General features: G+C 68.1%; 51 protein-coding genes, 1 tRNA gene, 1 other RNA gene and 1 pseudogene (2 of these 54 running past the window's edge). 34 read left to right on the top strand and 20 right to left on the bottom strand.

The genetic code is table 11. The features are described 5' to 3' along the window. A protein-coding gene (locus tag J2Y49_RS09785; RefSeq protein WP_310114478.1) for an MFS transporter crosses the window boundary here: on the top strand, positions 1 to 807 show its 3' portion. 426 nt of this gene lie to the left of the window's left edge; 807 of the gene's 1,233 nt are visible here — the last part of the coding sequence; the start codon falls outside the window, past its left edge; it ends in the stop codon at positions 805 to 807. Between the two features lie 74 nt (positions 808 to 881). Here J2Y49_RS09785 and cysC read toward each other — a convergent pair whose 3' ends face one another. Genes cysC through J2Y49_RS09770 form a run of 3 tightly spaced genes read right to left on the bottom strand, consistent with a single transcriptional unit; the run spans position 882 to position 4,253 of the window. After that, entirely contained in the window at positions 882 to 2,750 is a 1,869-nt protein-coding gene (gene cysC / locus J2Y49_RS09780) for an adenylyl-sulfate kinase (protein WP_310114475.1), read from the bottom strand. A gap of 1 nt (position 2,751) precedes the next feature. Next, on the bottom strand, positions 2,752 to 3,549 hold the full coding sequence (cysD, locus tag J2Y49_RS09775) for a sulfate adenylyltransferase subunit CysD (RefSeq protein WP_310114473.1): 798 nt from the start codon (positions 3,547 to 3,549) through the stop codon (positions 2,752 to 2,754). Further along, positions 3,546 to 4,253 (bottom strand): phosphoadenylyl-sulfate reductase, encoded by a 708-nt coding sequence (locus tag J2Y49_RS09770; RefSeq protein WP_310114471.1) that lies wholly within the window; start codon positions 4,251 to 4,253, stop codon positions 3,546 to 3,548. Before J2Y49_RS09770 ends, cysD begins: the two co-directional genes overlap by 4 nt. Before the next feature lie 262 nt (positions 4,254 to 4,515). Here J2Y49_RS09770 and J2Y49_RS09765 point away from each other — a divergent pair, with 262 nt between their 5' ends. The 5 genes from J2Y49_RS09765 (at position 4,516) to J2Y49_RS09745 (ending at position 10,474) form a co-directional block, all read left to right on the top strand. Next, entirely contained in the window at positions 4,516 to 5,073 is a 558-nt protein-coding gene (locus tag J2Y49_RS09765) for an NAD(P)-dependent oxidoreductase (protein WP_310114469.1), read from the top strand. 130 nt (positions 5,074 to 5,203) lie between these two features. Continuing rightward, a complete protein-coding gene (locus J2Y49_RS09760; protein ID WP_310114467.1) occupies positions 5,204 to 5,491 on the top strand; it encodes a DUF2849 domain-containing protein in 288 nt (95 codons plus the stop codon). 58 nt (positions 5,492 to 5,549) lie between these two features. Next, positions 5,550 to 7,241, top strand: a complete 1,692-nt coding sequence (locus tag J2Y49_RS09755) for a nitrite/sulfite reductase (protein WP_310114465.1) — start codon at positions 5,550 to 5,552, stop codon at positions 7,239 to 7,241. Continuing rightward, entirely contained in the window at positions 7,228 to 7,728 is a 501-nt protein-coding gene (locus tag J2Y49_RS09750) for a DUF934 domain-containing protein (protein WP_310114463.1), read from the top strand. The genes J2Y49_RS09755 and J2Y49_RS09750 overlap by 14 nt, the downstream gene beginning before the upstream one ends. A 280-nt stretch (positions 7,729 to 8,008) precedes the next feature. Next, on the top strand, positions 8,009 to 10,474 hold the full coding sequence (locus J2Y49_RS09745; RefSeq protein ID WP_310114460.1) for a hypothetical protein: 2,466 nt from the start codon (positions 8,009 to 8,011) through the stop codon (positions 10,472 to 10,474). A 30-nt stretch (positions 10,475 to 10,504) separates the two neighbouring features. On the opposite strand, the gene J2Y49_RS09740 is transcribed toward J2Y49_RS09745, so the two are convergent. Then, positions 10,505 to 11,137 (bottom strand): DUF882 domain-containing protein, encoded by a 633-nt coding sequence (locus J2Y49_RS09740; protein ID WP_310114458.1) that lies wholly within the window; start codon positions 11,135 to 11,137, stop codon positions 10,505 to 10,507. 563 nt (positions 11,138 to 11,700) lie between these two features. Between J2Y49_RS09740 and J2Y49_RS09735 the strand changes: the two genes are divergently transcribed. Beyond that, entirely contained in the window at positions 11,701 to 13,017 is a 1,317-nt protein-coding gene (locus tag J2Y49_RS09735) for a pentapeptide repeat-containing protein (RefSeq protein ID WP_310114982.1), read from the top strand. A gap of 66 nt (positions 13,018 to 13,083) precedes the next feature. Here the strand turns inward: J2Y49_RS09735 and J2Y49_RS09730 are convergent, their stop codons facing one another. From J2Y49_RS09730 to J2Y49_RS09720, 3 genes are all read right to left on the bottom strand, one after another. Further along, entirely contained in the window at positions 13,084 to 14,790 is a 1,707-nt protein-coding gene (locus tag J2Y49_RS09730) for an ATP-binding protein (RefSeq protein WP_310114454.1), read from the bottom strand. 124 nt (positions 14,791 to 14,914) lie between these two features. Continuing rightward, complete coding sequence (locus J2Y49_RS09725; protein WP_310114452.1) at positions 14,915 to 15,511, bottom strand: response regulator; 597 nt, start codon at positions 15,509 to 15,511, stop codon at positions 14,915 to 14,917. Next, complete coding sequence (locus J2Y49_RS09720; protein WP_310114450.1) at positions 15,508 to 17,625, bottom strand: PAS domain S-box protein; 2,118 nt, start codon at positions 17,623 to 17,625, stop codon at positions 15,508 to 15,510. The genes J2Y49_RS09725 and J2Y49_RS09720 overlap by 4 nt, the downstream gene beginning before the upstream one ends. 176 nt (positions 17,626 to 17,801) lie before the next feature. Between J2Y49_RS09720 and J2Y49_RS09715 the strand changes: the two genes are divergently transcribed. The 10 genes from J2Y49_RS09715 (at position 17,802) to J2Y49_RS09670 (ending at position 30,453) form a co-directional block, all read left to right on the top strand. Continuing rightward, complete coding sequence (locus J2Y49_RS09715) at positions 17,802 to 18,824, top strand: TRAP transporter substrate-binding protein (RefSeq protein ID WP_310114448.1); 1,023 nt, start codon at positions 17,802 to 17,804, stop codon at positions 18,822 to 18,824. Positions 18,825 to 19,176: 352 nt separating this feature from the next. Beyond that, on the top strand, positions 19,177 to 19,746 hold the full coding sequence (locus tag J2Y49_RS09710; RefSeq protein ID WP_310114446.1) for a TRAP transporter small permease: 570 nt from the start codon (positions 19,177 to 19,179) through the stop codon (positions 19,744 to 19,746). Beyond that, on the top strand, positions 19,743 to 21,041 hold the full coding sequence (locus J2Y49_RS09705; protein WP_310114444.1) for a TRAP transporter large permease subunit: 1,299 nt from the start codon (positions 19,743 to 19,745) through the stop codon (positions 21,039 to 21,041). The genes J2Y49_RS09710 and J2Y49_RS09705 overlap by 4 nt, the downstream gene beginning before the upstream one ends. A gap of 171 nt (positions 21,042 to 21,212) precedes the next feature. After that, the gene (locus J2Y49_RS09700; protein WP_310114442.1) at positions 21,213 to 23,264 is read left to right on the top strand and encodes a molybdopterin oxidoreductase family protein; all 2,052 of its coding nucleotides are present in this window, start codon (positions 21,213 to 21,215) and stop codon (positions 23,262 to 23,264) included. Positions 23,265 to 23,508: 244 nt separating this feature from the next. Then, on the top strand, positions 23,509 to 25,305 hold the full coding sequence (recJ, locus tag J2Y49_RS09695) for a single-stranded-DNA-specific exonuclease RecJ (RefSeq protein WP_310114440.1): 1,797 nt from the start codon (positions 23,509 to 23,511) through the stop codon (positions 25,303 to 25,305). Between the two features lie 281 nt (positions 25,306 to 25,586). Further along, positions 25,587 to 25,662: transfer RNA gene (locus tag J2Y49_RS09690), tRNA-Glu, on the top strand. Positions 25,663 to 25,805: 143 nt separating this feature from the next. Next, positions 25,806 to 26,822 (top strand): tRNA dihydrouridine(20/20a) synthase DusA, encoded by a 1,017-nt coding sequence (gene dusA / locus J2Y49_RS09685; protein WP_310114437.1) that lies wholly within the window; start codon positions 25,806 to 25,808, stop codon positions 26,820 to 26,822. A 184-nt stretch (positions 26,823 to 27,006) separates the two neighbouring features. Beyond that, positions 27,007 to 28,428 carry a threonine synthase gene (gene thrC, locus J2Y49_RS09680; protein ID WP_310114436.1) on the top strand — a complete coding sequence of 474 codons (1,422 nt, stop codon included), beginning with the start codon at positions 27,007 to 27,009 and terminating at the stop codon, positions 28,426 to 28,428. Continuing rightward, a complete protein-coding gene (locus tag J2Y49_RS09675; RefSeq protein ID WP_310114434.1) occupies positions 28,425 to 29,684 on the top strand; it encodes a pitrilysin family protein in 1,260 nt (419 codons plus the stop codon). The genes thrC and J2Y49_RS09675 overlap by 4 nt, the downstream gene beginning before the upstream one ends. A gap of 178 nt (positions 29,685 to 29,862) precedes the next feature. Beyond that, a complete protein-coding gene (locus J2Y49_RS09670) occupies positions 29,863 to 30,453 on the top strand; it encodes a GNAT family protein (protein ID WP_310114433.1) in 591 nt (196 codons plus the stop codon). A 12-nt stretch (positions 30,454 to 30,465) separates the two neighbouring features. Here J2Y49_RS09670 and J2Y49_RS09665 read toward each other — a convergent pair whose 3' ends face one another. The 5 genes from J2Y49_RS09665 to efp all read right to left on the bottom strand — a co-directional run bounded on the left by J2Y49_RS09665 (position 30,466) and on the right by efp (position 35,503). Further along, complete coding sequence (locus J2Y49_RS09665) at positions 30,466 to 31,860, bottom strand: peptidoglycan -binding protein (protein WP_310114430.1); 1,395 nt, start codon at positions 31,858 to 31,860, stop codon at positions 30,466 to 30,468. 36 nt (positions 31,861 to 31,896) lie between these two features. Continuing rightward, positions 31,897 to 33,090 carry a flagellar motor protein MotA gene (locus tag J2Y49_RS09660; RefSeq protein WP_149223207.1) on the bottom strand — a complete coding sequence of 398 codons (1,194 nt, stop codon included), beginning with the start codon at positions 33,088 to 33,090 and terminating at the stop codon, positions 31,897 to 31,899. 60 nt (positions 33,091 to 33,150) lie between these two features. Next, positions 33,151 to 33,918: an OmpA family protein gene (locus J2Y49_RS09655; protein WP_310114427.1), complete on the bottom strand. Its 768-nt coding sequence runs from the start codon at positions 33,916 to 33,918 to the stop codon at positions 33,151 to 33,153. 123 nt (positions 33,919 to 34,041) lie between these two features. Then, positions 34,042 to 34,839 carry an inositol monophosphatase family protein gene (locus J2Y49_RS09650; protein WP_149223209.1) on the bottom strand — a complete coding sequence of 266 codons (798 nt, stop codon included), beginning with the start codon at positions 34,837 to 34,839 and terminating at the stop codon, positions 34,042 to 34,044. A 97-nt stretch (positions 34,840 to 34,936) separates the two neighbouring features. After that, positions 34,937 to 35,503, bottom strand: coding sequence for an elongation factor P (efp, locus tag J2Y49_RS09645; RefSeq protein ID WP_194915021.1), 567 nt, complete (start codon positions 35,501 to 35,503; stop codon positions 34,937 to 34,939). 391 nt (positions 35,504 to 35,894) lie between these two features. Between efp and epmA the strand changes: the two genes are divergently transcribed. Further along, a complete protein-coding gene (gene epmA, locus J2Y49_RS09640; RefSeq protein WP_310114423.1) occupies positions 35,895 to 36,959 on the top strand; it encodes an EF-P lysine aminoacylase EpmA in 1,065 nt (354 codons plus the stop codon). A 152-nt stretch (positions 36,960 to 37,111) separates the two neighbouring features. Here the strand turns inward: epmA and J2Y49_RS09635 are convergent, their stop codons facing one another. The 6 genes from J2Y49_RS09635 to J2Y49_RS09610 all read right to left on the bottom strand — a co-directional run bounded on the left by J2Y49_RS09635 (position 37,112) and on the right by J2Y49_RS09610 (position 42,156). Further along, complete coding sequence (locus J2Y49_RS09635; protein WP_310114421.1) at positions 37,112 to 38,437, bottom strand: outer membrane protein transport protein; 1,326 nt, start codon at positions 38,435 to 38,437, stop codon at positions 37,112 to 37,114. A 259-nt stretch (positions 38,438 to 38,696) separates the two neighbouring features. Continuing rightward, positions 38,697 to 39,503 carry a TSUP family transporter gene (locus tag J2Y49_RS09630; protein ID WP_310114419.1) on the bottom strand — a complete coding sequence of 269 codons (807 nt, stop codon included), beginning with the start codon at positions 39,501 to 39,503 and terminating at the stop codon, positions 38,697 to 38,699. A 43-nt stretch (positions 39,504 to 39,546) separates the two neighbouring features. Then, complete coding sequence (gene thiE / locus J2Y49_RS09625; RefSeq protein ID WP_310114416.1) at positions 39,547 to 40,224, bottom strand: thiamine phosphate synthase; 678 nt, start codon at positions 40,222 to 40,224, stop codon at positions 39,547 to 39,549. Positions 40,225 to 40,227: 3 nt separating this feature from the next. After that, positions 40,228 to 41,157: a class I fructose-bisphosphate aldolase gene (locus J2Y49_RS09620; RefSeq protein WP_310114414.1), complete on the bottom strand. Its 930-nt coding sequence runs from the start codon at positions 41,155 to 41,157 to the stop codon at positions 40,228 to 40,230. A 166-nt stretch (positions 41,158 to 41,323) separates the two neighbouring features. Next, positions 41,324 to 41,569 carry a hypothetical protein gene (locus tag J2Y49_RS09615; RefSeq protein WP_310114412.1) on the bottom strand — a complete coding sequence of 82 codons (246 nt, stop codon included), beginning with the start codon at positions 41,567 to 41,569 and terminating at the stop codon, positions 41,324 to 41,326. 110 nt (positions 41,570 to 41,679) lie between these two features. Beyond that, on the bottom strand, positions 41,680 to 42,156 hold the full coding sequence (locus J2Y49_RS09610) for a hypothetical protein (protein ID WP_310114410.1): 477 nt from the start codon (positions 42,154 to 42,156) through the stop codon (positions 41,680 to 41,682). Between the two features lie 236 nt (positions 42,157 to 42,392). Here J2Y49_RS09610 and J2Y49_RS09605 point away from each other — a divergent pair, with 236 nt between their 5' ends. Together J2Y49_RS09605 and J2Y49_RS09600 are read left to right on the top strand one after the other, a co-directional pair. Then, positions 42,393 to 42,737 carry a type II toxin-antitoxin system HicB family antitoxin gene (locus J2Y49_RS09605; RefSeq protein ID WP_310114408.1) on the top strand — a complete coding sequence of 115 codons (345 nt, stop codon included), beginning with the start codon at positions 42,393 to 42,395 and terminating at the stop codon, positions 42,735 to 42,737. Between the two features lie 172 nt (positions 42,738 to 42,909). Beyond that, positions 42,910 to 44,598 carry a cache domain-containing protein gene (locus J2Y49_RS09600; RefSeq protein ID WP_310114407.1) on the top strand — a complete coding sequence of 563 codons (1,689 nt, stop codon included), beginning with the start codon at positions 42,910 to 42,912 and terminating at the stop codon, positions 44,596 to 44,598. Between the two features lie 237 nt (positions 44,599 to 44,835). On the opposite strand, the gene gap is transcribed toward J2Y49_RS09600, so the two are convergent. Then, positions 44,836 to 45,843, bottom strand: a complete 1,008-nt coding sequence (gene gap, locus J2Y49_RS09595) for a type I glyceraldehyde-3-phosphate dehydrogenase (RefSeq protein WP_310114405.1) — start codon at positions 45,841 to 45,843, stop codon at positions 44,836 to 44,838. A 59-nt stretch (positions 45,844 to 45,902) separates the two neighbouring features. After that, entirely contained in the window at positions 45,903 to 47,897 is a 1,995-nt protein-coding gene (gene tkt, locus J2Y49_RS09590) for a transketolase (protein WP_310114402.1), read from the bottom strand. 412 nt (positions 47,898 to 48,309) lie between these two features. Here tkt and J2Y49_RS09585 point away from each other — a divergent pair, with 412 nt between their 5' ends. The 14 genes and pseudogenes from J2Y49_RS09585 to J2Y49_RS09520 form a co-directional block, all read left to right on the top strand. Continuing rightward, positions 48,310 to 48,534 (top strand): hypothetical protein, encoded by a 225-nt coding sequence (locus J2Y49_RS09585; protein ID WP_310114400.1) that lies wholly within the window; start codon positions 48,310 to 48,312, stop codon positions 48,532 to 48,534. 4 nt (positions 48,535 to 48,538) lie between these two features. Continuing rightward, positions 48,539 to 48,847 carry a cell division protein ZapA gene (locus J2Y49_RS09580; RefSeq protein ID WP_310114398.1) on the top strand — a complete coding sequence of 103 codons (309 nt, stop codon included), beginning with the start codon at positions 48,539 to 48,541 and terminating at the stop codon, positions 48,845 to 48,847. A 14-nt stretch (positions 48,848 to 48,861) separates the two neighbouring features. Further along, a non-coding RNA gene (ssrS, locus tag J2Y49_RS09575) (6S RNA) lies at positions 48,862 to 49,025 on the top strand. Between the two features lie 29 nt (positions 49,026 to 49,054). Further along, the gene (locus J2Y49_RS09570) at positions 49,055 to 49,639 is read left to right on the top strand and encodes a 5-formyltetrahydrofolate cyclo-ligase (RefSeq protein ID WP_310114396.1); all 585 of its coding nucleotides are present in this window, start codon (positions 49,055 to 49,057) and stop codon (positions 49,637 to 49,639) included. A 22-nt stretch (positions 49,640 to 49,661) separates the two neighbouring features. Beyond that, the gene (locus J2Y49_RS09565; protein WP_310114394.1) at positions 49,662 to 50,486 is read left to right on the top strand and encodes a TIGR00282 family metallophosphoesterase; all 825 of its coding nucleotides are present in this window, start codon (positions 49,662 to 49,664) and stop codon (positions 50,484 to 50,486) included. A gap of 171 nt (positions 50,487 to 50,657) precedes the next feature. After that, positions 50,658 to 51,410 carry a YebC/PmpR family DNA-binding transcriptional regulator gene (locus J2Y49_RS09560; protein WP_310114392.1) on the top strand — a complete coding sequence of 251 codons (753 nt, stop codon included), beginning with the start codon at positions 50,658 to 50,660 and terminating at the stop codon, positions 51,408 to 51,410. Between the two features lie 90 nt (positions 51,411 to 51,500). After that, positions 51,501 to 51,968: pseudogene (gene ruvC, locus J2Y49_RS09555) on the top strand (crossover junction endodeoxyribonuclease RuvC); the annotation flags it as partial. Between the two features lie 6 nt (positions 51,969 to 51,974). Continuing rightward, positions 51,975 to 52,544 carry a DUF559 domain-containing protein gene (locus tag J2Y49_RS09550; RefSeq protein WP_310114981.1) on the top strand — a complete coding sequence of 190 codons (570 nt, stop codon included), beginning with the start codon at positions 51,975 to 51,977 and terminating at the stop codon, positions 52,542 to 52,544. A gap of 3 nt (positions 52,545 to 52,547) precedes the next feature. Continuing rightward, positions 52,548 to 53,174, top strand: a complete 627-nt coding sequence (gene ruvA / locus J2Y49_RS09545; RefSeq protein ID WP_252137148.1) for a Holliday junction branch migration protein RuvA — start codon at positions 52,548 to 52,550, stop codon at positions 53,172 to 53,174. Continuing rightward, positions 53,171 to 54,244, top strand: coding sequence for a Holliday junction branch migration DNA helicase RuvB (ruvB, locus tag J2Y49_RS09540; RefSeq protein WP_149223226.1), 1,074 nt, complete (start codon positions 53,171 to 53,173; stop codon positions 54,242 to 54,244). Before ruvA ends, ruvB begins: the two co-directional genes overlap by 4 nt. Beyond that, entirely contained in the window at positions 54,237 to 54,734 is a 498-nt protein-coding gene (gene ybgC, locus J2Y49_RS09535) for a tol-pal system-associated acyl-CoA thioesterase (RefSeq protein WP_310114390.1), read from the top strand. The genes ruvB and ybgC overlap by 8 nt, the downstream gene beginning before the upstream one ends. Positions 54,735 to 54,794: 60 nt before the next feature. Beyond that, positions 54,795 to 55,529 (top strand): protein TolQ, encoded by a 735-nt coding sequence (gene tolQ, locus J2Y49_RS09530; protein WP_149223228.1) that lies wholly within the window; start codon positions 54,795 to 54,797, stop codon positions 55,527 to 55,529. A gap of 3 nt (positions 55,530 to 55,532) precedes the next feature. Beyond that, positions 55,533 to 56,015: a biopolymer transporter ExbD gene (locus J2Y49_RS09525; RefSeq protein ID WP_109074590.1), complete on the top strand. Its 483-nt coding sequence runs from the start codon at positions 55,533 to 55,535 to the stop codon at positions 56,013 to 56,015. A gap of 16 nt (positions 56,016 to 56,031) precedes the next feature. Next, on the top strand, positions 56,032 to 56,305 hold the beginning of the coding sequence (locus J2Y49_RS09520; protein ID WP_310114389.1) for a hypothetical protein. Its footprint extends 941 nt past the window's final position; 274 of the gene's 1,215 nt are visible here — the first part of the coding sequence; the start codon lies at positions 56,032 to 56,034; its stop codon lies off the right edge, out of view.

Genomic DNA, 56,305 nt, shown 5'->3' with positions numbered 1-56,305 from the left:
ACCTCTGCCGAGCGGCGCCCGCGGGCGATGTCCTCCGTCATGGCGGGGGGCGTGGTCGCCGGCATCGTCGGGCCGCAGCTTGTCACCCACACGATGAACCTGTGGCCGCCCTATTTGTTCGCGGCGACCTATGTGGCGCAGGCCGCGGTCGCCGCCCTGTCGGCGCTCGTCCTGCTCGGCGTCCGTCTGCCGAAGCCGACGGCGGCGGAGGTGGCCGGAGGGCGGTCGGCCGGCCAGATCCTGCGCCAGCCCCGCTTCATCACCGCCGTGATCTGCGGGGTGGTGTCCTACCTGCTGATGAACTTCATCATGACGGCGGCCCCGCTGGCGATGCGGCTGTGCGGGCTGTCGCAGGAATCGGCCAACCTCGGCCTGCAGTGGCATGTGATCGCGATGTACGCCCCCAGCTTCTTCACCGGCCGTCTCATCACCCGCTTCGGCGCTCCCCGCCTGGTCGCCGCCGGACTGGCGCTGATCGCCGCATCCGCCGCCGTGGGACTGATGGGGTTGGATGTGGCCCATTTCTGGGTGAGCCTGATCCTGCTGGGGGTGGGCTGGAACTTCGGCTTCCTCGGCGCCTCGGCCCTGGTGTTGGAGTGCCACCGGCCGGAAGAGAAGACGCGGGTGCAATCGCTCAACGACTTCATCGTCTTCGGCACGATGGCCTTCGGCTCTTTCGCCTCCGGCGGATTGCTGACCAGCTACGGGTGGGAATCCGTCCTCTGGATCTCGTTCCTGCCGCTCGCGCTGGCGTGTGCGGCTCTGGTCGTGACGGCTTTTTACCGCAGTGACAGCAAGGCCGCCTGAAAACACTTCGGGCGCGGTCTTTCCCCCGCGCCCGAAGCTTCTCCACAATGACGCCGACCCTCAGATCACGCCCATCAAATGACGTAGGTCAGTTCCTTCTCAGACTTCAGGCTGTTCTTGCCCAAGGTCTCGTCGACATAGTCGAGCAGTTGGGCCAACGCCTCGCTGCGGCCGAGCGAGTCGGTGTCGATCACCAGTTCGGGCTGGTCCGGCGCCTCGTAGGGGGCGGAGATGCCGGTGAACTCGGCGATCTCGCCGGCGCGCGCCTTCTTGTACAGGCCCTTGGGATCGCGTTCCTCGCAAGTGGCGAGGTCGGCGGCGACATACACCTCGTGGAAGCGCTCGCCGCCGATCACCCGCGCCCGCGCCCGGTCGGACTTCAGCGGCGAGATCAGCGAGGCGATCACCACCATTCCGGCGTCGGCGAACAGCTTCGCCGTCTCGGCCACCCGGCGGATGTTCTCCGCCCGGTCATCCGACGAGAAGCCCAACCCGGCGTTCAGCCCGTTGCGGACATTGTCGCCGTCCAGCACGAAGGTCTGCCAGCCGCGGTCGAACAGCGCGCGTTCCAGCGCCATCGCCAGCGTCGACTTGCCGGCGCCCGACAGGCCGGTCAGCCAGACGATGCCGCCTTTGTGACCGTTGGACTGGGCGCGCTCTTCCAGCGAGACGGTGTGCGACACCTCGGTGATGTTGGCCGCCGCGGCGTCCTCGATCTCCACCACGAGGCAGCCGCCGACCACGTCGTTGCCGTCGATCAGGGCACCGCGGCCGGTGCGCGGCAGGGCCGATGCCAGATCGAGCGCGATCGGCGAGCGGGAGCGCAGGACGACCTCGGCCACCTCGTTGCGGCGGACCGCCTTGCCGGGGGTGCTGGACAGATCCTCCACGTCGATGACCGCCGTCACCTGCTCCACCGTCACGCGGTGTTCTGCGGTGGCGATCTTCAGCGTGTAGGTCTTGCCGACCACCAGCGGGTCCGACACCAACCAGAACAGCCGCACGCTCAGCCGGTGGGCCAGCGTCGGGGCGTCGGCCTGATGGTGGGCGATGTGGCCGCGCTCGGCGAAGATGCGTTTGTCCAGCGTGATGCCGATGCTCTGCCCGGCCTGGGCCGACAGCACCGTCTCCGGATGGTTCCACGCCTCGATGCTGACCACCTTGGCGCTGGCGCCGGTGGGCGAGAAATGGAGGGTGTCGCCGACGCGCAGCCGCCCGCTTTCGATGCGGCCGGCCAGGATGCGGCGGTCGTCCGGCTTGTAGACGTCCTGCAGGGGCAGGCGCAGCGGCTGGTCGGGCGAGGTCTGCTGCGGACGGAAGGCGTCCAGCTGCTCGATCACCGTGGGGCCGAGATACCAGTCGGACTGCTCGCTGCGGCTGACGATGTTGTCGCCGTTGCGGGCGGAAACCGGGATCACCGCCTTGGGTTGCAGCCCCAACTCGGCCAGATAGTCCTTGATCTCCTGCGCCACCACTTCATAGCGGCGGCTGGAGAACTCGACCTTGTCCATCTTGTTGACGATGACCGCGACCTGACGCACGCCCAGCAGATGCAGCAGGAAGGCGTGGCGGCGCGACTGTTCCAGCGCGCCTTCGTCGGCGTCGATCACCAGCAGGGCGGCGTCGGCCTGGGAGGCGCCCGTCACCATGTTCTTCAGGAATTCGGTGTGGCCCGGGGCGTCGATGATGACGTAGGGGCGCTGAGCCGTCTTGAAGTGGATCTGCGTGGTGTCGATGGTGATGCCCTGGTCGCGCTCGGCCTGGAGCGCATCCATGACGAAGGCCCATTCGAACGGCATGCCGCGCTTGCGGCTCATCTCGCGGACCTGCTCCACCTTGCCGTCGGGCAGGCTGCCGGTGTCGTTCAGCAGGCGGCCGATCAGCGTGGACTTGCCATGGTCGACATGGCCGACGATGACGATGCGAAGTTGAGAATGCGGCATCTTACATGTACCCCACGCTGCGCAGGCGCTCGAAGCTGTCTTCGGATTCGTTGTCCATCGCGCGGCCGGCGCGCTCCGGAATGCGGGTCACCTGAAGCTCGGCGATGATCTCGTCGATGGTGGATGCGGTGCTGTCGACCGGGAAGGTGATGTTCTTCTCGCCCAGCGAACGGTAACGCTTGCCGTCACGGGCAAAGTACAGCGGAACGATGGGAATCCCCTCGCGCTGGGAATAGCGCCAGATGTCCAGCTCGGTCCAGGCCAGCAGCGGGTGGATGCGGACATGGACGCCTTCCGGGAAGCGGGTCTTGTAATGATCCCAGAACTCCGCCGGCTGGTCCTTGACGTCCCAGTCGCCTTCCAGCGAGCGAGGCGAGAACACGCGCTCCTTGGCGCGGGTCGCCTGCTCGTCGCGGCGGATGCCGACCATCACGCCCTGATAGGCATGGTCGCGCAGCAGGTTCTTCAGACCTTCCGTCTTGCGCGCGGCGGCGCGCGTCAGGGGAGGAAGGGTCTGGTCCATCTCCTCCTCGGGCGGGCACTGCTCCACCTTCAGGTCGAGGCCCCATTCCTTGGTGATGCGGTCGCGGAACTCGTAGACCTCCGGCAGCTCCATGGCGGTGTCGAGCTGCACGACGGGGAAGGGAATGCGGCCGAAGAACGCCTTGCGGCAGAGCCAGAGCAGCGCGTTGCTGTCCTTGCCGATCGACCAGAGCATCGCCAGCTTGTCGATGCGGTTGTAGGCTTCGCGCAGAATATAGATGCTCTGGTTTTCGAGCTGGTCGAGATCGGCGCTCATCGGGCGGTTCCAATCATGGTGGTGTGTATGCCGCATTCGGTCTTGGCGCTGCCGGCCCAGCGGCCGGAACGCGGGTCGGCACCGGGCGCCACTCGCTCGGTGCAGGTGTAGCAGCCGATCGACAGGAACCCGTCGGCCTCCAGCGGGTGGCGCGGCAGGTCGCGCCGGGTGAACTCCTCTTCCAGCCGGTCCTTGTCCCAGTTGGCCAGCGGGTTGACCTTCACGCGCCCATTCTCGGCCTCGAACAGGGGCAGGGCGGCGCGGGTCGTGGACTGGAAACGCTTGCGCCCCGTCACCCAAGCCTCAAGCCCGGCGGTGGCGAGCGCGCGGTCCAGCGGCACCGTCTTGCGCAGGTGGCAGCAGGCGTCGTAATCGCGGTTGAACAGCATGCCGTCCTTGTCCCCGGCAGCGAGGTCGTCGGCGGTCGGGCCGATCTCCCGCACATCCCGGAGGCCGAGCCGCTTCACCAACTGGTCGCGGTAGCGCAGGGTCTCGCCGAACAGCTTGCCGGTATTCACAAACAGAACCGGGAAATCCGGCGTCGCCTCGGCGGCCAGCGCCAGCAGCACCGCGGATTCGGCGCCGAAGGAGGACAGCAGTGCGATGCGCCCGCCGAACACGTCATGCATGGCGGCCAGCAAAGGCGCGCCTTCCAGCGTGCCGTAGCTGTCGGTCAGATGTTTCACCCGTGTCGCGGCGTCCATCGTCAGCTGCCTTTCGCGGTGGCCACATTATCTACTTGACTAGTAGATTTACCGTTCGTGTTTGCACATTAACACCGGCGGAAAACCCGTGCAACGTAAATACATTCTCTACTTGTTTAATAGGCTTGTGCTGCGCTGCAGAGCTTTGTGTGAAATATGTTGATTGTGTCGGCGGGCCTGGGCTAAATACCGCCATGCACATGATCTCCATCATAGGGACTGGTCTCCGCCGCTCCGTGTCGTCCGCTCCGGCGGTGCGGCCATGATTCCGCTGGCGCTCGACCCGTCGCGTGTGGTGATCGCGTTGGCCGGCAACGGCCCGCTCGCTGTTCGCCGCCTGACGCAATTGCGCGAGGGCGGGGCTGACCCAGTAGTCTTTTCACCGGTTCCGGATGGGGAATTGGCCGCGCTCGCCGGCGGCCAACTGGTGCGGGCTTTGCCGGATGCCAAGGATTTGGACACGGTCGGCGTGTTGTACGTCATGGGGCTGGGGCCGGAGACCGAGACGGCACTGGCGGAACTGGCGCGGTCGCGCCGCGTGCTGGTGAATGTCGAGGACGTCATCCCCTTGTGTGATTTCCACTCGCCCTCCGTGGTGCGGCGTGGCGATCTGGTGATGACGGTCTCCACCGGTGGCCGCAGCCCGACGCTTGCCAGCCTGCTGCGCCAGCGGCTGGAGGCGCTGTTCCCGGAGGAGTGGGCGGAGCGGCTGCGAACCATCGCCGACTTCCGCAACCGCCGCCGGGCGGAGGGGGCGTCGATGTCCGAGGTCGCCCAGGAGACCCGCGCGATGATCGACCGGGAACGATGGCTGCCGTGAGAACCTTCCACGCCGCTGCGCCGAATCCACTGCCGGACCATCACCGGTTCGGGTAAGACACCAAACGCGTTAGAGAACGACCAGCCAGGAGAGCCAGATGTCGGCCAAGGATCGATCGAAGGAAGGGTCGATGAAAGCCATCACCGCCAACCGCCTGCGCGACGGGGAAGTCGTGTTCCTGGGCGACGGAGGCGTGTGGGTCGAGTCCTTCGCCGAGGCCGCGCTGTTCCCGCGCGCCGAGGCCGACGGGGTGCTGGCCGCCGCCAAGGAAAAGGCGGAGCGCGAGCAGTTCGGCGTCGACATCTACGCCTTCGAGGTGGTGGAGCAGGACGGCGCCCCGGTCCCGGCGACGATGCGCGAGCGTATCCGCACCGCCGGCCCGACCGTGCGCCTGGATCTGGGCAAGCAGGCCGCCTGATCTACTGGCTGTTTTTTTGATCGCTGGCCGTTCCGGCGGCCCTATAGGGTTTATCGACATGAACCACATCGCGCCCGGTGCCCGTGCCGGCATCTATCATTACGACGAGATCGACCGGCAGTTCGTCGCCGAGCGCGTCGAGCAGTTCCGCAAACAGGTCGACCGCCGCCTGTCCGGCGAACTGACGGAAGAGGAGTTCAAGCCGATCCGGCTGATGAACGGCCTCTACCTTCAGCTTCACGCCTACATGCTGCGCATCGCCGTGCCCTATGGCGTGATGTCCGCCACCCAGCTGCGCAAGTTGTCGGCCATCGGGCGCAGGTACGACCGCGGCTACGGCCATTTCACCACCCGCCAGAACCTGCAATACAACTGGATCAAGCTGGAAGACACCCCGGCGATCCTGCATGAACTGGCCGAGGTGGACATGCACGCGCTGCAGACCAGCGGCAACTGCGTGCGCAACGTCACCACCGACCCCTTCGTCGGCGCCGCCAAGGACGAGGTGGTGGACGGCCGCGTCTATGCCGAGATCCTGCGGCAGTGGACGACGATGCACCCCGAGTTCACCTATCTGCCGCGCAAGTTCAAGATCGCCATTTCCGGCGCCGAGAGCGACCGCGCGGCGGTGCGCATCCACGACGTCGGCCTTCTGGCGCGCCGCAACGACAAGGGCGAGCCCGGCTTCTCCTTCTATGTCGGCGGCGGTCTCGGCCGCTCGCCCTTCGTCGGCAAGCTGGTGCGCGAGTGGGTGGCGCAGGAGGATTTCGTCGCCTACCTGGAAGCCATCCTGCGCGTCTACAACCAGTACGGACGCCGCGACAACATCTACAAGGCGCGCATCAAGATCCTGGTGCACGAGCTGGGGCTGGAGAAGTTCACCCAGGAGGTGGAGGAGGAGTTCGCGCGGCTGCGCGGCCCGAAATACCGTCTGGACCCGGAAATCGTCGAGGGGGTGCGCCAGCATTTCGCCCCGCCGCCCTTCGAGGAGTTGACCGACCATTCCGATGCGCTGGAGCGCGCCAAGGCTGCCGATCCGGCCTTCGCCAACTGGCTGGCGGTGAATGTCGCGGAGCACAAGGCGCCCGGCTATGCCATCGCCACCATCTCGCTGAAGCCGGCCGGCGGCATCCCCGGCGACGCCACCTGCGACCAGATGGACCTCGTCGCCGATCTGGCCGAGCGCTACAGCTTCGGCGAGCTGCGCGTCACCCATGTGCAGAACCTCGTCCTGGCGCATGTGAAGAAGGACGACCTCTACGACCTGTGGAAGCAGCTGGACGCGGCGGAGCTGGGCAGCGCCAATGCCGGGCTGATCGGCGACATCATCGCCTGCCCGGGGCTGGATTACTGCGCGCTGGCCAACGCCCGCTCGATCCCGCTGGCCCAGGCGATCTCGGCCCGCTTCGCCGATCCGCTCCGCCAGCGCACCATCGGCGAACTCGGCATCAAGATCAGCGGCTGCATCAACGCCTGCGGCCATCACCATGTCGGCGCCATTGGCATCCTCGGCGTCGACAAGAAGGGCACCGAATACTACCAGATCACGGTGGGCGGCGACCCGACGCTGACCACGGCCATCGGCGACATCCTCGGCCCGGCGGTGACCGAGACCGAGGCGGTGGACGCCATCGAGGCGATCGTCGACGTCTATCTCGCCAACCGCCAGGGCGAGAGCGAGCGCTTCATCGACACGCTTGCCCGCGTCGGCCATGCCCCGTTCAAGGAGAGAATCTATGCCGCTGATTGAGAATGGGCGCATCGGCGAGGACGCCTGGAGCTTCATCCCCGACGGGGAGCCGGTTCCCAACGACCGCCCAGTCATCATCAGCTTCGAGCGCTGGCAGGCGGAGCGCGACAGCTTCGACGGCCGCAACGCCAAGCTGGGCGTGCGGCTGAAGAGCGGCACGCTGGCAGGGGCCATCGCCGCCGACCTCGACCGCTTCGCACTGGTGGCGGTGGAGTTCGCGAAGTTCCGCGACGGACGCGGCTTCTCCACCGCGCGCGAGCTGCGCGAGCGCTACGGCTACACCGGCGAGATCCGCGCGGTCGGCCATGTCATTCCCGACCAGTATCTCTATCTGGTCCGCACCGGCTTCTCCTCGGTCGAGGCGCCGGAAGGCACCAACCCGGACAGCTGGGCCAACGCGCTGACCGAGGTCTCCATCGCCTTCCAGCCGAGCCTGGACGACACGGCGCCGCTGTCGCTGTTGCGCCGCAAGCTGAAGGTGGGGTAGGGCGCTTACCGCCGGTCTTTCCGGCGGTTCGTCACAATTATGCCAAGGGCGCCCGATCCGACCGGATTCGGCGCCCTTCTTTCGTTTTCAGGACGACAGGGCAGGGGAGGGCCGCGCCGGCGGTATCGGAGAGGATGCAATTTCAAAGATTAAATCTGATGACTGATCTCGTCATATAACCTCAGTTGCGTTACTCCACTATCGGAAGGAGAGTTTCTTCCCGACGTGATGCGCGCGACGGCGTGCCCTCCGTCGCACTCGATGACGGGGAACGAAGCTGATGGCTGCCGAAACACAGACTCCAGACAAAACCATTTATCTCGGCCTCGCGATGTCCGGCGCGATTTCCGCGGGTGCCTATTCCGCCGGCGTGCTCGATTTCCTGGTGGAAGCGCTGGAGGAGTGGGAGGCGGCGAAACGGCGGGACATCGCCAACGGCACCCGGACGGTGCCCCATCACAAGGTCGTCATCGCGACGATGACCGGCGCCTCGGCAGGCGCCATCACCAGTTCCATCGGTTCGCTCTGCGCCGGCATGGGCGCGCGGCCATCGAAGGCCGGCCGGCCGAACGACCCCGCCTACGCCGCGCGTGACGAGGCCGGATCGGCCGGCAAGGTCCCTTGGCACGTCCTGCCGGAACTCTATCAGGCCTGGGTGGACGGCCCGGCCTTCGTGAAGAGCGATACCGACAAGGCCGCGGCAAAGCCGGCGGAGAGCGGGACGCCGACGATCCCCGGGCTGCTGGACAATGCGGATTTGCCTGCCGGCACCAAGCTGGGCGATGTGTACTCGCTTCTCAACGCCCAGCCGCTGATGAACATTGGCCGCAAGGCGCTGGCCGACCTGGAGGTGGCGGCGAGCGCCCCCGAACGTCTGCCGCCGCGCCCCTACATCGCTGAGAATCTGCATGTGCTCCTGACCCAGACCAACACCCGCGGCATCCCCTACAAGATCGAGGTACGGGGCGGCATGGGCGGGTCGGCCTATGGCATGATGAACCATCTCGACCACGCCCATTTCGTCCTGAAGGGACTGGGATGCGCGCGTTTCGTCAGCCCATGGGCGCAGTCGGACGCGGCCTACAGCTACACCGTCGATTCGAACGCCGGCGGCGCCGCGGCGCGGAACGAGGGCTCGCTGTGGTTCGACAGCGAGGACGGGGAGAAGCCGAAGGATTATACGCAGCCCAACAGCAAGCGGCTGGTGAAGAACACGCTCGCGTCCGGGGCGTTTCCGATCGGGCTCTCGGCCCTGGACCTGGTGACTCCGCTTTCACACTACAACCAGCGCGCCTGGCCGATGAGCATCCCTCCCGATCGGTTCAAGGAGATCAAGCCCCAGTGGCCGTGGGGGAACGGCTCCTCCGGCGGCGGAACGGTCCTGCGGCCGCCGGAGAATTACCGCTTCGCGGCGGTGGACGGCGGCGCCATCAACAACGATCCCTTCGACCTCGCCCGTTATGCGCTGATGGAAAATCCCCCCGAACGGGCGCCGAGCGATGTGGCGGAAGTCAACCGCATCGTCGTGATGATCAGCCCCTTCCCCGAGGCCCCGACCATCGACGGCCTCAATCCGGATGGGAGCGCGAACACCCGGCTGACCAAGATCGTCTCGAAGATGATCGGCATGTTCGTCGAACAGAGCCGCTTCCGCCCCGACGTGCTGATGCGCGCCCTGGATAACACCGGGGCCGACCTGTGGCGCATCTCCCCGTCGCGCTTCTTCGGCACGCAGCCCCAGCCCGCTGCCATCGCCTGCGGCCTGTGGGGCGGCTTCGGCGGCTTCCTCGACATCGAGTTCCGGCGCCATGATTACGAGTTGGGCCGCCGCAACTGTCAGCGGTTCCTGCAGTCGTGGTTCGGCCTGCCCGACAACAATCCGCACATCGACGCGGTGGGCGAGCCGATCAGCCGCGTGATGAAGACCGACGAAGCCGGCGAGGAGGTCCGTTACCCCATCATCCCGCTCTGCGGCACGGCGCGCATCGAGGTGACGCCCCGCGACTGGCCGACGGTCACGCCGCAGATCTATCAGGGCTTCGTGGACGCGGCCATGGCGCGCTACGACCGGCTGGTCGATCTCGGATGGAAGCAGCTTCTGGAGTCCCTCAGCACGATCGAAGCCGTCGCCACCCGGTACAATGTCCTCACCTGGGCCGTGTTCAAAAAGGCGCGATCGAGCACGCTGAAGGCCATCCGCAAATCCACCTTTCCCGATCTGGTCCACCGCGACCAGATCCTGCAGGAAGACCTGCGCCGGATTCTGGAATGCTGCATGGACGACAAGCCGTCGCCCTACATCCTGACCATGCGCCTGCTGAAGAGCTTCCCCGACCTGAAAAGCAGCAAGAGGGTCATCTTCGACGTCATGCGCGGTACGGCCTCGCTGCCGACCGACGTCATCGCCGAAAACATCTGTCTTCTGCTGGCCCGGTCGATCGACAAGTGCCCGGTCGAGGTGGATCACGTCACCGCGCTGTTCGCCAAGGATGCTCCGGTCTACCGCTCGGCGGACAGCGTCCTGGACGAGCTGAGGCTGGCCTACGCCGATATCTCGCCGGACGCCAGGGCCGACGACGTGGCGAAACTCATGGAGAAGTTGCAGGGGTACGGCTACATCGCCATCGAACAGTGGACCGGAATCGGCACCGGCGATCCCAAGAAGCCGGGCTGGATCAGGGGGAGCAAGACCACTCCCGCCTACCGCTATGCCTACCGTGACGACGGCGACACGATCGACATCTGATACCGGGACCGCAGTCCGGCGGAGGCCCGCTCACCAGTGGCGGAGCGGGCCGACGTCGACGTGGACGAAGTTGCTGTCGGGGTAATAGCCGACGCCGCCGCCGCGCAGGCTCAGCGCCGCGCGCTGCAGCTGGCGGGTGGACATCTTCGGCACCCGCAGGTCGATGGCCATGCCGCGCATGTGGAAGCTGTTCTGGGCGACGCCGCTGTGGTCGGCCTCGCGCAGCATCGCGTTGGATTCCGGCGAGCGGTAGCCGGACACGATCTCGATCGGTCCCTTGCGGCCGATCTTGCGGCTCAAATTGTGGACCAGATCCAGAAGCTTCGGGTCGATGGGATGGACCGAGTTGTTGCGGTGGTCGCGCAGCAGGTGGTTGATCGCCCGCACGGCATCGCGCACATAGCGGCCCTTCGCCCAGTACTCGGCGCTGACCTTCTCGCCGGTGTGCAGGTTCACCAGGGACAGCATCCGCGGTGGGGCGCGGAGCGCCGCGGCCTCGGCCTCCTCGCTCGCGAACAGGGTTCCCCCGGCGGAGGCGACCGCCGCCAGGCCCAGGCCGGCGCGCAGAAGAGAGCGGCGATCGAGATGACGGCGTTCGGTGGCGTGGCTCTCGCCAGCGCTCGGGCGTGCGGTCGTGGTCGACCGGGCGTCCGCATCCTTCATCATTCTTCCTTCATATCCCGTTTTTCCGCTCCGGGGTGCCGTCTCCGTCCTTCGGAGCCCGTCATCCCGGTTACGGCCAAAGTCACACCCGGGCCAAGGTCAGGGCGTGCTGCGGTGCGTTAGTCCGAAAGGTGGGACACTTTTAGGATGTCTGTGGCCTTTGCTGTCAAGAAACCATTGCTTAACCGTTGCCGGTTTTCGGCCGAGTCCAGGGTTTCCGCCGAACAGCGGGCAGGCCGACCCGGATGCTGAGTCGAAGCTGTTCGCGACTCGTTCGCAGCCGGTTCGATTACAGAACCGTAACGTGCGCGACTCGGGAGCTTCACCATAGAATGACCCTGTCGGACCGGAAGGAAGGGCTCGGCCGTCCGTATGGCCAAGCTTCTGTATTTCATAGCGGACCCTCGTCCGGTGCCGCTCCGCCCGGCCGGATGCCATAGCGCCGCACTCCCGAACCGCATCCTCCGAAAGAGTGAGCGCAAAAGGGGATTCATTCAGCCTTCGGTAAGGAATGAATCGCATGATTGTCGCGATGTAACCAATTTCACGGCGTCAACTTGCCCGTGCCCACCGCCTCCGCCCCTACCGCTTCCACCGTGTCCTTCTTTCGGCCTGATCAACTGGCCGAGGTGCTGGACCGGCACGCCCGCTGGATCAAGGGCCAGCCGGGCGGTGCCCGCGCCAACCTCGCCATGGCCGACCTGGAGGGTGTGGACCTGTCGCAGCGCGACCTGCGCGGCGCCCGTCTGGTCGGCGCGCGGCTGGCGCGCGGCCGGCTGAACGGCACCAATCTGGCCGGCGCCGACCTGTTCGGCGTCGATCTGCGCGATGCCGACATCAGCCGCGCCAACCTGATGCAGACCGATCTGCGCGGCGCCCGCCTGCGTGCGGCCGATTTCTCCAACGCCAACCTGAAGGGGGCGGACCTGCGCGCCGGCACGCTGGAGCCGGGCGGCAGCGCAAGGCGCGGAACCGGCCCCGATGCGCCCAGCGGCCAGGACGCCGAAAGCGCCCGCCAACTCCACAAGGCGGCGCTCGCCCGCCTGCAGAACGGCACGACGGCGGAGGGTGGGATCCCCACCGACCTGACCGGTGCGGTGCTGCGCGGCGCCAACCTGTCCGATGCCGACCTGACCGGCGCCGTGCTGCAGAACGCCGACCTGTCGGGGGCGGTCCTGACCGGCGCGGATTTGACCGGTGCGCGGCTGAACGGCGCCAACCTGTCGGGGGCGTCGCTCGACGGCACCCGCTTCGACAAGGCCGACATGGTCGGCACCCGCATGGCCGACTGCGACCTGTCCTCCACCCGGATCGCCACCGCGCAGATGACCCGGCCGATCGACAGCATGGGGTCGGAGATTCAGCGCGCCATCTTCGACCATGAACGCTGGATCGACAGCGTCGGCCAGCGCGGCCAGCGTGCCGACCTGGACGGCGCCGACCTCAGCCGCGCCGACCTGCGCAACGTCAATCTCAGCGCCGCATCCCTGCGCGGGGCGAACCTGTCGGCGGCGGCGCTGACCGGCGCCCGGCTGATGATGACGGATCTGTCCGGCGCCAATCTGGAGGGCGCCAACCTGATGGGCGCCGATCTGTCCGGCGCCAACCTCAGCTATGCCGTGCTCACCAACGCCGACCTGACGCGGGTGCGGCTGGGGCCGGCGGCGATCAAGGACCCGTCGGGGCGCCCGACCGGCCGCTCCTGGGCCGCCAACCTGATGGGGGCCGACATGCGCGGTGCCCTGCTGGTCGGAACCTGTCTGGTCCAGGCCAACCTGTCCGACGCCAATCTCGACAGCGCCGACCTGGACGGCGCCGACCTTGCCGGCGCCAAGCTGCAGCGCGCCATGCTTCCGGGCCGTCCGCCCCGGCGGGGGTAGGACCCTTCGGGGCCGAACGCCCGTCCTCCCTCACGGCAACCGGTCCCCCTCGCGGCAGCCGGCCCATCACGGCAGTCGTATCGTCACCGTGGTTCCGACGCCGGGGGTGCTGTCCAGGGTCAGCGTGCCGCCATGGGCCTCGATGAAGCGGCGGGCCAACGGCAGGCCCAGTCCGGTGCCCGCCTCGGCCTTGGTCAGATAGTTGTGGACCTGCCGGAAGGGCTCCATCGCGATCAGCAACTCGTCGGCCGTCATGCCGACGCCGGTGTCGGCAATGACGATGACCGCCCCCCTGCCGTCCGGCCCGGCGGCGGACTCCACCCGCACGGCACCGCCGGCGGGGGTGAACTTGATCGCGTTCGACAGCACGTTCAGCACCGCCTGCCGCATGCGGACCCCATCCGCCGTGACCTGCACGGCCCGGTCGATGCGGTCGCCGGTCAGCGTCACGCCCTTGCGCAGGGCCAGCGCCTCCACCAGCCCCATGCAGTCGTCCAGCAGCTCGCCCAGCGGCACGCAGGCCGGGAACAGCTCCAGCCGCCCGGCCTCGATCTTCGCCATGTCCAGCAGTTCGTTGACGAGGTCCAGCAGGTGCCGGCCGGACTGGTGGATCGCTGACATGTACTCGACATGCTTCGGCGGAGCCGGGCCGAAGATGCCGGACATCAGCGCCTCGGCGAAGCCGATGATGGCGTTCAGCGGCGTGCGCAGCTCGTGGCTCATGTTGGCCAGGAACTCGCTCTTGGCCCGGTTGGCGGCCTCGGCATGCTCCTTCTCGGATTCCAGCCGGCGGCGCTGTTCGATCAGGACGGCCTCGCGGGCGCGGCGCACCTCCTCCTCGGCGCTGCGGCGGCGGCGGTAGGCGCGGGACACCAGCAGGGCCAGCCCCAGCGTCGCGGCACAGGCCGCGGCAGCGCCGCCGATCACCGTCATGCGCAGGGCGTTCCGCCTCTGCTGCACGATTGCCGACGGCACGCCCAGCACCACCGACCATCCGGTCTCGGCGGAACGGTGGATGACGGCATGGACATCGATGCCGTCCTTCGTCTTACCCGCGAACATGCCGTTGCTGCCGATCCTGACACGCTCTTCAAGACTGGCATGGACGCGCTGGCCCAGATAGGTCGCGGCATCGCGCGACCGGGCGGCGATCAGCATGGTCGGATCGATGACCGTGACCGTCCATTCGGGCGGGGTGTTGCGGGTCTGCAGCGCGCTGCCCAGCCCTTCCAGCCCCAGGGCGAGCGACAGGACATAACGCACCCGGTCGCCCTCGACCGCCGGGTCGTATTGCAGCACCGGCGCGCGCAGGATCAGCGACGGCCGCCCCGGCGGTCCGCCCGGCGGCAGCACGCCGCCGATCGCCGCGCGGCGGCTTTCGATCACATGGCGGGTGATGTCGTCCAGCCGCGGCGGCGGCAACGGCTGGACGCCCAGCGGGTAATGGGTGTGGAAGGCGAAGCGCCCGGTGTCGGCGTCGATCAGTCCCATCGCCAGCCAGCCGGCCTGGCTGTGGGCGGCGGCGGTGGCTTCGTCGTACAGCGCGCGCAGATCGCCGGCACTGGGCTGCACCAGGGCGGACAGCAGTTCCAGCGGGCGCAGCTGGCTCGCCAGTTCACGGTCGACCGCCAGCGACAGCGACTGCGCCGCCGACTGCAGTTCGCCCTCCATCTTCCCGCGCTCGCGGGCGTCGAGCTGCCAGACCAGCACGGCGCCGAACAGGAGCAGGGGCGTGGTCACAGCCACGCCGATGGCGAGCAGGGAACCGGGCAATCGCAGGCGCAACCGTCGACGCTCCACTGCTAAGGCACCACCGGAGTGGCAAGGAATGGTCGGGGACGTGGCAGGCGGGGCAGGCCGGGGTTGCCCCCGGTCAAATCCCCAGTCACCCCCCAAATCACGCGGCACCGGTCAGCAGCCGGGTCAGCTCCACCGCCGTCTTCACCCGCATCTTCTCGAACACGTGGCTGCGATGGACTTCCACCGTACGCATGCTGATGCCCAGCTCGTCGGCGATGACCTTGTTCAGGCGGCCGGCGACGACCAGCTCCATCACCTGCCGTTCGCGCTGGGTCAGGGTGGCCAGCCGTGCCGCCAGCCCGGCCTGTCCCGCCTCGCGCTCGCGCTGTTCGGCGTCGAAGGCCAGGGCGTCGATCACCCGGTCGACCAGTTCGTTGTCGTTGAAGGGTTTTTCCACGAAGTCGCGGGCTCCCTTCTTCAGCGCGCTGACGGCGATCGGGACATCGCCATGGCCGGTCAGGAAGATCACCGGCATCCGGCATCCCTTGGACAGCAGCCGGTCGAACAGCTCCAGCCCGCTCATCCCCTCCATGCGGATATCCAGCAGAAGGCAGCCGGCCATGTCCGGCCTCCACGCCTCCAGGAAGGCTTCCGCGGCGGGCCAGCCGACCACCGGCACGTTGCGCGACTGGAACAGCCAGCCGAGCGCATCGCGGATCGCCTCGTCATCGTCGACGATGTGGAGCGTGGTCATTCTGCGGCCTCTGCGCTTTGGTCTGAAACTCGGCCCGAGGGTTGGGCGTGCACCGGCAGGGTGAACAGGAAGCGTGTCCCGGCGGAGTTGCCGTCCGGGGCATCCTCCTCCTCCGCCACCGGTTCGAACCACAGCCGACCGCGGTGGTGTTCGACGATGGAGCGGCAGATGTTCAGGCCCATCCCCATACCTTCGCGCTTAGTTGTGAAGAAAGGGGAAAACAGGCGCTCCGCCACATCGGGCGCCACACCGCATCCGCGGTCGCGGATCTCCGTCAGCAGCACGCCGTCCCCGGCTTCGTCCCCCCCTCCCTCCCGGCGGACGGTGACGGTCAGGCGGCGGTCGTCGCGCGGGGTGCGGGCCATCGCCTCGATCCCGTTGCGCATCAGGTTCAGCACCACCTGCTGCAGCAGGATGCGGTCGCCGGTGACCGGCGGCAGGTCGGCCGGGGCGTCCAGTTCCACCCGCACGCCCAGCCGTGCGGCGTCGGCGCCGGTCAGCCCGACGCAATCCTCCAGCACGCGGGCGAGGGAGCAGGGGGCGACGTTGGGGTCGCGCTTGCGCACGAAGTCGTGGATTCGCCGCACCACCTGCCCGGCGCGCTTGGCCTGCGCGGCCAGCTTCTCCAGCGCCGCGGCGACCTCGTCGGTGTCGAACCGGCCGGAGCGCAGGCGGTTCAGGCAGCCGGTGCAATAGCTGGCGATGGCCGACAGCGGCTGGTTCAGCTCATGCGCCAGGGTGGAGGCCATCTCGCCCATCGTGATCAGGCGGGAGGTCTGCTGCAGCCGCTCCTGCTGCTGGCGGGCCAGCTCTTCCGCATGCTTGCGTTCGGTGATGTCGAGGACGGAGCCCATCCAGCCGGTCTGGCGCCCATTGGCGTCGATCAGCGGCGCCTCGTAGATCAGCGCGTCGAACCGCTCGCCGCTGGCGCGCTGGAACCGCATCTCCAGCCCGGTTTCCGGCGCGCGGCCGGCCAGCACGTCCTGCAGCGCGGCCTCCGCCCGGTCGATCTCCTCCGGCAGCCAATAGGGCATCGGCGGGCCGCGCCCGACCAGATCCTCGGCTTCCAGCCCGACCATCCGGCAGAAGGCCGGGTTGACGTAGGTGATGCGCCCTTCCAGGTCGCGGGCGCGCATGCCCACGGTCAGGCTGTCCTCCATCGCCTTGCGGAAGGCATGCTCCTCGCGCAGCGCCTCTTCGGCGCGCAGGCGGCCGGCGATGTGGCGGCGCAGCGACCACAGGCTCCACAGCGCCGATCCGGTCAGCGCGAAGATCGCCGCCACCAGGACGGTGCGGGTGACGTTGGACTCGCTGGGGTAGGCGGTGGCGACCAGAGCCAGCCCGTGGCCGGGCGGATCGAAGGGGATGACGTGGCTCCTGGCCGGGTCGGGAGACGGACCAGTCATGGAACCGGGCACCACCATGCGCGATTTCGCCCCCAGAACGGTGCCTGTGACGTCGATCACCTCCAGCTGGTAGCGCTGGGCGAACCACCAGGGGACATGGTGGGTCAGCATCGCCTCGAACGAGAAGACGCCGACCAGCGCACCGACGAAGACGCCGTCGCGGAACAGCGGAAAGGCGACGTCGAACCCGCGGTCGGTGACGTCGATCCGGTAGGGCGCGCCATAGGCCCTGAGCCCGGAGGACCTCGCGATGCGCATCGCGTCGTGGCGGGTCAGGCTGTCGCTGGGCGGGCCGTCCGCGCCCGGCATGCCGTCCTGGGGCAGCGGCGGCTCCGCCAGCATGGTGCGCCCCTGGGGGTCGAGCCAGAGCACCCGTTCGATCGCCGGGTTGGTGTTCACCACCAGCCGGGCCATTGCGGCGAACTGCCGCAGGTCCACCTCCGCCCGGCCCAGCGTCTCCGCCAGCCTTTCCAGCTTGTCCTCGTCGGATGCCAGCTGGAAATGCAGGTTCTGTTCCACCCACAGCGCGTCCTTGATCAGGGCCAGCGCCTCCTCGTCCCGCTCGTTGCGCTGCAGAAGCCACAGGAAGGCGCCCAGCAGGACGACGACCAGCGCCATCGCCACCAGCGGCATGGCATGCGGCACCGCCCACCCGGATCGGGAAGCGGGCAGGGCGGCGGAGCCGGGAGTGCGGTTGGGCTGCGGCATGACGATCGACACGAAAGTGTGGAGGCGGAGGACGATGGGACCGGACGAAAGTGGGATAGGCCGACTCTGCGGATATCCACAATAGCCGCAATTCGTCAGATCATGAACAATGCGCAACAAGTTCAAGGCGGGACATTCCGCCCTACGGATAATCGACACCAGAGGGGAACGCACCTATGAAACTCGTGAAGCTTCTGTGCGCGGCGGCGGTCGGCTGCATGATGTCGGCGCCGATGGCCTTGTCCACGGCCTGGGCCCAGGACCAGATCGTGATCAAGTTCAGCCACGTCGTCGCTCCGGAGACGCCGAAGGGCAAGGGTGCCGAGAAGTTCAAGGAACTTGCCGAGAAGATGACCAGCGGCAAGGTCAAGGTCGAGGTCTATCCTAACAGCCAGCTCTACAAGGACAAGGAAGAGCTTGAGGCTCTGCAGCTGGGCGCGGTGCAGATGCTGGCCCCGTCGCTGGCCAAGTTCGGTCCGCTGGGGGCCAAGGAATTCGAGGTCTTCGACCTGCCCTACATCTTCCCGAACAAGGACGTTCTGCGCCGCGTGACCGAGGGTCCGATCGGCAAGCAGCTGTTCCAGAAGCTGGAAACCAAGGGCATCATCGGCTTGGCCTATTGGGACAACGGCTTCAAGATCATGAGCGCCAACAAGCCGGTCATCAAGCCGGAGGACGTGAAGGGTCTGAAGATGCGCATCCAGTCGTCCAAGGTGCTGGATGCCCAGATGCGGGCGCTGGGCGCCCTGCCGCAGGTGATGGCCTTCTCCGAAGTGTACCAGGCGCTGCAGACCGGCGTCGTCGACGGCACGGAAAACCCGCCGTCCAACATGTACACCCAGAAGATGCACGAGGTGCAGAAGAACGCCACGCTGACCGAACACGGCTATCTCGGCTATGCGGTCATCGTGAACAAGAAGTTCTGGGAAGGCCTGCCCGCCGACGTCCGCACCGGCCTGGAAGGCGCGATGAAGGAGGCGACCGCTTACGCCAACGACATCGCCCAGAACGAGAACGACGTCTCGCTGGCCCAGATGAAGGCGTCGGGCAAGACCGCCTTCCACACCCAGACCAAGGAAGAGCGCGAAGCCTGGATCAAGGCCCTGAAGCCGGTCCACAAGGATGCCGAATCCCGCGTCGGCAAGGACCTGATCGAAGCGATCTACAAGGAAGCCGCCGCCGCCGGCTTCAAGATGTGATGTGAGTCGTCAGACGGAATTCCCTCTCCCCCGCTCACGCGCAAGCTCCGTTTGCGCTGACGCGACAGGCGGACCGTAGGTCCGCCGAAAGCGGGGAGAGGGTCAGGGTGAGGGGGTAGCACAGGCAAGGCCTGTGCCAGGGGATTGCCAAGGGGCAGCATGCCCCTTGGCGGCGCGCTCTTGCGCGCCGGCCCCCTCACCCTCCCCACCGCTGCGCGGCGGGTCCCCTCCCCCCGGGGGAGAGAGGGCCAGTCACTGCCGACAGACGTGTCGATGCCTCGTCTCCCGGAACGGGAGCGTGAAGACACAGCGTACCCGACACCATCTCCGCCGACCGGGAGATCCCCCAGACATGCTTATGAAAATACTCGACCGCCTTGAGGAGACGTTGATCGCCTCCCTCATGGCGGCGGCGACGCTCGTCATCTTCGTGGCGGTCATGCACCGCTATCTGTCCGGCGTCGCCGTCATCCAGGATTACGTCATCCACTGGAACCTCGCCTGGGCCCAGGAAGTCTGCATCTACATGTTCGTGTGGATGGCCAAGTTCGGCGCCGCCTATGGCGTGCGCACCGGCATCCATGTGGGCGTGGACGTGGTGATCAACCGGCTGCGGCCGGACATCCGCGGCCGCTTCGTCGTCTTCGGCCTGCTGGCCGGCGCCCTGTTCACCGGCGTCGTCGGCGCGCTCGGCGCCAATTTTGTCTACCACATCGCCGAGACCGAACAGGTGTCGGCCGACATGGAACTGCCGATGTGGCTGGTCTATCTGGCCATTCCCCTCGGTTCCTTCCTGATGTGCTTCCGCTTCCTTCAGGTCGCCTGGACCTTCATCCGGACCGGCGAACTGCCCCACCACGATCATGCCCAGGTCGACGGCATCGACCCGGTCGAAGCCGCCAACGAGGGAGGCCCGGCGTGAACGCGCTCATCATCTTCGGGCTGCTGATTGCCCTCATGCTCACCGGCATGCCGATCTCCATCTCGCTCGGCCTGACGGTTCTGTCCTTCCTGTTCCTGATGACCGACGTGCCGGTCGCCGCGGTGGCGCTGAAGCTGTTCACGGGCATTGAGAAGTTCGAGATCATGGCGATCCCGTTCTTCATCCTGGCCGGCAACTTCCTGACCCACGGCGGCGTCGCCCGGCGCATGATCAACTTCGCCACCTCGATGGTCGGGCACTGGCATGGCGGGCTCGGCATGGCCGGCGTGCTGGCCTGCGCCCTGTTCGCCGCGGTGTCGGGCTCCAGCCCGGCGACGGTGGTCGCCATCGGCTCCATCATCCTGCCGGCCATGGTGGCCCAGGGCTTCCCGCGGAACTTCGGCGCCGGCGTCGTCACCACCTCGGGCGCGCTCGGCATCCTGATCCCGCCATCGATCGTGATGGTGATGTACTGCGTCGCCACCACCGGCCATCCGCAGGCGCCCTCCATCGGCCAGATGTTCCTGGCCGGCGTGGTGCCGGGCCTGATGCTGGCGGCTTTCCTCGGCTTCACCACCTGGTACCGCGCCCGCAAGTTCGGCTATCCCCGCCTGCCCAAGGCGTCGGCCCGGCAGCGCTGGCTGGCGTTCCGGGAGAGCTTCTGGGGCCTGTTGCTGATCGTCGTCGTGATGGGCGGCATCTACACCGGCATCTTCACCCCGACCGAGGCGGCGGCGATGGCGGCGGTCTATGCCTTCATCGTGGCGGTGTTCATCTACCGCGACATGCCGCTCACCCGCGTGCCGAAGGTGCTGCTGGACAGCGCCAGCATGTCGGCGATGCTCCTCTACATCATCACCAACGCGGTCCTCTTCTCCTTCGTCATGACGTCGGAGCAGATCCCGCAGAGCATGGCCGCCTGGATCCAGGGCCAGAACCTGAGTGTCTGGGTCTTCCTGCTGGTCGTGAACATCGTGCTGCTGATGGCCGGCAACTTCATGGAGCCGTCGTCCATCGTCCTGATCATGGCGCCGATCCTGTTCCCGGTGGCGATGTCGCTGGGCATCGACCCGGTGCATTTCGGCATCCTGATCATCGTGAACATGGAGGTCGGCATGTGCCACCCGCCGGTGGGCCTGAACCTCTACGTCGCGTCGGGCATCACCAAGATGGGCATCACGGAGCTGACGGTCGCGGTCTGGCCGTGGCTGCTGACGATGCTGATCTTCCTCGGCCTCGTCACCTATGTGCCGGCGATCTCGCTGTGGTTCCCGCGCCTGATCGGCGTGATGTAAAGCCGCAAGTCGTCTGGGGATTTTTCGCCCGAGCGGTTGGGGCCGCGAAGTCCGGAAGGGGACTTCGCGGCCCCTCTTTATTGTACCCATACATTGTTGTGCATTGAAGCGGGCGCGGGGCAGGGCCTAAACTTGCCGTTCTCCCGCCGCCAGCCAGACCAGAGGTTAGCATTGTCGGCCCAGTTCCTGCCCACAGCCTGCCCGCACGACTGCCCCAGCACCTGCGCCCTGGAGGTGGAACGCCTCGCCCCCGACCGCATCGGCAAGGTGCGGGGGGCAGCGGAGAACAGCTATACCGCCGGCGTCATCTGCGCGAAGGTCAGCCGCTATGCCGAGCGCGTGCATTCCCCCGACCGGCTGAAGACCCCGCTGCTGCGGACCGGCCCCAAGGGTTCCGGACAGTGGAAGCCGATCGGCTGGGACGAGGCGCTGGACCGCATCGCCGATGCCTTCCTGACCGCAGAGCGCGCTCACGGCCCCGAAGCCGTCTGGCCCTATTTCTACGCCGGCACCATGGGTCTGGTGCAGCGCGGCGCCATCCAGCGCCTGCGCCATGCCAAGGGCTATTCGCGCCAGACCAGCACGGTGTGCGACACGCCGGCCAACATGGGCTGGCTCGCCGGCTATGGCGACATCCGCGGCGCCGACCCGCGCGAGATGGCGGAGAGCGACCTGATCGTCAACTGGGGCGGCAACCCGGTGGCGACCCAGGTCAACGTGATGACCCATGTCAGCCGCGCCCGCAAAGGCCGCGGCGCCAAGCTGGTCACCATCGACCCCTACCGCACCGGCACGGCCGAGGTCTCCGACCTGCATCTGATGCTGCGTCCGGGCACCGACGGGGCGCTGGCCTGCGCGGTGATGCATGTGCTGTTCCGCGACGGCCACGCCGACCGCGCCTATCTCGACCGCCTCGCCGCCGGCACCGACCGTCTGGAGGCGCATCTCGCAACCCGCACGCCCGAATGGGCCGCTGGGATCACCGGACTGACCGTGGCGGAGATCGAGGAGTTCGCCCGCCTCTACGGCACTACCAAGCGGTCCTACCTGCGCGTCGGCTACGGCCTGTCGCGCGCCCACAACGGTGCGGCGCAGGTCCATGCCGTGTCCTGCCTGCCGGTGGTCACCGGGGCTTGGCAGCACAAGGGCGGCGGCGCGCTCTACTGCTCGTCCGGCATCTACAAGCTGGACAAGACCCTGTCGGAAGGGCTGGACCGCCTGGACACGTCGGTGCGCAGCTTCGACCAGTCACGCATCGGCGCGGTTCTGACCGGCGACCCGCGCGACCTGACCAGCGGCCCGCCGGTGACGGCGATGCTGATCCAGAACACCAACCCGGTGACGATCTGCCCGGATTCGACCCGCGTCCGCCAGGGCTTCCTGCGCGAGGATCTGTTCGTCGCGGTGCATGAGCAGTTCATGACCGATACGGCGAAGCTGGCCGATCTGGTGATCCCCGCCACCACCTTCCTGGAGCATGACGACATCTACCGCGGCGGCGGCCAGATGCACATCCTGATCGGCCGTAAGGTGATCGAGCCGCAGTTCGAGGCGCGCGAGAACCATTGGGTCATCTCCGAACTCGCCCGCCGCGTCGGCGCCGAGCATCAGGGATTCGGCATGACCGCGCTGGAGATCATCGACGCCATGCTGAAGGCGTCCAACCTGGGCGACGCGGCGACGCTGACCGAGCAGCGCTGGATCGACGCCCAGCCCGATTTCGAGACCTCGCATTTCCTCAACGGCTTCGCGCATCCCGACGACAAGTTCCGCTTCGCCCCCGACTGGGCGGCGCTCGGCCCCTATGGCGGCATGCCGGAACTGCCCGACCACATGCCCCCCGGCCGCGATGCCGACGCCGAGCATCCGTTCCGTCTGGTCACCGCCCCGGCCCGCCAGTTCCTCAATACGTCCTTCACCGAGACGCTGACCGCCCAGCGCCGCGAAGGCCGGCCCACCGCGCTGATCCACCCGGACGACGCGGCCGGGCTCGGTCTGGCCGACGGCGACGCGGTGCGGCTGGGCAACCCGCAGGGCAGCGTGGTGGTGCATGCCAAGCCCTTCGCCGGCGTGCCGCGCGGCGTGGTGATCGTCGAAGGCATCTGGCCGAACAGCGCCTTTGTCGAAGGCATGGGCATCAACAGCCTGACCTCGCCGGAGCCGGTCCCGCCCGCGGGCGGCGCGGCGTTCCACGACACGGCGGTGTGGATGCGGGCGGCTTGAGCGCGGGTACCTGCGCGTTAGACCCCCACCCCAACCCTCCCCCGCTGGGCGGGGGAGGGGGTTAAGTGCTTGTTCGGAAAGACGGCGGCAGTCCCTCCCCCGCCCAGCGGGGGAGGATTAAGGTGGGGGCACCCAACTCGACAACTCCCCACCCCCACATCCCACCTCTGCCCACACCCACCGTGCGCCGCGCGCCCATCTCTGCTATGGCTGTGCCCCCACCACCGGACCACGCAGCACTGCCATGACCGACCCCGCCGCCTTCCTCAACGTCGCCACCTCCCTGTCCGGCAAGCGCTGGCAGGCGCGGCCCTGCGACGAGCGGCAGGCGCAGGCTCTCACCCAGGGGCGCGGGCTGCCGGAGATCGTCGGCCGGGTGCTGGCCGCCCGCGGCGTCACCGACGAGACCTGCGAGACCTTCCTCAACCCGACGCTGAAGGCTCTGCTGCCCGACCCTTCGCGCTTCCGCGACATGGACCCGGCGGCCGAGCGCATCGCCCGCGCCATCCGCGACGGCGAGCCGGTGGCGGTGTTCGGCGACTACGACGTCGACGGCGCCACCTCCGCCGCGCTGCTGCGCCGCTTCTTCCGCTCGCTCGGCGCCGACATCCGCGTCTATGTTCCCGACCGCATCAAGGAGGGTTACGGCCCCAATGCCGCGGCACTGCTGCGGCTGAAAGGGGAGGGGGTGCGGCTGGTGGTCACCGTCGATTGCGGCATCTCCGCCTTCGCCGCGCTGGAGGCGGCAGCCGACGCCGGGCTGGAGGTCGTTGTGCTCGACCATCACGCCGCCGAGCCGCGCCTGCCGCCGGCCGTCGCCCTGGTCAACCCCAATCGGCTGGACGAGGACGGCGCCTATCGCACGCTCTGCGCCGCCGGCGTCACCTTCATCACCATCGTCGCCGTCAACCGCGCGCTGCGGACAACCGGCTTCTACCGCGACCGGCCGGAACCCAACCTGATGGAGTGGCTGGATCTCGTCGCCCTCGGCACGGTGTGCGACGTGGTGCCGTTGACCGGCCTGAACCGCGCGCTGGTGGCGCAGGGGCTGAAGGTGATGGCGCGCCGCGCCAACCCCGGCCTCGCCGCCCTGTCCGACGTGGCCGGCGTGAAGGAGAAGCCCGACGCCTACCATGCCGGCTATGTCCTCGGCCCCCGCGTGAATGCCGGCGGCCGGGTCGGCGCGTCCGACCTCGGCGCCCGCCTGCTCTCCACCGACGACCCCATCGAGGCGATGGAACTCGCCCAGCGCCTGGAAGGCCACAATGCCGAGCGCCGCACCATCGAGCAGGCCGTCCTCGACGAGGCCCTGGAGCGTGTCGCCGCCGAGGCCGGGCGCGAGACCGATCTGGTCTTCGTCACCGGTGTCGGCTGGCATCCTGGCGTCATCGGCATCGTGGCTGCCCGCCTGAAGGAGCGTTACAGCCGCCCGGCCTGCGTCGTCGCCCTGGAGGAAACCGCCGACGGCACCGTCATCGGCAAGGCGTCCGGCCGCTCCGTCCGCGGTGTCGACCTGGGGTCCGCGGTGATCGCCGCCCGGCAGGAGGGGCTGCTGCTGGCCGGCGGCGGTCATCGCATGGCGGCGGGCTTCACCGTGGCCGGCGACAAGATCGACGCGCTGCGCGACTTCCTGCACAGCCGCATTTCCGAACAGGTTTCCGCCGCCCCGCTGGTGCCGACGCTGGAACTGGACGGCGCCCTGTCGGTCGGCGGCGCCAGCGTCGGGCTGGTGACCATGCTCGACAAGCTCGGCCCCTACGGCACCGGCAATTCGGAGCCCCGCTTCGCCATCGCCGACGCTCGCGTCGTGCGCGCCGACGTGGTGGGCGCCAACCATGTCCGCTGCATCCTGCAGGGCAACGACGGCGCCCGGCTGAAGGCCATCGCGTTCCGCGCGCTGGACAGCGACATGGGCCAAGCCCTGCTGACCGGCCGCGGCACCCCCTTCCATCTTGCCGGGGTGCTGCGCATCGACCGTTGGAACGGGTCCGAAGGCGTGCAGTTGCTGATCGACGACGCGGCGCCTGCGCGGTCGGCATAGGGGAATGCCGTCGGCTTCGAATGCCCCCACCTATCCTCCCCCGCTGGGCGGGGGGAGGGACTGCCGCTACTCTCCCGAATAAGCACCAGTCTCCTCCCCCGCCCAGCTCTCGCACAAAGCTTTGCTTTGTGCTGACGCGGCAGGCGGACCGTAGGTCCGCTGAGAGCGGGGGAGGATTAAGGTGGGGGTCTAACGCCGCCCACAAAAAAGTATCGCCCCACACAAAAAAGCGCTTGCGCTCCACGCCTCCGATCTTTAGAAAGCGCGTCACCGCGAACGACGTCCCCGTCGTCTAGAGGCCTAGGACACCGCCCTTTCACGGCGGCGACACGGGTTCGACTCCCGTCGGGGACGCCACCTTCTCCAAGGTGTGCGACAAGCTTAGAAGGCCCGGCTGCACAGCCGGGCCTTTTGCTTTTGGCGGGATTTGCGCCCGGCGGTTGCCCGCCGGTCCCGTTTCGCTCATCCTGATTTTTCCGGCCGCAGCAGAGCTGACCGCTATGACCGCTCCGAACCTCGCAACCCCCGCCATCCCCCTCAGCGTCGCCCCGATGATGGACTGGACCGACCGGCATTGCCGGTACTTCCACCGTCTGCTGTCGCGCTCGACCCTGCTCTATACCGAGATGGTGACCACGGGCGCCGTGCTGCATGGCGACCGCGAGCGGCTGCTCGGCTTCGACGCGGCGGAGCATCCGGTTGCGCTCCAGCTCGGCGGCTCCGACCCGGCCGACCTCGCCGCCTGCGCCCGCATCGCGGAGGAGTGGGGCTATGACGAGGTGAACCTGAACGTCGGCTGCCCCAGCGATCGCGTGCAGTCCGGCCGCTTCGGCGCCTGCCTGATGGCGGAACCCGATCTGGTCGCCCGGCTGGTCGGCGCCATGCGCGAGGCCGTGTCGATCCCCGTCACCGTCAAGTCGCGCATCGCCATCGACGAGATGGAGGAATGGCCGACGCTGGACCATTTCATCCGCACCGTCTCCGCCGCCGGCTGCACCCACTTCATCGTTCACGCTCGCAAGGCCTGGCTGAAGGGGCTCAGCCCCAAGGAGAACCGCGACATCCCGCCGCTGCGCTACGACCTCGTCCACCGGCTGAAGGCGGAATATCCGCATCTGACCATCGCCATCAACGGCGGCATCAGGACGCTGGATGAAGCCGAGGAGCATCTGGGCAAGGTCGACAGCGTGATGATCGGCCGCGCCGCCTACGAGACGCCCTATCTGCTGGCCGACGCCGACCGCCGCCTGATGGGCGGGGAGCCCGGACCCGACCGCCATGCGGTGATCGAGGCGATGCTGCCATACATCGAGGCACGCATGGCGCTCGGCACGCCCTTGTCCTCCATCACCCGTCACATGCTGGGCCTGTTCCAGGGACTGCCCGGCGCCCGCGCCTACCGCCGCCACATCGCGGAGAATGCCCACCGTCCCGGTGCCGGCCCGGAAGTGCTGGAACGCGCCGCTTCCCTGGTGCGGCGGCGTATGGCTGATGAGGCGGTGGATGAGGCCGCGTGACAGGCTCCGGCCCGGATGGACCACTGAACACCCCCCGGAAAACCGTATCACGGCGTTCCAAACGTTCCATCCGGACCCACCGGGCGCCCCAACCGGACGGAATATGCGCCGTGCGTCCCGCACCGCTTGCGTGCGGGCGGGCACCTCGCTAACTATGCCCACTTCATCGGACGGAGTGTAAGCGGTGCGGTACGTCAGCACGCGGGGCGCGGCCCCGGTCTTGGGTTTCGAGGACGTCCTTCTTGCCGGGCTGGCGCGCGACGGCGGCCTCTATGTGCCGGAGACCTGGCCGCAGTTCACGGCCGACGACATCCGCGCCATGCGCGGTCTGCCCTACAGCGAGATCGCCGTCCGCGTGATGCTGCCCTTCCTTGGCGGTTCCATCGCCGAGGACGAGTTCCGCGCCATCGTCCGCGACGCCTATGCCAGCTTCGACCATGCCGCGGTGACCCCGCTGGTGCAGGTCGATCCGACCACCTGGGTGCTGGAGCTGTTCCACGGTCCGACGCTGGCCTTCAAGGACGTGGCGCTGCAACTGCTCGGCCGCCTGTTCGACCATGTGCTGGCCAAGCGCGGGCAGCGGGTGACCATCGTCGGCGCCACCTCCGGCGACACCGGCTCTGCCGCCATCGAGGCCTGCCGCGACCGCCAGAACGTCGACATCTTCATCCTGCACCCCAAGGGCCGCACGTCCGAGGTGCAGCGCCGGCAGATGACCAGCGTGTTGTCGTCCAACGTCCACAACATCGCGCTGGACGGCACCTTCGACGACTGCCAGGACCTCGTGAAGGCCATGTTCAACGACGGTGCCTTCCGCGACCGGATGGGGCTCTCGGCGGTGAACTCGATCAACTGGGCGCGCATCATGGCCCAGATCGTCTATTACTTCACCGCCGCGGTGGCGCTGGGCGCCCCCGACCGGAAGGTCGCCTTCACCGTGCCGACCGGCAATTTCGGCAACGTCTATGCCGCCTACGGCGCCCGCGCCATGGGGCTGCCGGTGGAGACGCTGGTGGTGGGATCCAACAGCAACGACATCCTGGCGCGCTTTTTCGCCAGCGGGAGCATGGTCGCGGCGCCTGTCGTGCCTACCTTGTCTCCCAGCATGGACATCCAGATCTCTTCCAACTTCGAACGGCTGCTGTTCGACCTGCTCGACCGCGACGGCACCGCGGTGACGGAGGCGCTGAACCGCTTCCGCGCCGAGGGCAGGTTCGCGGTGACCGACGCGCAGCTCGCCCGCGCGCTGGCCATCTTCTCCGGCCACCGGGTGGATGAGGCCGCCACCATGGCGACCATCGCCGACACCTGGAAGGGCAGCCTCTATCTGCTCGACCCGCACACGGCGGTCGGCATCGGGGCGGCCAAGGCCGCGGTCGCGGCCGGCCGGGTCGATCCGTCCGTTCCCATGGTGGTTCTCGCCACCGCCCATCCCGCCAAGTTCCCCGACGCGGTGGAAAAGGCGACCGGCCGCCGGCCGGACCTGCCGCCGCGTCTGTCCGATCTTTATGTGCGCGAGGAGCGCCTGTCCGAACTGCCGAACGATCTGGCGGCGGTTCAGGACTTCGTCATCGCGCGCGCCCGCGCCGCCCAGGAGGCCGCATGAGTTCCATTCGTGTGACGACGTTGCCCAACGGGCTTCGCGTCGCGACCGACACCATGCCCGACGTGCAGTCCGTTTCGCTCGGCTGCTGGGTCGGGGTTGGCACCCGCAACGAGGCGGCGAGCGTCAACGGCGTCGCCCACCTCGTCGAGCATATGCTGTTCAAGGGCACCCGGCGCCGCTCGGCCTTCCGCATCTCGGAAGAGATCGAGAATGTCGGCGGGCAGCTGAACGCCTACACCACCCGCGAGCAGACGGCCTATTACGCCAAGGTCCTGCACGAGGATGCGCCGCTGGCGCTCGACATCCTCTCCGACATGATCCAGCACTCCACGCTGGACGCCGAGGAGCTGGTGCGCGAGCGCACGGTGGTTCTGCAGGAGATCGGCCAGAGCGCCGACACGCCCGACGACATCATCTTCGACCATTTCCAGTCCACCGCCTATCCGGGGCAGGCCATCGGCCGTCCGGTGCTGGGCTCGGCCGAGATCGTCGGCGCGCTGCCGCGCGAGGCGCTGGTCGATTACATCGCAGGCCATTACGGCGCCCCCGGCATGGTGCTGAGCGCCGCCGGCCGGATCGAGCATGACCGCATGGTCGATCTCGCGTTCAAGGCCTTCGGCGACCTGCCGAGCGGCGCCCCGCCAAAGCCGGAGTCGGCCAGCTATACCGGCGGCGACTTCCGCGAGGACCGCGACTTGGAGCAGATGCACCTCGTGCTCGGCTTTGACGGGGTAGGGGTCCATGACCCCGACTTCTACGCCCACTCGGTGCTGTCCACCCTGCTGGGCGGCGGCATGTCGTCCCGCCTGTTCCAGGAGGTTCGGGAGAAGCGCGGGCTGGTCTATTCCATCTATACCTTCACCGGCGGCTACCATGACGGCGGCCTGTTCGGCGTCTATGCCGGCACCGGCGAGGACGAGGTCGCGGAACTGATCCCGGTCGTCTGCGACGAGATCGCCAAGGTCGGTGCCGACGTCACCGAGGACGAGGTCGCCCGCGCCCGCGCCCAGCTGAAGGCCGGGACGCTGATGGCGCTGGAAAGCTCCATGTCGCGTTGCGAGCAGTTGGGGCAGCAGATCCTGATCTACGACCGCCCGGTTCCGGTGGAAGAGATCGTGGCGAAGATCGACGGCGTTGACCGCAACGCCGTGGTCAAGGCCGCCAGCCGCCTGCGCGCCAGCCGTCCGACCGTTGCGGCCCTCGGGCCCATCGCCAAGCTGGAAAGCTACGACCGCATCGCGGAGCGTCTTGCCTGACGATGAAGACGGTGGCAGCCCCCCCTCACCCCTCGCGCTTTTCCCCTTCTCCCCCCCGGGGAGAGGGTCGGGGTGAGGGGGATGCCTCGCGTGGATCGTCCGGCCGGCGGATCCCCCTCACCCTAACCCTCTCCCCGGGGGGGAGAGGGGATACAAAGGTGGGAGAGGGGCCGCACTCATGATCCGCCTCCTCGGCAGCGGCCTCATCAGCCCGCCCGCGATACGGCTCGACGGCCCGCATTGCTACATCCGGCCGCCGCTGCCGCGCGACTGGCGGGAATGGGCGGACCTCCGCGCCGCCTCGCGCGACTTCCTCACCCCGTGGGAACCCACCTGGCCGGCCGACGCCCTGACGCGGACCGCCTTCTCCCGTCGGCTGCGGCGGCAGGCGCAGGAATGGCGGGACGATCTCGGCTACAGCTTCCTGATCTTCGACCGTGGAACCGACGCGCTGGTCGGCGGGCTCGGCCTCACCAACATCCGGCGCGGCGTGGCGCAGATGGGGACGCTCGGCTATTGGGCCGGCCAGCCCTACGCCCGCAACGGCTATGTGTCGGGCGGCACCCGGCTGGTGCTGGAGTTCGCTTTCGGCCAGCTCGGCCTGCACCGCGTCGAGGCCGCCTGCCTGCCGACCAACCTGCCGAGCCGCGGCCTGCTGGAAAAGGTCGGCTTCAGCCACGAAGGCTATGCCCGCGGTTATCTGCGCATCGACGGGGCATGGCGCGACCATGTCCTCTACGCCATCCTGCGCGAGGAATGGAAGGGCTGACCCCTCCGGTCCTTACCGCTGGTCCAGCTTGATCTCGATCCGGCGGTTCTTCGCCAGCGCCTCGTCCGACGTGCCAGGGTCGATGGGCTGGAACTCGCCGAAGGCGGCCGCCGCGAGCCGTTCGGCCGGGATGCCCTGGTCGACCAGGAATTTCACCACCGACAGCGCGCGTGCCGAAGACAGTTCCCAGTTGGAGGCGAACTGGAAGCGCACCGGCTTGATGTCGGTATGGCCGTCCACCCGCAGGACCCAGTTGATGTCGGACGGGATCGCCTTGCCGATCTCGATCAGGGTGCGGGCAAGATCGGCCAAGCGCTGCTTGCCGGCCTCTTCCAAAGTCGCCGAGCCCGACGGGAACAGCAGTTCCGACTGGAAGACGAAGCGGTCGCCGACGATCCGCACGTCCGGCCGGCTGCCCAGCGCCTCGCGGACCCGGCCGAAGAACTCCGACCGGTAGCGGGCAAGGTCCTGAACCTTGGCGGCGAGCGCCTGATTGAGACGCGCGCCCAACTCCGCGATCTGCACCTTCTGCTCGGCCGAGGCCTTTTCCGATACCTCCAGCGCCGCCCCGATGCGGGCCAACTGGTCGCGCAAGGCCAGAAGCTGCTGGTTCAGCAGGTCGATCTGCTGCTTGCTTCGGTTGCCCTCGGCCTGCTCGCCGGTCAGCGAGGCCATCAGGTCGCGGATGCGGATGTCGCGCTGCTCCAGATCCTTCCGGGCCTGGGTTCGGCTATCGGTCAGTTGCGATTCGAGCGACTTGAGACGGATGTCGCGCTGGTCGATCTCCTTCTGCGCCAGCATCGTCTTCTCGGCGGCGGAGGCCAGTTCCGACTCAAGCGCCTTCGCCCGGTCGCGGGTGGTGCCGAGTTCCGCCAGCAGCGCCTGACGCTGCTGCTCGGTCAGCTTGGCGGCGGCGGCGGCGGCGGCCAGTTCGCCCTCCAGCTTCTGCCGTGCATCGCGCAGAGCCTTGATGTCGGCCTGCAGGCTGAGGATCTCCTTCAGCTTCAGGTCCAGTGTCTCGCGGTCGACGCGGACGTTGCGCTGCAATTCCTCCAGCGTGCGGGCGGTGCGGTCGCGGTCCTCCTGCAACTGGCTCAGCGACAGAGTCATGTCGTCGCGCGCGGCGACGGAGGTCTGCAACTCGGTCGACAGCTGGGTGATGTTGACGCGGAGATCGGCATTCGCTTCCCGCTCCATCGCCAGCAGGTCGTTCATTTCCGCGATCTTGCGGTTGAGCACGGTCAACTGTTCGTCACGGCCGGTCAGCGCGGTGGCGAGGTAGAACTGGGTGACAATGAACACCATCAGCAGGAAGATGACGACCATCACCAGGGACGACAGGGCGTCGACCCAGCCGGGCCAGGCGCTGGCGTCGCGATGGCCGTTGCGGCGGCTGATGCTGGCCATGGATGCTCCCGGCGTTTGCCTTGGATGTTCTGGGTGTCAGCGCTGCTGCTGGTCGGCTTCTTCGGCCAAGGCGGCGATGGTGCGGGCCAGCAGCTTGATCTCGCTGCGGATCTCCTGCACCGCCTGGACGCGGCCATTGGAGGACTCCTCGACGATGCGGGCGAGGTAGATGTCCATGTTGCGCAGATGCTGGCGCGAGGCGTCGTCGAAGCCGCCGCCGGCGGTTTCGGCCAGCCGGTCGAGCAGGCTCCTCACCTCCAACTGGTTTTCGCCCAGCCGCAGGAGAAGCTGCTGTTCGGCCCGCATATGGTCGGTGAGGCTCGACAGACGCTCGGTCAGCGCCATCAGGTTGGCGTTGGCGGCACGTCGGCCCTCCTCGGCCGTGGCGACGGTGCGCTGCAGCGAGTCGAGGTTCTCCGCGGTCTGCTCCAGCAGGGCGGTCAGGTAGGCCGAGGCCGAGTGATCACCCGACTCGAGCCCGCCGGCCGCACCGCTCGACAGCCGAGTGGCGCTGGACAGCCAATCCTCCAAGTCCTGGAAGAAGCGGTTGTGTGCCTGGCTGGCCTGGAGTTCGAGGAAGCCCAGGACCAAAGAGCCGGCAAGGCCGAACAGCGAGGAGGAGAAGGCCGTTCCCATGCCGACCAGCGGCGCTTCCAACCCCTGCTGCAGATGGGAGAACATGGTGCCGACGTCGCCGCCCTGCACCGACAAGCTGCCGATGACGCCGCCCACCGACTGCACCGTATGCAGCAGGCCCCAGAAGGTGCCGAGCAGGCCGAGGAAGATCAGCAGCCCGATCAGGTAGCGCGACAGCTCCCGCGATTCGTCCAGCCGCGAGGCAATGCCATCCAGAAGAGAGCGCATCGACAGCGCCGACAGGGTCAGCCGGCCGCGCCGCTCGCCCAGCATGCGGGCCATCGGGGCCAGCAGCACCGGCTCCTGCAGCGAGGCGGGGGCGACGCCGCTCTGATACTGTTCAAGCCACGCCACTTCCGGGCGCAGCATCAGGACTTGGCGGAAGATGAAGGCGATGCCGGCGAGTAGCGTCGCCAGGATGACGCCATTCAACGGCGCGTTGTTGAGGAAGGCTGCGCGCAGGGCCGGGAACAGCAGTCCGCACACGGCACCGACCACCACCAGGAACAGGATCATCCGGGTCAGGAACCGCTCCGGGCGTGTCATGAGGGAGGATACCTCCAGCGGTCGGGTCGTTGGGGTCGTGGCGGTCATGATGCTCCGAAGGGGTGTTCCGATCAGACCTCGCCCACGGGTGGGCCCACGGGTGGAGCGCTACTCGTTCAAGAAGACAACATCGATCCGGTCCGGCGCTCCGCCCGCCTCGTCGAGCCCGAGTGCGCGGACATCGACCCGGCTGCTGCGGATGCCGAAGGCGGTCAGCCGCTCCCGCAGGGCCAGCGCCCGGGCGAGCGACCGCTGCCGCGCCTCACGCGCCGTGTCCGCGGTGCCGCTGGCGTAGGAGCGCAGCTGCAGACGGGCGGTGTCGCTGGCGCGCAGCCGTTCGACGATCCGGTCGACCGTGGCGTCCGCGGTATCCGGCAGATTGGTGGCGTCGGCCGGGAACACAAGGCTCAAAACGCTCGAAGGTGGCAGCGTCGCCGCAGGAGGTGCCGCTTCCGGGGGAGGAGGCAATGCCGCTGTGTCGGTCCGCGGAGACGCCGGTTCGGTTCCGGACGTCGGCGCGGGCGCTGCCTGCGTCGGCGCAGTGGCGACGGCCGGGGCGGACGGCGCTGCCGGCCGGGAGGCGGGCGGCTGGGCCGGGCCTTCGGTCATCTCCGGCGGGGGAGGTGCTTCAAGCGGCTGCGGCAGCACGAGGCGCGGCGGCGCCTTGACGGCCGGTGGCGTGCGCAGGCTGGGGCGCGGCGGCACGGACAGCGGAACCGCATTCTCCAGCGTCAGCCCGGCGGCGATCTGTGCGTTCGCCGGAGCCGCAGTCGCCGGTGCCGCGGCCGACAGGGCGGCAGGGTGCAGTGCCCAGGCCGCGCACAGCGCGGCGGCTACGGCACGGTGTTTGCGGTCGGCGTGTCCCCAGCGGCCCAAAACGATGCGTCCCGTTAAACCCTTGTCTTGCAAACCATAGCCTATCGATCGCACCAGCGACAACCGCTCATCCGTCCCGCCCCGGCGTGGGGCAGGACGGGCGGGCCGATGCGGGCGAGGGGCTCAGCCCTTGGCGGACTTCAGCAGGCGGGCGACCGGGACCTGGAGGTGGCTGTTGGCGGCCAGCACGTTGCCGGTGAAGACCGGGTTGCGGCCGCCCTCGATCTCGCCGACGAAGCCGCCGGCCTCGGTGACCATCAGCACGCCGGCCGCACAGTCCCACGGAGCCAGCCCGCGCTCCCAATAGGCATCGAATCGGCCGGCTGCGGTGTAGGCGAGGTCGAGCGAGGCGGCACCGAAGCGGCGGATGCCCGCGACCTCCTTCATCACCGCCTCCTGTTCCTTCAGGAAGGCGGCGTGGTCGCCGCGGCCCTTGAAGGGAATGCCGGTGGCCAGAACGCAGTCTTCCAGCCGGCGGCGTTCGGAAACGCGCAGCCGGGTGTGGTTGACGAAGGCGCCGGCACCCTTCTCGGCCCAGAACAACTGGTCGCCGATGGGGGCGTAGATGACGCCGGCGACGATCTCGCCGTTGCGCTCGGCGGCGATGGAGATCGCCCAGTGCGGCAGGCCGTGCAGGAAGTTGGTGGTGCCGTCGAGCGGGTCGACGATCCAGCGCGCCTCGGCGTCGCTGCCCTTGGACGCGCCGCTCTCCTCCATCAGGAAGCCGAATTCAGGACGCGCCTTCTGCAGTTCCTCGCGCAGGGTGCGTTCGGCCTTCAGGTCGGCGGCGGACACGAAGTCGGCCGGCCCCTTGCGCGACACCTGGAGGTGTTCGACCTCGCCGAAGTCGCGGACGAGACCCCGCGCGGCCTTTTCGGCGGCGCGGACCATGACGTTGATGAGAGCGGAGCGGGTGGCCATGGGTGTTGGTGTACCGTTTTATGCAGGAACCAGAAAACAATACACCGGCCTCCGCACTTGGCGAAGACCGGTGATGGCAGGACGGACCTGGGAAGGATCAGTCCTTCGCGCGCTCGACATATTCGCCGGTGGCGGTGTCGACGACGACGCGGGTCCCGGCCTCGATGTGCGGCGGAACCAGGATCGACACGCCATTCTCCAGCTTGGCCGGCTTGTAGGAGGAAGAGGCCGTCTGGCCCTTCACCACCGGGTCGGATTCGGTGATCTTCAGCGTGACCTTGCCGGGGATCTCGACGCCCAGCGGCGAGCCTTCATGGCTCTGCACCGTGACTTCCATGCCGTCCTGCAGGAAGACGGCCGGTTCGCCGATGATGTCGCGCGGGATGGCGACCTGCTCGAAGCTTTCCTTGTCCATGAAGGTGAAGCTGTCACCTTCGGCGAAGAGGAAGGTCATCTCATGCTCGTCCAGGCGAGCGCGCTCAACGGTCTCCTGGGTGCGGAACCGCTCGATCGACTTGTTGCCGGTGCGAACGTCCTTCATTTCCAGCTGGATGAAGGCGCCGCCCTTGCCAGGCTGCACGATGGCGGTTTTGGTGATGACCCAGAGCTTACCGTTGTGCTCCAGCACATGGCCGGGGCGCATCGTGTTGGCATTGACCTTCATGGCGTACTCGTGAATTCCAGAATCAGGGCGGCGCGGACCCTACCAGCTTGACCGCCCATAGGCAACGGCGCGGAACGGTATGGGCGCGCGATCCGGGCGATTGGCGGACGATTCTTCAGCGAATCGGCGCAGCCAGTTTGGAATTGCTCCAGCAATGCGACGTTTGAAACAGTTCCGCCGCCCCTGTTCACTGTTCCATTCGCCCCGATCGCCACCACCGGCCGGTGACGGGCGGAGTTTACCACGGCGCGTCAGCCGGCGGTAAGCGGGGGCGGCAAAACCGCGGACCGGGGGGCGGGGCTGTGACCAATGGCGAGCCGGCTTGAGTACGCCGCCCGTGGGTGCTCTGATGCGCCGGCACCCCTTTCGACTTTGCAGAAGAGCGCGCCGCATGCCCGCCCACCGATCCCCCGAGCTTCCTCCCTGGCATCCCGAGGCGCTTGCCCGGCGCCGGCCCTATCTGGCAGCGCGCGGCCGGGTGCTGAACGCCGTCCGCCGCGTGTTCGAGGCGCTTGCCTTCGTCGAAGTGGACACGCCGGCCCTGCAGGTGTCCCCGGGGATGGAGCCACATCTCCAGGCCTTCGCCACCGAACTGCAAGGCCCCCATCCGGACGACCGCCGGCCGCTCTACCTGCACACCAGCCCTGAATTCGCCATGAAGAAGCTGCTGGTCGCGGGCGTGCCTCGGCTGTGGCAGTTGGCGCATGTCTACCGCAACGGCGAACGGTCGGGCACCCACGCACCGGAATTCTCGATGCTGGAATGGTATCGAGCGGGCGACGGCTACCGCACCCTGATCGAGGATTGCCAGGAGTTGCTGCGTGCCGGGGCGGAATCCGGCGGGCGGCGGAGCTTCACGTTCCGCGGCATGACCTGCGATCCCTTCGGCGTCTGGCGGGTGCTGACCGTGCCGGACGCGTTTCGGGAGTATGCCGGCATCGACCTGATGGCGACCTATGACGGCAGCCACGACCCCGATCCGGCGGCGCTGGCGGCGGAAGCCACGCGCATCGGCATCGCGCCCCATCACGGCGACCGCTGGGAGGACATCGTCTTCCGCATCATGTTCGACCGGATCGAGCCGCATCTGGGCGACGGCGTGCCCTGCGTTCTGACCGACTATCCGCTGTGCATGGCGGCGCTGTCGCGGCCGAAGCCGGTGGACCCGCGGCTGGCGGAACGATTCGAGCTGTATGCCTGCGGCCTGGAACTGGCGAACGCCTTCGGCGAGTTGACCGATCCGGCGGTGCAGCGCGCCCGCTTCGAGGCCGACATGGAATTGAAGGAGCGGCTGTACGGCGAGCGCTTCCCGGTGGACGAGGATTTCCTCGCGGCGCTGGAACACGGCATGCCGCAGAGCAGCGGGATCGCCATGGGCTTCGACCGGCTGGCGATGCTGTGCAGCGGGGCCGAGAGCATCGAACAGGTGCTGTGGCTGCCGGTGGCGGGGGTCTAGGGGGGTATCCCCCTCTCCCCCCAGGGAGAGGGTCGGGGTGAGGGGGATGCACATTCTGGATTTTTGCAGGAGGGCCGCCGCGCGACCCCCTCACCCTAACCCTCTCCCCGGGGGGGGAGAGGGGACCCCTGTAAGGGGGAGGGCAATCAACCTCAGAACGTGAACTTCGCCTGCAGGCCGATCAGGTCGATGCCGTTCTTGTACTCCGCGGTCAGATTGCCGCGGCCGGCTTCGGCACCGGTCAGGTCGTCGGTCAGGTTGACCGAGGCCTTGGGCACGAAGACGTGGGAGTAGGCGGCGTCGACGCGCAGGCTGTCGGTCACCTGATAGCCGGCGCCCACCGAAAGCCAGTAACGATTCTGCTCCGGAATGCGGGGCGTGCGGAATTCGACATCGACCGCACTCTTGTCGAAGGCGATGCCGCCGCGCAACGTCAGCTTGTCGGTCACCTTGTAGGAGGTGCCCAACGCGTAATACCAGGTGTCCTTCCAGTGCTCTTCCGTGACCGAGGTGAGCGCCGGGTTGGCGATGTTGACGCGCAGTTCCTTGAAGCGCGACCAGTTGGTCCACTGCACATCGGCCATCACCGCCCAGCGGTCGTTCACCTCGTGGTACAGGCCGATGGAGGCGATTTCCGGCGTGATCAGGTCGGCATTGGCGCTCTGGGAGGGCAGGGCGCCCGCCAGCGCCGGCGGCAGGCCGGTGAAGGAAATGTTGCCGGTCAGCGTGTGCTTGACCGCTGACCGATAGCCGATGCCGATGCGCGTGCCCTTCATCGGTTCGATCAAGGCGCCCAGCGAGACGCCCCAGCCCCAATCGTCGCCGGTCACGTCGCTCTTGACGTCCAGCGCGCCCGGACGGCCCAGCCGGCTGGCGCCGAAGTCGGATGACTGCGACAGCTTGGCCTTGGCGTACTGGATCTGCACGCCGCCGCCGATGGTGATCATCGGGTTGATCCGGTACGACACCGTCGGCACGAAATTATAGGTGCGCAGGTCGGAGCGGATGCCGTGATAGCGGCCGATCCAGCTGTCGCCGTAATCGGTGACGAGGCCCCAGGGGCCGTTGGCCGACAGGCCGACCTTCAGGTCGTCGTTGATCGAATAGACGAAATAGCCGGCCGGAACGATGGCGTCCTGCGCGATGTCGCCGGGCGACGCGTTGCCGCTGATGGAGGTGCCGCCCAGCCGCCGGGCGCGCGTGGCGCTGGCGCTTTCGACCTTCGACTTCACGATGACGCCGGTGGCGGTCTGCACAGCCTCGATCCCCGTGACCAGACCCATGGTCGCCGGATTGTAATACATGGAGCTGGCGTCGCCGTTGCCGCCGGCGGTCACGCCGGCAAAGGCGGTGCCCTGGCCCGATACGCTCTGCTCCTTCAACGCGAAACCGGCGGCGAACGACGTGGAGGCGGTCGCGATCGGTGCGGTCACCGCAAGGGCGGCAGCGGCGGTCATCAGGCGTGTCTTGAGCGTCATCGGAGACATGGTTCCTTCCCCAAATTGTGTTGTTGACGCAATGATACACAAACTGACGCTTACGTAAAGAGCCGCCCACCACTTTTTGTTGGCCGTACAAGCAGTGTTGCGGCCCTGCATCGGTTTCGGAAGTCGGAAAAGGGAAATAGCCGCAAGGCGGCACCACCGGCGGAAGCGGAGGCTTCGCCAGTGACGCCGTCAGGCGGCGGAATTATCCAGTGATTTCAGTGGAGAAAAAGCGCCGGCGAAGCCCGGCGCGTCAGACGATCCAGGCGACCGCGGCGGCGAAGATCTCGCGCAGGATGTTGTGCTCGTCGCTCCACACCAGCTTGGCGGTGATGACGATGGAGGCGACGACCAGCATCGGACGGACGACTCGGGCGCCGTTGCGGATCACCATGTGGGCGCCGAGCTGGGCGCCGATATACTGGCCGACACCCATCAGCAACCCGATTGTCCACAGCACATGGCCGCCCAGGATGAAGAACAGCAGCGAGGCCACGTTGCTGGTCAGGTTCAGCACCTTGGTGTGGGCGGTCGCCTTGCGCAGGTTGTGGCCCAGCAGCGAGACGAAGGCGATGGCGAAGAAGGTACCGGTCCCCGGCCCGAAGAAACCGTCGTAGAAGCCGATGCCGGTGCCGATGCTCAGCGCAAAGGCATGCTCGCCGATGCGCTGGTGGGCGTCGACGTCGCCGGCCTTGGGCGACACCAGCAGATAGATGGCGATGCCGATCAGCAGGATCGGGATGACATCGCGCAGGAAGCTGGGATCGAGCATCTGCACCAGCGTGGCGCCGGCGCCGGCGCCGACGAAGGTGCAGACGATCATCGTGCGCATCGAGGAGGGATTGACCTCGCCGCGGCGGACGAACTTGATGGTGGCCGAGAGTGATCCGAAGCTGGATTGCAGCTTGCCGGTGGCCAGCGCCTCGGCGGGTGACAGGCCGGCGGCCAGCAGGGCAGGGATGGTCAGCAGGCCGCCGCCGCCGGCGATGGAATCGACGAAGCCGGCCAGCAGGCCGACGGCGAACAGGATGCCCAGCGACTCGGGCGTCAGAAGATCCATGATTTTGGGGAAGTCCAGGTAATCGGCCAATCAATCGGCCGGCTTAGCCGGCGAGTGCGGCCCCGGTGGAGGCCTCGATGGCGGCGTTCAGCGCCCGGACTCCGGCACCCGGACCCTCGGGGTGGCCCCAGACGGCGTTGACGACGGCCAGGAAATCGGCACCCGCGGTGACCAGCGGCGTACAATTCTCGGCGGTGATGCCGCCGATCGCCACGCAGGGGACCTCCATCAGTTCCGACCACCAGCTCAGCAGTTCCGGCTCCGCCTTGTACTCGGCCGTCTTGGTGGTGGTGGGGAAGAAGGCACCGAAGGCGACGTAGTCGGCCCCCTCCTCGCCGGCGATCATGGCGAGATGGCGGCTGTCATGGCAGGTGACGCCGACGATGGCGTCGTTGCCCAGAATCTTGCGGGCGTCGCGATAGGGAGTGTCCTGCTGCCCGACATGGACGCCGTCGCAGCCGGTTTCCCGCGCAAGACGCGGATGGTCGTTCAGGATGAAGGCGACCTCACGCTCCTGCGCGATCGGGCGCAGCAGGTCGCAGGCGCGACGGATGTCGTCCTCGGAACAGTCCTTGAGGCGCAGCTGCACGCAGGCGACGTCGCCGGCATCCAGCGCTTCCCGAAGAAGCGGCGCGAACGCCGCCGGCTCCAGGGCCGGCGGCGTCACGAGGTACAGACGGCAGGCGGGAGGTTCCGCCTGCGCCGGCTTTCCCTTGGCCAAGTTTTACTCCCGGCCCTGGTAGATCTTCATGATCCGGTCGAGCAGCTTGAGGGCATCCTCGCGCGGGCGCTGGAAGGCGTTGCGGCCGATGATCGAGCCGTTGCCGCCGCCGTCACGGATGGCGCGGGCATCCTCGAACACCGCGTCCTCGCCCTTGGTGGCGCCGCCGGAGAAGACCACGATGCGACGACCGTTGAAGGTGCACTGCATGATGTGCTTCACCCGCTCCGCCTGGGTGGCGATCGGGATGTTCTTGGACTCGTAGACCTTCTTGGCCTCCGCCTGCTCCAGATGGGCCGACGGCAGCTTCACCTTGATGATGTGGGCGCCCAGCAGAGCGGCCATATGGGCGGCGTAGCCGATCACGTCGATGGCCAGCTCGCCGTCCTTGGTGACGGCGCCGCCGCGCGGGTAGGACCACAGCACGGTGGCGAGGCCGTAGGACTTCGCCTCCTTCGACAGCTCGCGGAACTCCTCATACTGGGAGTACATCGCGTCGGAGCCGGGATAGATGGTGAAGCCGATGGCCGAGCAGCCCAGGCGCAGCGCGTCCTGGACCGAGGCGGTGACGGCCTGGTCGGCCGCTTCCTTCTGGGTGGACAGCGAGTTGGCGCTGTTCATCTTCAGGATCAGCGGGATCGAGCCGGCGAAGGTGCCGGCGCCGGCTTCCAGCGAACCCAGGGGGGCGGCGTAGGCGTTGCAGCCCGCGTCGATGGCCAGCTGGTAGTGGTAGTGCGGGTCATAGCCGGCATCGTTCGGGCCGAAGCTGCGGGCGGGCCCGTGCTCGAAGCCCTGGTCGACCGGCAGGATCACCAGCTTGCCGGTGCCGCCGAGCTTGCCTTCCATCAGGATGCGGGCGAGGTTCGCCTTGGTGCCGGGATTGTCGCTCTCGTAGTTGGCGAGAATGTCTTTGACGCGGCGCGTGAGCTTCATTGTGGCTCTTCCCCTGGGGCATTCTTGGAAATGGCGCCGTCTTAGCCCGTATTCGGCCGCTTTGCAACGGCGGGAGGGGCATAAAGCGGCCATTTGCCACGTCTGAAAGGCCTAGGGCCTGCGGAGGGGCCGGCCCCGCATGGTGGGTGCGGCACCCACCAAGGGGTTAGGGCAGAAGGGTGCGCAGTGCGATGTACAACCCATAGCCGGCACCGCCCAGCACCGCCCAGGCCCCCGCCGTCAATCCGATCCAGACCGCCAGCAGGCGAATGCCGCGCATCTTTTCCGGCCCGGCGCCGGGGCCGGCGGCCCCCAGCCCGCTTCGGTCCGCCGGCCGGCCGCTTGCGGCGTGCCCCGGACGGAGAGGTTGCGCGATCGTCGACTCCGGCGTGGTCAGGGAGGTGATGCTCATGGGCGGGTCTTCCGGCATCGGAGGGAGGGTGCTGTGTCACAAAAATATCCTTACGTGACGCTACACCACCTTTGCGCGGCGACGCTGTGCGAAAAAGCGGTAGTCCTGCCCTAACCTTGGTCGCGTGCCAACCAGTCGCGGCATAGGGCCTCCAGCGCGGCCACGCGGTGCCGGCTCCGACCTTTGGCGGTGGATTGGGCGGCGGCGGATTGGGCGGCAGTGGGCTGGGCGGCGAGGTCGAGGGTTGGCGGGCAGCGGGTCAGCAGCGCCGTGCCGCGGGCGGCGGCGATGGCGGCCAGCCGGTCCGCCACGTCGGCTCGGCCGGTGAACAGGACCAGCCGCAGCCCGGCCGCCAGCGCCCCCTGTGCCTCGCCGGCGCGGTCGCCGCAATCCAGCAGGCCGGCGATCTCCAGCCCGGGATGAGCCATGCGGACCCGTTCGACCACCCCGCGCAGCCACAGGGCGCCGGTCGCGGGGGGTGCCATCAGCACGAGAGGCTTCCCGGCCTGGTCGGCGGCGGCGGCGGCGGCCCGCGCATCGTCCAGGCCGCGAATCAGGATGGGGCGGAAGGGCGGAGGGACGGTCATCGGCACGTCGCGGCAGCGGGGGAGGGCAGCGCACTTTAACCGCGGCCGGCAGCGTCCGGAACGAGCGAATCGGAGATACGGCCGGGCGTGATCCTGCGGTTGAGAGAATTGAGGCAGGTCAAACCCTATGATCGCGGTCCCGGAGTATGGTCGGTCACATCGGACCCAATCTCTGGGGACAGGGTGCCAGCGCGCCGGGTCCGTTTCATGGGAATCGATCCCCCGGGAATGCCGCGATGATGGAATACAAGGGTTACAAGGCCCAGATCGACTTCGACAATGACGCGGGCGTCTTCGTCGGCGAGGTCATCAACACCCACGACGGCATCACCTTTTCCGGCCGGTCTGTGGATGAACTGCGCGAGTCCTTCCGCCGTGCGGTGGACGATTATCTCGACCTGTCCTGCGATATGGGCGGCGATGGGGAGCAGCCCTTTTCCGGCCGTATCTCCATCCGCATCAACCCCATCCTGCACCGGGCCATCGCCGACTGCGCCGCGCGCGAGGGCAAGAGCCTTTCCGCCTGGATCGCCGAATGCCTGGGGCGGGCGGCCGGAGTGGCGAAGGTGAAGGCGGGCTGAAAATTCGCAAATTGCGATGCCGATTGCCTGCGCCGGTCCGGCCGCATGGCATTTTGGCATTCGGGCTGCGGGTGGGGACTGCGCGCATGCATTGCGATGCGTGGGTATGTTCCTCTTGCCCAACTGGCATTGCACTTGCTCATATCTCCCCAAAGGAAGAAGGGGATTGGCTATGAGCGGACTGAAACTGACCCTGCGGGCGAAGCTCTGGGCTCTGGTCGTGCTGGCCGGCGCCATCTGCATCGCGCTCGCCGCCTCGGCGTTGTGGCTGAACCAGCGCAGCACGCTGGAGGACCGCAAGGAGACGCTGCGCTCCGTCGTGCAGACCGCCCATGGGCTCGCCGCCGGCTACGACGCCGAAGTGAAGGCCGGACGCCTGACCCGCGAGCAGGCGTTCGAGCGGTTCAAGGCGAACATCAACACGATGTTCTACAACGGCAAGGACTATATTTTCGTCCTCGGCACCGCTTACCAGGCAGTCATCCACCCGGTCCGCCCCGACGTGATCGGCAAGGACCAGCGTGACATGAAGGATGCCAACGGCGTCTTCTTCTCGCGCGAGATGGTCGACACCGCCCGCAACAAGGGCGAGGGCTTCGTCGGCTACAGCTATCCCAAGGCCGGCGGCGACCAGCCGCTGCCCAAGCTCAGCTACGTCAAGATGTTCGAGCCGTGGCAGGTGATCATCGGCACCGGCGTCTACATCGACGACCTCGACGTCCGCTTCATGCGCAGCCTGTGGACCATGGCGGCCATCGTCGGCGGGCTGGCCCTGCCGGTGGTGGCGCTGATCGCGCTGGTCGGCAACTCCATCAGCCGCCGCATCCGCCGCCTGTCCGACAGCATGCGCAGCCTCGCCGACGGCAACCTGTCGGCCGCCGTTCCCGAGACCGGCAGCCGCGACGAACTGGGCGACATGGGCCGCGCCGTGGAGGTGTTCAAGCTGAACGCCGAGGCGAGCCGGCGCCTGGAGGCCGAACAGGCCGAGGCCGCCCGCCGGGCGGAGGAAGACAAGCGGCAGGCGATGGACCGGCTGGCCGCCCGATTCGAAGGGACGGTCGGCGGCATGATCCGCTCGGTCTCCACCACCACCGACGCGCTGGGGCAGAAGGTGCAGGCCATGTCGCACGCGGCCGAGCAGACCAGCCAGCTCGCCGGGCTGGTGGCCAGCGCCAGCGACGGCACCGCCGCCAACGTGCAGACCGTGGCCGCGGCGTCGGAACAGCTGTCCAGCTCCATCGTCGAGATCGGACGGCAGGTGTCGGAGGCCAGCCGCGTCGCCAACGAGGCCGTCGGCATGGCACAGGAGGCGACCGGCCGCATCGGCAGCCTGGCCGAGGCGGTGGACCGGATCGGCACCGTGGTCGGGCTGATCAACTCCATCGCCGGCCAGACCAACCTGCTGGCGCTGAACGCCACCATCGAGGCGGCGCGGGCCGGCGAGGCGGGGAAGGGCTTCGCGGTGGTCGCCAGCGAGGTGAAGGCGCTGGCCAACCAGACGGCGAAGGCGACCGACGAGATCGGCGGCCAGATGAACGGCATCCAGTCGGTGACCGGTCTGGCGGTGACGGAGATCCAGAAGGTGTCCGCCGTCATCGAGCGGCTGAGCACCATCGCCACGACGATTTCCGCCGCGGTGGACCAGCAGAACGCCGCCACCGCGGAGATCTCCCGCTCGGTCCAGCAGGCCGCGGCCGGAACGGGGGAGGTGTCGTCGAGCATCTCCGGCGTCACCGCCGCATCCGACGAGAGCGGCCGCACCGCCCGCGAGTTGGTGGAGGCGCTGGGCAAGCTGTCGGAGGAGGCCGCCGGGCTGAACGCCCAGGTCGGCACTTTCCTGGCGACGGTGCGGGCGGCGTGAGAGTGCTGACAAAGCCCTTCTCCCCATCGCGGGGCGGGATCGGCCAAACGCCAACGGCGTTTTGCCGACCCGCGGGTTGGGATGAGGGGGCGGCCGCAGGCCGCGCGATAGGGACTGAGAATTGCCACCCCTCACCCCAACCCCTCTCCCACAGGGGGAGAGGGGCTTTGCTCAACCCCACCCAGCAAAAAGGGCGCCTCCCTTGCGGAAGGCGCCCTTTTCTTGGTACGGCGAGGCTTACTTGGCGTTGGCCATGGCGACGGCGGTGTCGCTCATGCGGTTGGAGAAGCCCCACTCGTTGTCGTACCAGGTCATGATGCGGACGAAGTTGCCGTCGATGACCTTGGTCTCGTTCAGCGCGAAGATCGAGCTGTGCGGGTCGTGGTTGAAGTCGGTCGAAACCAGATCTTCGGTGTAGGCGCTCAGCACGCCCTTCAGCGGGCCGTTGGCGGCGTCGGAGATCGCCTTGGTGATCTCCTCGACCGAGGTGGCGCGGCCGGCGGTGAACTTGAAGTCGACGACCGACACGTTCGGGGTCGGAACGCGCATGGCGGTGCCGTCCAGCTTGCCCTTCAGTTCCGGCAGCACCTTGCCGACGGCCTTGGCCGCACCGGTGGAGGTCGGGATCATGTTCAGGGCCGCCGCGCGGGCGCGGTGCAGGTCCTTGTGGTTGGTGTCGACGATCCGCTGGTCACCCGTGTAGGAGTGGATCGTGGTCATGAAGCCCTTCTCGATGCCCACCAGGTTGTGGAGGACATGGGCGACGGGCGCCAGGCAGTTGGTGGTGCACGACGCGTTCGAGACGATCTTGTGCTCGGCCGTCAGCTTGTCGTGGTTGACGCCGTAGACGACGGTGATGTCCTCGTCGGTGGCCGGAGCGGAGATCAGCACCTTCTCGGCGCCGGCTTCCAGATGCTTGGCGGCATCGGCGCGCTTGGTGAAGATGCCCGAGCATTCCATGGCGATCTGGACGCCCAGATCCTTCCACGGCAGCTTGGCCGGGTCACGCTCCTGCACGACCTTGATGGAGTGGCCGTTGACGATCAGGACGCCGTCGCCGGTCTCGATGGTGCCGGGGAAGCGGCCGTGGACGCTGTCGTACTTCAGCAGGTGCGCATTGGCCTTCAGATCGGCCAGGTCGTTGATCGCCACGACCTCCACGTCCTTGCGGCCGCTCTCGTAGATGGCGCGCAGAACCAGACGGCCGATGCGGCCAAAACCGTTGATCGCTACCCGTACAGCCATGACTTCCTCCAGTTGGATATGGGGCGCCCGAATTCGGCTGGACGCCCCTTCGGCTTCTCTCAGAGACGCGCCTTTACGGCGTCCACGACCGCTTCGGCGGTGATGCCGAAGTGCTTGTACAGTTCCTGGTAGGGCGCCGATTCGCCGAAGCCGGCCATGCCGACGAAGGCGCCGTTCGCGCCCAGCCAGCGGTCCCAGCCCAGACGGATCGCCGCCTCGACGCCGACGCGCACGCCGGTGCCGAGCACCGATGCCTTGTACGCATCGTCCTGGCGCTCGAACAGTTCCCAACTCGGCATAGACACAACGGCGGTGCCGATGCCCTGGGCCTGCAGGGCCTTGCGGGCCTCCATCGCCAACGACACTTCCGAACCGGTGGCGAGGACGGTCGCCTTGCGCTCGCCCTCGGCTTCGGCCAGGACGTAGGCGCCGCGGGCCGACAGGTTTTCAGCCGTATGCTCGGTGCGCAGGGTGGGCACGTTCTGGCGGGTCAGCGCCAGGACCGACGGGGCGCCGGTGGCCTCCAGTGCGATCTGCCAGCACTCGGCGGTCTCGACTGCGTCGGCCGGGCGCAGCACCAGCAGGTTCGGGATGGCGCGCAGCGCCGCCAGATGCTCCACCGGCTGGTGGGTCGGGCCGTCTTCGCCGAGACCGATCGAATCGTGGGTCATCACGAAGATCGAGCGCTGCTTCATCAGCGCGGCGAGACGGATCGACGGACGGCAATAGTCGGCGAACTGCATGAAGGTGCCGCCGTAGGGGATAACGCCGCCATGCAGCGCCATGCCGTTCATCAGCGTCGCCATGCCGTGCTCGCGCACGCCGTAGCGGACGTAACGGCCGGCGAACTCGCCCTTGCCCTTCACGTCGGCGGTGTTCTTGACCTTGGTGTTGTTCGACGGGGTCAGGTCGGCGGAGCCGCCGATCATCTCCGGGATCGCCGGGACCAGGACCTCCAGCGTGTTGCCCGACGCGACGCGGGTCGCCCAGCTCGGCTTGTCGGCGCTGACCTTCTCCTTGAACGCGACGATGGCGTCGGTCAGGGCGGAGGGAACGCCGCGGCCGAAGGCCTCGTCGAAGGCCTTGCCGGCGGCCTCGGTCAGGCCGGCGCGGCGGCCGGTCCAGGCGGCGTACGCGTCGGTGCTGCGGGTACCGGCGGCGCGCCAGGCGGCCAGAACCTCGTCGGGAACGACGAAGGCCTCATGGGTCCAGCCGATGGCCTCGCGGGTCGCGGCGACCTCGTCGGCGCCCAGCGGCGAGCCGTGGCAGCCGTGGGTGTTGGCCTTGTTCGGCGCGCCCTTGCCAATGATGGTGCGGCAGGCGATCAGCGTCGGCTTGTCGGTGGAGGTCCTCGCCTGGGCGATGGCCTTGGTCACCGCGTCGGTGTCGTGGCCGTCGACGGCGATGGTGTTCCAGCCGTAGGAGCGGAAGCGCGCCTGGGTGTCGTCGGTGAAGCTGAGGTCGGTCGAGCCGTCGATGGAGATGTGGTTGTCGTCCCACAGCACGATCAGGCGGTTCAGCCCGAGATGGCCGGCCAGCGAGCAGGCCTCGTGGCTGACGCCCTCCATCAGGTCGCCGTCCGAGGCGATGACGTAGGTGTAGTGGTCGATCAGCTCGTCGCCGAAGCGGGCGTTGGTGATCCGCTCCGCCAGCGCCATGCCAACGGCGGTGGAGACGCCCTGGCCCAGCGGGCCGGTGGTCATCTCGATGCCCAGGCTGGGATCGACTTCCGGGTGGCCGGGGGTCAGGCTGCCCAGCTGGCGGAAGCGCTTGATCTCGTCGATGGTCATCCGCTCGTAGCCGGTCAGGTAGGCCAGCGAGTAGATCAGCATCGACCCGTGGCCGGCCGACAGCACGAAGCGGTCGCGGTCGGGCCAGGACGGGTTCTTCGGATCGAACTTCAGGAACTGGGTGAACAGGACCGTGGCGACGTCGGCCATGCCCATCGGCATGCCGGGGTGGCCGGACTTCGCGGCCTCGACCGCGTCCATGGAGAGCGCGCGGATCGCGCTGGCCATCGTGTGGAGGGAGGGCTGGGCGGAGGCAGCGGACATCTGGCGTTTCCTGCGGGGTCGGGCGCGGTTGCGGCGTCGGCGACGATGCCAAGTCAACGGGTGTGGCGCGGTCGCCGGATGAGGCGCCGCGAAACGGGCGCACCATGCAGAACCGCCGTCCGCAGGTCAACATGGGAATGGGGTAGGAAATGGTATGGCAGAGGCCCTTCTTCCGTGTGAGATGTTTCCGGCGGGATACCGTCGCTGCACCAGAGTGTCCGCTGCGGCCTTCCGTCACGCCCCGGTATTCCGTATGGGCATTCGGTGGAAGAGTCCGTCGTGACGGTTGACGAGGTCGGCGTGCCGGCCCAACTCTAGGCGCTCCGAACGGCAGCGGCTCGGCTTGGCGGACAGCCGGGGCGGGACCGATGTCCAGTGAACATGACGTGCCCACAGGTCGAGGTTGACGTCCATGGATTCCCTGAAAGCCGCTCTCGACCGTCTCGGCCGTGCCGTGGACCGGCTGGAACATGCCGCTGCGGCGCGCGAGGAGCGGGTCGGCCGGCGCGAGCAGGACCTGTCGCAGGCGCTGGAAACCGCGCGGGCCGATCGCGCGACCGCCCAGGCCACCGCAGAGGCGGTGTCCCAGCGGCTGGAGGTCGCCATCGCCCGGCTGCAACAAGTGCTGGAGAGCTGACGCCATGGCCCAGGTCGACATCGAAGTGAACGGCCGTTTCTATCGCATGCTGTGCGAGGACGGGCAGGAGGCGAGGCTGCGGGAACTGGCGGCTTACGTCGACGACCGGCTGCGCCGTCTGACCGGCGGCGGGCGCAGCGGGTCGGAGGCGCAGATGATGCTGATGACCTGCCTGGTGCTGGCCGACGAGTTGCAGGACGTGATGTCCAACAAGGGGATCGCCCCCGCCGTGGACGAGGTCGCGGTGGTCGGCGAACTCGATCGTGTCGCAAAACGCATCGAAGAGGTTGCCGCGCGGCTCGAGCGCGCCTAGATTGGTACACGGAAGGACCGCTGCCTGGTTCGACAGGCTGCAATAATCCCCAGGGCCGATAACCTTGATCTCTAGGGAGCTGTCCCTGTCCGGCCCATCGGGCCGGGTATATGGCGCCCACCTGCTCATGCAGGCCATGGAGGATAGGCACATGGCCACCGGCCAAGGCGGCACCTTCCACCTTCTTCTCCCCGCCCGCAGTCCGCGATGACCGATCCGCAAGCCAAGGACGCCGCCCGACGCGAGGCGCGCGCCCGGCGCGACGCCATCGCCGACACCGACCGCCCCTCAGCATCCGCCGCCGTGCGCGACCGCATCGCCGAACTGGCGCGCGGCGGTCATCTGCCGCGCGGCGACGCCGGGGGATATTGGCCGCTCGGCTCCGAACTCGACGCGCGGCCGGCTTTGCTCCATCTTAAACACCTTGGTCACTCCGTCGGGCTACCGGTCTCTGGGCCGCGCGGCACCGCGCTGGTCTTTCGGGATTGGGATCCGGAGGTACCGATGGCGGCCGGCCGTTACGGCATTCAGGAGCCGGCGGAGGGTCGTGCCGTGCTGCGCCCGTCGCTGCTGCTGGTGCCGATGCTGGCCTTCGACCGCGACGGGCACCGGCTGGGCTATGGCGCCGGCTATTACGACCGGACGCTGGACGGCCTGCGGGCGGGTGGGGCGGTTCTGGCGGTGGGCGTGGCCTTCGCGGTGCAGGAAATGCCGGCGGTGCCGGTGGACGGCCATGACGAGCGGCTGGACTGGATCGTGACGGAGCGGGAAACGCTCCGCATTCATAAGTGAGATTATCGGGAAGGTTGGGGCGATGCGGATTCTGTTCTTCGGCGACGTGGTGGGCCGGGCCGGGCGCGATGCGGTGCTGGCGCACATGCCGATGCTGCGCGAGCGGCTGGACCCCGACCTGACCGTGGTGAACGGCGAGAATTCCGCCGGCGGCTATGGCGTCACCGTCAAGATCGCCGAGGAGTTCTTCGCCGCCGGTATCGACGTGGTGACGCTGGGCAACCACACCTGGGACCAGAAGGAACTGGTCGGCACCATCGAGCAGCAGCCGCGCATCATCCGCCCGCTGAACTACCCGGAGGGCACGCCCGGCCGCGGCTTCGTCCTGCTGCAGGCGCGCGGCGGGCGCAAGGTGCTGGTGGTGAACGTGCTGCTTCGCCTGTTCATGGAGCCGATGGACGACCCCTTCGCCGCGGTCGACCGGGTGCTGAAGGCGCACCGGCTGGGACCGGGGGGTGTCGATGCCGTGCTGGTCGACATGCATGGCGAGGCGACCAGCGAGAAGATGATCATGGGCCATTTCTGCGACGGCCGCGCCTCGCTGGTGGTGGGCACCCACAGCCATGTGCCGACGGCCGACCACATGGTGCTGCCGAAGGGGACCGCCTATCAGTCGGACGCTGGCATGTGCGGCGATTACGACAGCGCCATCGGCATGAAGAAGGAGGTGGCGCTGGCCAAGATGGTGCGCAAGCTGCCGACCGAGCGGCTGTCCCCGGCAGAAGGGGAGGGCACCGTCTGCGGCTGCTACGTCGAGACCGACGACCGCAGCGGGTTGGCTGTCCGTATCGAACCGTTGCGCATCGGCGGACGGCTGAGCCAGACTTTGCCGGAGCGGATGCAGTAGGGCGTCGCAGCTCTGGCGCGGCCGCGCCGCAATCTCGCCATATTGACTTTCTAATCCCGTGGGTGTCGTCTCCCGCGCCGAAAAGGTGCGGTGGGGCGGCAGACCTGTTACATGTGTCGTGCGCTCACCCCGCCCGATTGACCATCTTCCGTTTCGAGGCTCGTTCGACCCATGGCCGGTCATTCCCAGTTCAAGAACATCATGCACCGCAAGGGCGCGCAGGACGCCAAGCGGTCCAAGATCTTCAACAAGCTCGCCCGCGAGATCACCGTCGCCGCCAAGAGCGGCCTGCCGGACCCGGCGGCCAACCCGCGCCTGCGCGCCGCCATCCTGGCCGGACGCGCGCAGAACATGCCGCGCGACCGCATCGACCGCGCCATCAAGCAGGGCACGCCCGGTGGCGGCGACGACGCGAATTATGAAGAGGTGCGGTACGAGGGCTATGGTCCCGGCGGCGTCGCCCTGATCGTCGAGGCGCTGACCGACAACCGCAACCGCACCGCCGCGGAAGTGCGCTCCAGCTTCACCAAGTACGGCGGCAGCCTGGGTGAGACCAACTCGGTCAGCTTCATGTTCAGCCGCATCGGCGCGATCTATTACCCGGCCGCCGCGGCGGATGCCGACGCCGTGTTCGAGGTGGCGCTGGAGGCCGGTGCCGACAACGTCGAATCCGACGAACAGGGGCATGAGGTCACCACGACCGTCGAGAACTTCGGCGCCGTGCGCGACGCGCTGGAGGCCAAGTTCGGCGGTGCGGAGAGCGCGCGGCTGACCTGGCGTCCGCTGAACACCGTCGCGCCGTCCGAGGATGCCGCAGCCAGCCTGCTGAAGCTGCTGGACGTGCTGGAGGACAACGACGACGTCCAGGTGGTCGAAGGCAACTTCGACATCTCCGACGAGCTGATGCAGAAGCTGACCGCGTAACATCGACGCGGGTCTTGCGAGCGGAGTACGGGTGCCGTGTTTGCCCATGCCGGACGGCCCGGACGGACTGATGCGACGGTGCCTTCGCCGGTGCGGCTGCTGGGGATCGACCCCGGCCTGCGCCACACCGGCTGGGGCATCATCGACGTGGCGGGCAACCGCCTGAGCCACGTCGCCGACGGCGCGGTGCATTCCGACGACCGCTGCCCGCTGGCCGAGCGGCTGGTGCAGCTCCACGACGCGCTGTCGGCGGTGGTGGAGCGCTACCGCCCCGACGAAGCGGCGGTGGAGGAGACCTTCGTCAACAGCAACGCGGTCTCGACCCTGAAGCTGGGGCAGGCGCGTGCCGTGGCCCTGCTGGTGCCGGCCCAGGCCGGGCTGGCGGTGGCGGAATACGCCAACAACATGGTCAAGAAGGCGGTTGTCGGCCAGGGCCGCGCCGAGAAGGCGCAGGTCCAGACGATGGTGCGCCTGCTGCTGCCGGGTTGCGAGATCGGCAGCCCGGATGCCGCCGACGCGCTGGCCGTGGCGATCTGCCACGCGCACCACCGCGCCAGCTGGACGATGTGGCGGCGGGGGGCGGGCGTTTCGCCACCGGCGCAACAGGCCCTCTCCCGCCCCGGGAGAGGGAAGGGACCCGCCGCAGGCGGGGAGGGTGAGGGGCTGTCCGTTCCGCCGCTCGCCAAACACGCCAAGCGCCTCCCTACACCCCAGGAAAACGAACGCGCCCGCGTGCTTCGCCGCGACTCCACGGAAGTGGAAAAGATGCTGTGGCAGAAGCTGCGGAACGGCCAACTGGGGGCGAAATTCCGGCGGCAGGAACCTATATTCGGCTTTACCGTCGATTTCGTCTCGCACGACCACCGGCTCATCATCGAATTGGATGGCGGCCAGCATGCGGAGCAGCGCGCCGCCCATGACGAGCGGCGCACCAGGATGTTGGAGCAGGCCGGTTTTCGCATCATGCGGTTCTGGAACAATGATGTCGGCGACAACCTCGACGGTGTCCTGACGACGATCAAGGCGCGCCTGGACGAAACTTCCGTCCTGCGGCGGCCGGTCGCCGCGGCGAACCCCTCACCCGGCCCTGCGGGCCAACCTCTCCCGGGGCGGGAGAGGGATTCGGAGTCCTGATCCATGATCGCCAAGCTGACCGGCATCGTCGATTCCACCGGCACCGACTGGGTCGTGCTCGACGTGAACGGCGTCGGTTACCTGTTGTCCTGCTCCAACCGCACGCTGTCGCGCATGGCGGTGGGGGAGCGGGCGTCGCTGGTGGTCGAGACCTTCATCCGCGAGGAGCGCATCGTCCTGCACGGCTTCGGCGATCAGGCGGAGCGGGAGTGGTTCAAGCTGCTGACCACCATCCAGGGCGTCGGCGCCCGGCTGGCGCTGTCGATCCTCGGCGTGCTCGACCCCGACCAGCTGACCCGCGCCATAGCCTCGCAGGACAAGACCGCGCTGGTGCGCGCCGACGGCGTCGGGCCGAAGGTGGCGGCGCGCATCCTCAACGAACTCAAGGACAAGGTCGGCAATCTGGCGCTCGGCCCCGCGGCGACAGCGGGTGCGCCGGCCGGCAAGGGTGCCCCCGCCGCCGTTCCGGGCGCCAGCCCGGCGCTGGCCGACGCGGTGTCGGCGCTGGTCAATCTCGGCTATGGCCGGTCGGAGGCCTTCGGCGCGGTCGTCGCCGCCGGGCGGGTGCTGGGCGATGACGCCGGCGTGTCCGATCTGATCCGCCAGGGCCTCAAGGAACTGAGCCAATGAGCGACCCCCAAAACGATCGTCTGGTCCAGCCGGGCCAGGGCCACGGCGATTCGGCCGAGGCGTCGATCCGTCCGCTGTCGCTCGCCGAGTTCATCGGCCAGCGCCAGGCGCGCGAGAACCTGTCGATCTTCATCCAGGCCGCCCGCTCCCGCAACGAGGCGCTGGACCATGTGCTGCTGTTCGGGCCCCCCGGCCTGGGCAAGACCACGCTGGCGCAGATCGTGGCGCGCGAGCTGGGGGTGGGCTTCCGCGCCACCTCCGGGCCGGTCATCGCGCGGGCCGGCGATCTGGCGGCGCTGCTGACCAACCTGCAGCCGCACGACGTCCTCTTCATCGACGAGATTCATCGCCTTAATCCCGCCGTGGAAGAGGTGCTCTATCCCGCCATGGAGGATTTCCAGCTCGACCTCATCATCGGCGAAGGCCCGTCGGCGCGGTCCATCCGGATCGACCTGCCGCCCTTCACCCTTGTCGGCGCCACGACGCGCAGCGGCCTGATCACGCGGCCCCTGCGCGAACGCTTCGGCATTCCCGTGCGCCTGCAATTCTATGAGCCGGACGAGCTGGAACTGATCGTGCGCCGTGCCGCCGGTGTGCTCGGCATGGGCATCACGCCGGAGGGCGCGCGCGAGATCGCCAACCGGTCGCGCGGCACGCCGCGCGTGTCGGGCCGCCTGCTGCGCCGGGTGCGTGATTTCGCCGCAGTGGCGGGCGTCGAGGAGGTCGACAAGCGCGTCGCCGATGCCGCGCTGACCCGGCTGGAGGTCGACCGGCTGGGGCTGGACAGCATGGACCGGCGCTACTTGGGGCTGGTCGCCAACAACTATGGCGGCGGGCCGGTCGGGGTGGAGACGCTGGGCGCGGCGCTGGGCGAACAGCGCGACGTTCTGGAGGAGGTGGTTGAGCCCTACCTGATCCAGCAGGGCTTCCTGCAGCGCACGCCGCGCGGGCGCATGCTGACCGACCAGGGCTTCCGCTATCTCGGCCTCAACCCGCCGAACGCGCCGATCCGGCAGCTCGACCTGCTGGACCGGGTTCCGGATCCGACGGAAGGGGATGGCGATGAGTAACGCAGCCGCCTCCCTCTCCGGCCCCTCCCTCTCCGGCTGGTTCGCGGAGGACGGCACGCACCGCTATCCGCTGCGGGTCTATTACGAGGACACCGACGCGGGCGGCATCGTTTATCACGCCAACTACCTCCGCTTTGCGGAGCGGGCGCGGACGGAGATGCTGTACCTGATGGGCTTCCGTCAGAAGGAGATGGCGGAGGGTTCGGGCGATGTCACAGGTGTGTCATTTGCGGTACGGCGTCTGACCATCGATTTTGACGCGCCTGCCAAGCTGGAGGACACCCTTGAAGTGGAAACCCGAATCGTCGATATCCGCGGTGCCTCCTTCGCAGTTGCACAAGTCATCCGCCGCGACGGTCGCGTGCTGGCGCGCGCCGACCTGCAACTGGTGACGATCAACCGGGCCGGGCGGGCCGTGCGCCTGCCGGACCCGGTGAAAGCGGCGATGGAGACGTTGCATGCAAAGCAATCCTCTTCACTGCCTGCCTGACCGTTCGACCCTTTCCCTTCCACTCCCCGTGCCAACAGCGCAAACGCGAGATTGACTGCGATGGACGCCCTGCAAACCGCCCAACTGGCCGGCAACGCCGCCGCCACGACGGCACATGAGATCACCATCCTTGGCCTGTTCTGGCAGGCGGATGCGGTCGTCAAGATCGTGATGCTGATGCTCATCGTCGCCTCGGTCTGGTGCTGGGCGATCATCATCGAGAAGCTGATGCGCATCCGCCGCCTGAACGCCCAGGCCGACGCCTTCGAGGAGGCATTTTGGTCCGGCGGCTCGCTGGACGCGCTGTACGACCGCATCGGCCAGTCGCCGGCCGACCCGATGGCCGCGACCTTCGCCGCCGGCATGCGCGAATGGCGCCACGCCGCCGACCGCGGCATCGCCGGCACCATGAAGGGCTCGCTGCAGCAGCGGGTGGAGCGGGTGATGGCGGTGACCATCGGCCGCGAGATGGCGCGGGCCGAGCGCTACATGACCTTCCTGGCCTCGGTGGGTTCGACGGCTCCCTTCATCGGGCTGTTCGGCACGGTGTGGGGCATCATGAACTCCTTCACCTCCATCGCCGGATCGGGCAACACCAGCCTCGCCGTGGTGGCGCCCGGCATCGCCGAGGCGCTGTTCGCCACCGCGATGGGCCTGCTGGCCGCCATCCCGGCGGTGCTCTCCTACAACAAGTTCTCCACCGACCTCGGCCGCTACGCCGACCGGCTGGACACCTTCTCGGGCGAGTTCTCGGCGATCCTGTCCCGCCACCTCGAGGAGCGGGGAGCCGCCTGAACCATGGCCGGACAACTCGCAGGCAAATCCCACGGGCGCGGCAAGCGCCGGGGCTATCGCGCGATGGCCGAGATCAACATGACGCCGTTCATCGACGTCATGCTGGTCCTGCTGATCGTCTTCATGGTGGCCGCCCCGATGCTGACCGTCGGCGTGCCGGTCGACCTGCCCAAGACCAATGCCGCTCCGCTGGAGCAGCAGAAGGATCCGCTGTTCGTCACCGTACAGACCGACGGCCGCGTCTTCGTGCAGGAGACGCCGGTCGAGTTGGGCAACATGGTGCCGCTGTTGATCGCGGTGACCAACAACAACCCCGAAGCCCGCATCCTGGTCCGCGGCGACGCCAAGATCGCCTATGGCAAGATGCTGGAGGTGATGGGCACCATGAGCGCCGCCGGCTTCAAGAAGGTCGGTCTGGTCGCCGAGATGCCGAACGGCCCGACCGCGTCCAGCGCGCGGGTCGGCGCACCCAAGCCGGCGCGTTGAGGCGGGCGGAACTCCCATGCGCAAGCCCCTGATCGCCTCGGCGGTGCTGCACGTCGCGCTGGTCGCGCTGATGGTGCTCGGCATGCCGCCCAGCGATCGCAAGCTCGAAATCGCCTCCTCGATCCCGATCGAGATCGTCGACGTCGGCGAGGTCACCGAGGCCGCCCGCGTCGAGAAGGGCGAACCGAAGCCGGCCGCCAACGCCGCGCCGCGTCCGCCCGTGCCCGAGGCGAAGCCGGCCCCGCCGGCTCCCGAACCGCCGGACGAGGAGGACGAACCGCCGCCTCCAC

Origin of the sequence: Azospirillum sp. BE72, from assembly GCF_031455875.1 — a bacterium.
In the GTDB taxonomy this organism is placed as follows: domain Bacteria; phylum Pseudomonadota; class Alphaproteobacteria; order Azospirillales; family Azospirillaceae; genus Azospirillum.
This window is presented reverse-complemented; position numbering and strand designations above follow the sequence as displayed.

Excerpts from the sequence above, each read along its gene's own strand:
- cysC (WP_310114475.1), bottom strand. The coding sequence starts at position 2,750 with ATGCCGCATTCTCAACTTCGCATCGTCATCGTCGGCCATGTCGACCAT.
- cysD (WP_310114473.1), bottom strand. The coding sequence starts at position 3,549 with ATGAGCGCCGATCTCGACCAGCTCGAAAACCAGAGCATCTATATTCTG.
- J2Y49_RS09770 (WP_310114471.1), bottom strand. The coding sequence starts at position 4,253 with ATGGACGCCGCGACACGGGTGAAACATCTGACCGACAGCTACGGCACG.
- J2Y49_RS09765 (WP_310114469.1), top strand. The coding sequence starts at position 4,516 with ATGATTCCGCTGGCGCTCGACCCGTCGCGTGTGGTGATCGCGTTGGCC.
- J2Y49_RS09760 (WP_310114467.1), top strand. The coding sequence starts at position 5,204 with ATGAAAGCCATCACCGCCAACCGCCTGCGCGACGGGGAAGTCGTGTTC.
- J2Y49_RS09755 (WP_310114465.1), top strand. The coding sequence starts at position 5,550 with ATGAACCACATCGCGCCCGGTGCCCGTGCCGGCATCTATCATTACGAC.
- J2Y49_RS09750 (WP_310114463.1), top strand. The coding sequence starts at position 7,228 with ATGCCGCTGATTGAGAATGGGCGCATCGGCGAGGACGCCTGGAGCTTC.
- J2Y49_RS09745 (WP_310114460.1), top strand. The coding sequence starts at position 8,009 with ATGGCTGCCGAAACACAGACTCCAGACAAAACCATTTATCTCGGCCTC.
- J2Y49_RS09740 (WP_310114458.1), bottom strand. The coding sequence starts at position 11,137 with ATGAAGGATGCGGACGCCCGGTCGACCACGACCGCACGCCCGAGCGCT.
- J2Y49_RS09725 (WP_310114452.1), bottom strand. The coding sequence starts at position 15,511 with ATGACCACGCTCCACATCGTCGACGATGACGAGGCGATCCGCGATGCG.
- J2Y49_RS09720 (WP_310114450.1), bottom strand. The coding sequence starts at position 17,625 with ATGCCGCAGCCCAACCGCACTCCCGGCTCCGCCGCCCTGCCCGCTTCC.
- J2Y49_RS09715 (WP_310114448.1), top strand. The coding sequence starts at position 17,802 with ATGAAACTCGTGAAGCTTCTGTGCGCGGCGGCGGTCGGCTGCATGATG.
- J2Y49_RS09710 (WP_310114446.1), top strand. The coding sequence starts at position 19,177 with ATGCTTATGAAAATACTCGACCGCCTTGAGGAGACGTTGATCGCCTCC.
- recJ (WP_310114440.1), top strand. The coding sequence starts at position 23,509 with ATGACCGACCCCGCCGCCTTCCTCAACGTCGCCACCTCCCTGTCCGGC.
- dusA (WP_310114437.1), top strand. The coding sequence starts at position 25,806 with ATGACCGCTCCGAACCTCGCAACCCCCGCCATCCCCCTCAGCGTCGCC.
- J2Y49_RS09675 (WP_310114434.1), top strand. The coding sequence starts at position 28,425 with ATGAGTTCCATTCGTGTGACGACGTTGCCCAACGGGCTTCGCGTCGCG.
- J2Y49_RS09670 (WP_310114433.1), top strand. The coding sequence starts at position 29,863 with ATGATCCGCCTCCTCGGCAGCGGCCTCATCAGCCCGCCCGCGATACGG.
- J2Y49_RS09665 (WP_310114430.1), bottom strand. The coding sequence starts at position 31,860 with ATGGCCAGCATCAGCCGCCGCAACGGCCATCGCGACGCCAGCGCCTGG.
- J2Y49_RS09660 (WP_149223207.1), bottom strand. The coding sequence starts at position 33,090 with ATGACCGCCACGACCCCAACGACCCGACCGCTGGAGGTATCCTCCCTC.
- J2Y49_RS09650 (WP_149223209.1), bottom strand. The coding sequence starts at position 34,839 with ATGGCCACCCGCTCCGCTCTCATCAACGTCATGGTCCGCGCCGCCGAA.
- efp (WP_194915021.1), bottom strand. The coding sequence starts at position 35,503 with ATGAAGGTCAATGCCAACACGATGCGCCCCGGCCATGTGCTGGAGCAC.
- epmA (WP_310114423.1), top strand. The coding sequence starts at position 35,895 with ATGCCCGCCCACCGATCCCCCGAGCTTCCTCCCTGGCATCCCGAGGCG.
- J2Y49_RS09635 (WP_310114421.1), bottom strand. The coding sequence starts at position 38,437 with ATGACGCTCAAGACACGCCTGATGACCGCCGCTGCCGCCCTTGCGGTG.
- J2Y49_RS09630 (WP_310114419.1), bottom strand. The coding sequence starts at position 39,503 with ATGGATCTTCTGACGCCCGAGTCGCTGGGCATCCTGTTCGCCGTCGGC.
- J2Y49_RS09620 (WP_310114414.1), bottom strand. The coding sequence starts at position 41,157 with ATGAAGCTCACGCGCCGCGTCAAAGACATTCTCGCCAACTACGAGAGC.
- J2Y49_RS09615 (WP_310114412.1), bottom strand. The coding sequence starts at position 41,569 with ATGAGCATCACCTCCCTGACCACGCCGGAGTCGACGATCGCGCAACCT.
- J2Y49_RS09610 (WP_310114410.1), bottom strand. The coding sequence starts at position 42,156 with ATGACCGTCCCTCCGCCCTTCCGCCCCATCCTGATTCGCGGCCTGGAC.
- J2Y49_RS09605 (WP_310114408.1), top strand. The coding sequence starts at position 42,393 with ATGATGGAATACAAGGGTTACAAGGCCCAGATCGACTTCGACAATGAC.
- J2Y49_RS09600 (WP_310114407.1), top strand. The coding sequence starts at position 42,910 with ATGAGCGGACTGAAACTGACCCTGCGGGCGAAGCTCTGGGCTCTGGTC.
- gap (WP_310114405.1), bottom strand. The coding sequence starts at position 45,843 with ATGGCTGTACGGGTAGCGATCAACGGTTTTGGCCGCATCGGCCGTCTG.
- tkt (WP_310114402.1), bottom strand. The coding sequence starts at position 47,897 with ATGTCCGCTGCCTCCGCCCAGCCCTCCCTCCACACGATGGCCAGCGCG.
- J2Y49_RS09585 (WP_310114400.1), top strand. The coding sequence starts at position 48,310 with ATGGATTCCCTGAAAGCCGCTCTCGACCGTCTCGGCCGTGCCGTGGAC.
- J2Y49_RS09580 (WP_310114398.1), top strand. The coding sequence starts at position 48,539 with ATGGCCCAGGTCGACATCGAAGTGAACGGCCGTTTCTATCGCATGCTG.
- J2Y49_RS09570 (WP_310114396.1), top strand. The coding sequence starts at position 49,055 with ATGACCGATCCGCAAGCCAAGGACGCCGCCCGACGCGAGGCGCGCGCC.
- J2Y49_RS09565 (WP_310114394.1), top strand. The coding sequence starts at position 49,662 with ATGCGGATTCTGTTCTTCGGCGACGTGGTGGGCCGGGCCGGGCGCGAT.
- J2Y49_RS09560 (WP_310114392.1), top strand. The coding sequence starts at position 50,658 with ATGGCCGGTCATTCCCAGTTCAAGAACATCATGCACCGCAAGGGCGCG.
- J2Y49_RS09550 (WP_310114981.1), top strand. The coding sequence starts at position 51,975 with ATGTGGCGGCGGGGGGCGGGCGTTTCGCCACCGGCGCAACAGGCCCTC.
- ruvA (WP_252137148.1), top strand. The coding sequence starts at position 52,548 with ATGATCGCCAAGCTGACCGGCATCGTCGATTCCACCGGCACCGACTGG.
- ruvB (WP_149223226.1), top strand. The coding sequence starts at position 53,171 with ATGAGCGACCCCCAAAACGATCGTCTGGTCCAGCCGGGCCAGGGCCAC.
- ybgC (WP_310114390.1), top strand. The coding sequence starts at position 54,237 with ATGAGTAACGCAGCCGCCTCCCTCTCCGGCCCCTCCCTCTCCGGCTGG.
- tolQ (WP_149223228.1), top strand. The coding sequence starts at position 54,795 with ATGGACGCCCTGCAAACCGCCCAACTGGCCGGCAACGCCGCCGCCACG.
- J2Y49_RS09525 (WP_109074590.1), top strand. The coding sequence starts at position 55,533 with ATGGCCGGACAACTCGCAGGCAAATCCCACGGGCGCGGCAAGCGCCGG.